General features: G+C 38.9%; 53 protein-coding genes and 2 pseudogenes (1 of these 55 running past the window's edge). 9 read left to right on the top strand and 46 right to left on the bottom strand.

Features of this window, described 5'->3' with window-relative positions; genetic code table 11:
• Positions 1 to 371, bottom strand: partial view of an aminoglycoside adenylyltransferase domain-containing protein gene (locus AC1TO6_RS15555; RefSeq protein WP_482102535.1) — the beginning only. The gene continues 445 nt to the left of window position 1, outside the view; the window shows 371 of its 816 coding nt (coding positions 1-371); it begins with the start codon at positions 369 to 371; its stop codon lies off the left edge, out of view.
• Positions 372 to 895: 524 nt separating this feature from the next.
• Here AC1TO6_RS15555 and namA point away from each other — a divergent pair.
• On the top strand, positions 896 to 1,915 hold the full coding sequence (gene namA / locus AC1TO6_RS15550) for an NADPH dehydrogenase NamA (RefSeq protein WP_482102534.1): 1,020 nt from the start codon (positions 896 to 898) through the stop codon (positions 1,913 to 1,915).
• Between the two features lie 168 nt (positions 1,916 to 2,083).
• Here namA and norA read toward each other — a convergent pair whose 3' ends face one another.
• The 7 genes from norA to mce form a co-directional block, all read right to left on the bottom strand.
• The gene (gene norA, locus AC1TO6_RS15545; protein ID WP_482102533.1) at positions 2,084 to 3,247 is read right to left on the bottom strand and encodes a multidrug efflux MFS transporter NorA; all 1,164 of its coding nucleotides are present in this window, start codon (positions 3,245 to 3,247) and stop codon (positions 2,084 to 2,086) included.
• A gap of 234 nt (positions 3,248 to 3,481) precedes the next feature.
• Positions 3,482 to 4,420 (bottom strand): ribonuclease Z, encoded by a 939-nt coding sequence (gene rnz, locus AC1TO6_RS15540; RefSeq protein ID WP_482102532.1) that lies wholly within the window; start codon positions 4,418 to 4,420, stop codon positions 3,482 to 3,484.
• A gap of 16 nt (positions 4,421 to 4,436) precedes the next feature.
• Positions 4,437 to 5,621: a DNA polymerase IV gene (locus AC1TO6_RS15535; RefSeq protein ID WP_482102531.1), complete on the bottom strand. Its 1,185-nt coding sequence runs from the start codon at positions 5,619 to 5,621 to the stop codon at positions 4,437 to 4,439.
• Between the two features lie 74 nt (positions 5,622 to 5,695).
• A complete protein-coding gene (locus AC1TO6_RS15530) occupies positions 5,696 to 6,172 on the bottom strand; it encodes a chemotaxis protein CheW (protein WP_482102530.1) in 477 nt (158 codons plus the stop codon).
• 17 nt (positions 6,173 to 6,189) lie between these two features.
• The gene (locus AC1TO6_RS15525; protein ID WP_482102529.1) at positions 6,190 to 7,311 is read right to left on the bottom strand and encodes a M20/M25/M40 family metallo-hydrolase; all 1,122 of its coding nucleotides are present in this window, start codon (positions 7,309 to 7,311) and stop codon (positions 6,190 to 6,192) included.
• 13 nt (positions 7,312 to 7,324) lie between these two features.
• Entirely contained in the window at positions 7,325 to 8,872 is a 1,548-nt protein-coding gene (locus AC1TO6_RS15520; protein ID WP_482102528.1) for an acyl-CoA carboxylase subunit beta, read from the bottom strand.
• Positions 8,873 to 8,876: 4 nt separating this feature from the next.
• Entirely contained in the window at positions 8,877 to 9,287 is a 411-nt protein-coding gene (gene mce, locus AC1TO6_RS15515) for a methylmalonyl-CoA epimerase (protein ID WP_482102527.1), read from the bottom strand.
• Between the two features lie 110 nt (positions 9,288 to 9,397).
• Here mce and prli42 point away from each other — a divergent pair, with 110 nt between their 5' ends.
• Positions 9,398 to 9,493, top strand: coding sequence for a stressosome-associated protein Prli42 (prli42, locus tag AC1TO6_RS15510; RefSeq protein ID WP_482102526.1), 96 nt, complete (start codon positions 9,398 to 9,400; stop codon positions 9,491 to 9,493).
• Between the two features lie 124 nt (positions 9,494 to 9,617).
• Here prli42 and AC1TO6_RS15505 read toward each other — a convergent pair whose 3' ends face one another.
• The 12 genes from AC1TO6_RS15505 to AC1TO6_RS15450 form a co-directional block, all read right to left on the bottom strand.
• Positions 9,618 to 10,058 carry a BrxA/BrxB family bacilliredoxin gene (locus AC1TO6_RS15505; protein WP_482102525.1) on the bottom strand — a complete coding sequence of 147 codons (441 nt, stop codon included), beginning with the start codon at positions 10,056 to 10,058 and terminating at the stop codon, positions 9,618 to 9,620.
• 66 nt (positions 10,059 to 10,124) lie between these two features.
• Positions 10,125 to 11,162, bottom strand: a complete 1,038-nt coding sequence (gene meaB, locus AC1TO6_RS15500; protein WP_482102600.1) for a methylmalonyl Co-A mutase-associated GTPase MeaB — start codon at positions 11,160 to 11,162, stop codon at positions 10,125 to 10,127.
• Positions 11,163 to 11,203: 41 nt separating this feature from the next.
• A complete protein-coding gene (scpA, locus tag AC1TO6_RS15495) occupies positions 11,204 to 13,363 on the bottom strand; it encodes a methylmalonyl-CoA mutase (protein ID WP_482102524.1) in 2,160 nt (719 codons plus the stop codon).
• Entirely contained in the window at positions 13,350 to 15,032 is a 1,683-nt protein-coding gene (locus AC1TO6_RS15490; RefSeq protein ID WP_482102523.1) for a methylmalonyl-CoA mutase family protein, read from the bottom strand. Before AC1TO6_RS15490 ends, scpA begins: the two co-directional genes overlap by 14 nt.
• A 127-nt stretch (positions 15,033 to 15,159) precedes the next feature.
• Positions 15,160 to 16,473, bottom strand: a complete 1,314-nt coding sequence (locus AC1TO6_RS15485) for a dihydrolipoamide acetyltransferase family protein (protein WP_482102522.1) — start codon at positions 16,471 to 16,473, stop codon at positions 15,160 to 15,162.
• Between the two features lie 20 nt (positions 16,474 to 16,493).
• Positions 16,494 to 17,477 carry an alpha-ketoacid dehydrogenase subunit beta gene (locus AC1TO6_RS15480; RefSeq protein ID WP_482102521.1) on the bottom strand — a complete coding sequence of 328 codons (984 nt, stop codon included), beginning with the start codon at positions 17,475 to 17,477 and terminating at the stop codon, positions 16,494 to 16,496.
• Positions 17,477 to 18,484 carry a thiamine pyrophosphate-dependent dehydrogenase E1 component subunit alpha gene (locus tag AC1TO6_RS15475; protein ID WP_482102520.1) on the bottom strand — a complete coding sequence of 336 codons (1,008 nt, stop codon included), beginning with the start codon at positions 18,482 to 18,484 and terminating at the stop codon, positions 17,477 to 17,479. The genes AC1TO6_RS15480 and AC1TO6_RS15475 overlap by 1 nt, the downstream gene beginning before the upstream one ends.
• 16 nt (positions 18,485 to 18,500) lie before the next feature.
• Positions 18,501 to 19,928, bottom strand: coding sequence for a dihydrolipoyl dehydrogenase (lpdA, locus tag AC1TO6_RS15470; RefSeq protein ID WP_482102519.1), 1,428 nt, complete (start codon positions 19,926 to 19,928; stop codon positions 18,501 to 18,503).
• Positions 19,929 to 19,956: 28 nt separating this feature from the next.
• Positions 19,957 to 21,057 (bottom strand): butyrate kinase, encoded by a 1,101-nt coding sequence (buk, locus tag AC1TO6_RS15465; protein ID WP_482102518.1) that lies wholly within the window; start codon positions 21,055 to 21,057, stop codon positions 19,957 to 19,959.
• Positions 21,058 to 21,114: 57 nt separating this feature from the next.
• Positions 21,115 to 22,209, bottom strand: a complete 1,095-nt coding sequence (locus AC1TO6_RS15460; RefSeq protein WP_482102517.1) for a Leu/Phe/Val dehydrogenase — start codon at positions 22,207 to 22,209, stop codon at positions 21,115 to 21,117.
• A gap of 37 nt (positions 22,210 to 22,246) precedes the next feature.
• A complete protein-coding gene (gene yqiS / locus AC1TO6_RS15455) occupies positions 22,247 to 23,149 on the bottom strand; it encodes a phosphate butyryltransferase (protein WP_482102599.1) in 903 nt (300 codons plus the stop codon).
• A gap of 36 nt (positions 23,150 to 23,185) precedes the next feature.
• A complete protein-coding gene (locus AC1TO6_RS15450) occupies positions 23,186 to 25,231 on the bottom strand; it encodes a sigma 54-interacting transcriptional regulator (protein ID WP_482102516.1) in 2,046 nt (681 codons plus the stop codon).
• 127 nt (positions 25,232 to 25,358) lie between these two features.
• Between AC1TO6_RS15450 and AC1TO6_RS15445 the strand changes: the two genes are divergently transcribed.
• Positions 25,359 to 25,595, top strand: a complete 237-nt coding sequence (locus AC1TO6_RS15445) for a DUF2627 domain-containing protein (protein WP_482102515.1) — start codon at positions 25,359 to 25,361, stop codon at positions 25,593 to 25,595.
• A 61-nt stretch (positions 25,596 to 25,656) separates the two neighbouring features.
• On the opposite strand, the gene AC1TO6_RS15440 is transcribed toward AC1TO6_RS15445, so the two are convergent.
• The 4 genes and pseudogenes from AC1TO6_RS15440 to AC1TO6_RS15425 form a co-directional block, all read right to left on the bottom strand.
• Positions 25,657 to 26,376, bottom strand: coding sequence for a glycerophosphodiester phosphodiesterase (locus AC1TO6_RS15440; protein ID WP_482102514.1), 720 nt, complete (start codon positions 26,374 to 26,376; stop codon positions 25,657 to 25,659).
• A complete protein-coding gene (locus AC1TO6_RS15435; RefSeq protein WP_482102513.1) occupies positions 26,369 to 27,931 on the bottom strand; it encodes a DUF342 domain-containing protein in 1,563 nt (520 codons plus the stop codon). The genes AC1TO6_RS15440 and AC1TO6_RS15435 overlap by 8 nt, the downstream gene beginning before the upstream one ends.
• A gap of 146 nt (positions 27,932 to 28,077) precedes the next feature.
• Positions 28,078 to 28,170, bottom strand: a pseudogene (locus tag AC1TO6_RS15430) (sporulation transcription factor Spo0A); the annotation flags it as partial.
• Positions 28,171 to 28,960: 790 nt separating this feature from the next.
• Complete coding sequence (locus AC1TO6_RS15425; RefSeq protein WP_482102512.1) at positions 28,961 to 29,530, bottom strand: histidine phosphatase family protein; 570 nt, start codon at positions 29,528 to 29,530, stop codon at positions 28,961 to 28,963.
• Between the two features lie 400 nt (positions 29,531 to 29,930).
• Between AC1TO6_RS15425 and AC1TO6_RS15420 the strand changes: the two genes are divergently transcribed.
• Both AC1TO6_RS15420 and deoD read left to right on the top strand, forming a co-directional pair.
• Complete coding sequence (locus AC1TO6_RS15420) at positions 29,931 to 30,146, top strand: hypothetical protein (RefSeq protein WP_482102511.1); 216 nt, start codon at positions 29,931 to 29,933, stop codon at positions 30,144 to 30,146.
• Positions 30,147 to 30,849: 703 nt separating this feature from the next.
• The gene (gene deoD, locus AC1TO6_RS15415; protein WP_482102510.1) at positions 30,850 to 31,569 is read left to right on the top strand and encodes a purine-nucleoside phosphorylase; all 720 of its coding nucleotides are present in this window, start codon (positions 30,850 to 30,852) and stop codon (positions 31,567 to 31,569) included.
• A gap of 341 nt (positions 31,570 to 31,910) precedes the next feature.
• Here deoD and AC1TO6_RS15410 read toward each other — a convergent pair whose 3' ends face one another.
• The 15 genes from AC1TO6_RS15410 to AC1TO6_RS15340 form a co-directional block, all read right to left on the bottom strand.
• Entirely contained in the window at positions 31,911 to 32,192 is a 282-nt protein-coding gene (locus AC1TO6_RS15410) for a hypothetical protein (protein WP_482102509.1), read from the bottom strand.
• 1,006 nt (positions 32,193 to 33,198) lie between these two features.
• Positions 33,199 to 33,681 carry a nucleoside deaminase gene (locus tag AC1TO6_RS15405; RefSeq protein ID WP_482102508.1) on the bottom strand — a complete coding sequence of 161 codons (483 nt, stop codon included), beginning with the start codon at positions 33,679 to 33,681 and terminating at the stop codon, positions 33,199 to 33,201.
• 245 nt (positions 33,682 to 33,926) lie between these two features.
• Positions 33,927 to 34,127 carry a hypothetical protein gene (locus AC1TO6_RS15400; RefSeq protein WP_482102507.1) on the bottom strand — a complete coding sequence of 67 codons (201 nt, stop codon included), beginning with the start codon at positions 34,125 to 34,127 and terminating at the stop codon, positions 33,927 to 33,929.
• A gap of 230 nt (positions 34,128 to 34,357) precedes the next feature.
• Complete coding sequence (gene fabG / locus AC1TO6_RS15395) at positions 34,358 to 35,119, bottom strand: 3-oxoacyl-ACP reductase FabG (RefSeq protein ID WP_482102506.1); 762 nt, start codon at positions 35,117 to 35,119, stop codon at positions 34,358 to 34,360.
• 171 nt (positions 35,120 to 35,290) lie between these two features.
• Entirely contained in the window at positions 35,291 to 35,485 is a 195-nt protein-coding gene (locus AC1TO6_RS15390) for a hypothetical protein (protein WP_482102505.1), read from the bottom strand.
• Positions 35,486 to 35,499: 14 nt separating this feature from the next.
• The gene (locus tag AC1TO6_RS15385; protein WP_482102504.1) at positions 35,500 to 36,177 is read right to left on the bottom strand and encodes a 3-oxoacid CoA-transferase subunit B; all 678 of its coding nucleotides are present in this window, start codon (positions 36,175 to 36,177) and stop codon (positions 35,500 to 35,502) included.
• The gene (locus AC1TO6_RS15380) at positions 36,170 to 36,850 is read right to left on the bottom strand and encodes a CoA transferase subunit A (RefSeq protein WP_482102503.1); all 681 of its coding nucleotides are present in this window, start codon (positions 36,848 to 36,850) and stop codon (positions 36,170 to 36,172) included. The genes AC1TO6_RS15385 and AC1TO6_RS15380 overlap by 8 nt, the downstream gene beginning before the upstream one ends.
• Positions 36,851 to 37,583: 733 nt before the next feature.
• Positions 37,584 to 38,366 (bottom strand): adenylyltransferase/cytidyltransferase family protein, encoded by a 783-nt coding sequence (locus tag AC1TO6_RS15375; RefSeq protein ID WP_482102502.1) that lies wholly within the window; start codon positions 38,364 to 38,366, stop codon positions 37,584 to 37,586.
• Between the two features lie 20 nt (positions 38,367 to 38,386).
• The gene (gene dmpG / locus AC1TO6_RS15370; RefSeq protein WP_482102501.1) at positions 38,387 to 39,439 is read right to left on the bottom strand and encodes a 4-hydroxy-2-oxovalerate aldolase; all 1,053 of its coding nucleotides are present in this window, start codon (positions 39,437 to 39,439) and stop codon (positions 38,387 to 38,389) included.
• Positions 39,387 to 40,280, bottom strand: coding sequence for an acetaldehyde dehydrogenase (acetylating) (locus AC1TO6_RS15365; protein WP_482102500.1), 894 nt, complete (start codon positions 40,278 to 40,280; stop codon positions 39,387 to 39,389). The genes dmpG and AC1TO6_RS15365 overlap by 53 nt, the downstream gene beginning before the upstream one ends.
• Positions 40,277 to 41,068, bottom strand: coding sequence for a 2-keto-4-pentenoate hydratase (locus AC1TO6_RS15360; protein ID WP_482102499.1), 792 nt, complete (start codon positions 41,066 to 41,068; stop codon positions 40,277 to 40,279). The genes AC1TO6_RS15365 and AC1TO6_RS15360 overlap by 4 nt, the downstream gene beginning before the upstream one ends.
• 13 nt (positions 41,069 to 41,081) lie before the next feature.
• The gene (locus AC1TO6_RS15355; protein ID WP_482102498.1) at positions 41,082 to 41,555 is read right to left on the bottom strand and encodes a flavin reductase family protein; all 474 of its coding nucleotides are present in this window, start codon (positions 41,553 to 41,555) and stop codon (positions 41,082 to 41,084) included.
• Between the two features lie 172 nt (positions 41,556 to 41,727).
• Positions 41,728 to 42,720, bottom strand: coding sequence for a VOC family protein (locus AC1TO6_RS15350; protein WP_482102497.1), 993 nt, complete (start codon positions 42,718 to 42,720; stop codon positions 41,728 to 41,730).
• Between the two features lie 19 nt (positions 42,721 to 42,739).
• On the bottom strand, positions 42,740 to 43,906 hold the full coding sequence (locus tag AC1TO6_RS15345) for an acyl-CoA dehydrogenase family protein (protein WP_482102496.1): 1,167 nt from the start codon (positions 43,904 to 43,906) through the stop codon (positions 42,740 to 42,742).
• 13 nt (positions 43,907 to 43,919) lie between these two features.
• Entirely contained in the window at positions 43,920 to 44,783 is an 864-nt protein-coding gene (locus AC1TO6_RS15340) for an alpha/beta fold hydrolase (RefSeq protein ID WP_482102495.1), read from the bottom strand.
• A gap of 180 nt (positions 44,784 to 44,963) precedes the next feature.
• Between AC1TO6_RS15340 and AC1TO6_RS15335 the strand changes: the two genes are divergently transcribed.
• Positions 44,964 to 46,766 (top strand): XylR N-terminal domain-containing protein, encoded by a 1,803-nt coding sequence (locus AC1TO6_RS15335; protein WP_482102494.1) that lies wholly within the window; start codon positions 44,964 to 44,966, stop codon positions 46,764 to 46,766.
• A 358-nt stretch (positions 46,767 to 47,124) separates the two neighbouring features.
• On the opposite strand, the gene AC1TO6_RS15330 is transcribed toward AC1TO6_RS15335, so the two are convergent.
• The 7 genes from AC1TO6_RS15330 to AC1TO6_RS15300 form a co-directional block, all read right to left on the bottom strand.
• Positions 47,125 to 48,687 carry an MFS transporter gene (locus AC1TO6_RS15330; protein WP_482102493.1) on the bottom strand — a complete coding sequence of 521 codons (1,563 nt, stop codon included), beginning with the start codon at positions 48,685 to 48,687 and terminating at the stop codon, positions 47,125 to 47,127.
• Positions 48,688 to 50,016: 1,329 nt separating this feature from the next.
• Positions 50,017 to 50,298, bottom strand: a complete 282-nt coding sequence (locus AC1TO6_RS15325) for a DUF2798 domain-containing protein (protein ID WP_482102492.1) — start codon at positions 50,296 to 50,298, stop codon at positions 50,017 to 50,019.
• Between the two features lie 12 nt (positions 50,299 to 50,310).
• A complete protein-coding gene (locus AC1TO6_RS15320; RefSeq protein ID WP_482102491.1) occupies positions 50,311 to 50,649 on the bottom strand; it encodes an LLM class flavin-dependent oxidoreductase in 339 nt (112 codons plus the stop codon).
• Positions 50,650 to 50,782: 133 nt separating this feature from the next.
• A complete protein-coding gene (locus AC1TO6_RS15315; RefSeq protein ID WP_482102490.1) occupies positions 50,783 to 51,124 on the bottom strand; it encodes an ArsR/SmtB family transcription factor in 342 nt (113 codons plus the stop codon).
• A gap of 779 nt (positions 51,125 to 51,903) precedes the next feature.
• On the bottom strand, positions 51,904 to 52,923 hold the full coding sequence (locus AC1TO6_RS15310) for an LLM class flavin-dependent oxidoreductase (RefSeq protein WP_482102489.1): 1,020 nt from the start codon (positions 52,921 to 52,923) through the stop codon (positions 51,904 to 51,906).
• A 110-nt stretch (positions 52,924 to 53,033) separates the two neighbouring features.
• Complete coding sequence (locus AC1TO6_RS15305; RefSeq protein ID WP_482102488.1) at positions 53,034 to 53,984, bottom strand: nuclear transport factor 2 family protein; 951 nt, start codon at positions 53,982 to 53,984, stop codon at positions 53,034 to 53,036.
• 167 nt (positions 53,985 to 54,151) lie between these two features.
• Positions 54,152 to 55,174 carry an LLM class flavin-dependent oxidoreductase gene (locus AC1TO6_RS15300; protein WP_482102487.1) on the bottom strand — a complete coding sequence of 341 codons (1,023 nt, stop codon included), beginning with the start codon at positions 55,172 to 55,174 and terminating at the stop codon, positions 54,152 to 54,154.
• Positions 55,175 to 56,044: 870 nt separating this feature from the next.
• On the opposite strand from AC1TO6_RS15300, the pseudogene AC1TO6_RS15295 reads away from it, so the two are divergent.
• From AC1TO6_RS15295 to AC1TO6_RS15285, 3 genes and pseudogenes are all read left to right on the top strand, one after another.
• Positions 56,045 to 56,359: pseudogene (locus tag AC1TO6_RS15295) on the top strand (ArsR/SmtB family transcription factor).
• Positions 56,360 to 56,444: 85 nt separating this feature from the next.
• Positions 56,445 to 56,873 carry a DMT family transporter gene (locus tag AC1TO6_RS15290; RefSeq protein ID WP_482102486.1) on the top strand — a complete coding sequence of 143 codons (429 nt, stop codon included), beginning with the start codon at positions 56,445 to 56,447 and terminating at the stop codon, positions 56,871 to 56,873.
• Positions 56,874 to 56,883: 10 nt separating this feature from the next.
• The gene (locus AC1TO6_RS15285) at positions 56,884 to 57,351 is read left to right on the top strand and encodes a DMT family transporter (RefSeq protein ID WP_482102485.1); all 468 of its coding nucleotides are present in this window, start codon (positions 56,884 to 56,886) and stop codon (positions 57,349 to 57,351) included.
• Positions 57,352 to 57,671 lie beyond the last annotated feature (320 nt).

Genomic DNA, 57,671 nt, shown 5'->3' with positions numbered 1-57,671 from the left:
AATATCCACCAAGTAATGGAGTTGAAATAAGCACCATAACTCAATTTACCATCGTTATAGTAAGGTAAAATGGTATCGACAACTTTTAGGTTACCAATATCCCCCCACATAATGTAGATTCCATCCATTTCCGGTTTTTGATAGTTTCTGGTTATTATACTATGGACTTCAGCTAATACTTCCACTTCCTCCCCTGACAAACGACGATTTGTAATTGCAATAAAATCAATATCACTTGAATCATTTACGTAGGCATTCAGCGCAATTGATCCTTGGATATAAAATCCTTCGAGTGTATTTGGTAAAAGTTCGTTAAATAATGCTATAGAATCGTTTAGAACGGTTTGTACAACAACAGGTATTTCCCCCATCAGGCTCTCCCCCATATATAAAATGAATGTAACTATACTTCATACAATAGCCGCAGCTAGTACGGCAATTCTTATTTACTATGTTTATAATGAAAATCATCTCCATTTTCCGTCACACCAAAATTTCATTTTCTATTGAATATAAAATCGCTGCGTTGCCTGCAGTTTCTATACGATAAAAGAACGTTTACGGGTTACTACTTTACTATTATTAGTTAGACGAGCAGTATGAAAGATAGTTCAAATTACTACCAAAGCTGAAACGAATTAATACTAGAAAAGCGTCAAATCCCTATTTTTTTTTCAAAACTTATATCCTTTCAATTTCGGTTTTAACGTTAGTGTATTAAATTTCACCATAGAGTAGAAAGACTAATGTGATTTTTCTCTTTATCTTCATAATCACCTTATCAATTGATTCGCTAATTGAATAAGAGATTTAAATCGGTTTAAGACGGCTGAACTGTCTTAACATCTCGTCTTTGTTATACTTGTCGTGTTAATCATTTAGGAGGTATGTAAACATGGCAAAGTTATTTGAACCATTTAAATTACGTGACGTTGAATTTAAAAACCGTATCGTTATGTCGCCGATGTGCATGTATTCGAGCCATAACGAAGATGGAATGATTGAGGATTGGCATAAGACGCATTACACCACACGCGCTGTCGGTCAAGTTGGTCTTATCATTGTTGAAGCAACAGCAGTTCAACCCGAGGGACGTATTTCTGCGCAAGATCTAGGTATTTGGAGTGACAATCATATTGAAGGTTTGGGAGAAACAGTCCGTCTCATGCAGCAATACGGTACGAAAGTAGGAATCCAGCTTGCACATGCTGGACGTAAAGCGACAGTTGACGGCGATATTTATGCTCCATCTGCAGTTGCCTACAATGAAAAATATAAAACACCTGTCGAAATGACCGAAGACGATATTAAAACGACCATACAAGCATTCAAAGATGGCGCTTTACGCGCGAAAAAAGCTGGATTTGATGTTATCGAACTTCATGGTGCACATGGCTATCTCATTAACGAGTTCCTGTCACCCCTTTCCAATAAGCGTACAGATGAATATGGTGGATCGCTAGAAAACCGTTATCGCTTCTTGAAAGAAATTATTGATGAAGTACGTGCCGTTTGGGATGGCCCACTTATTGTTCGTATCTCTGCACATGATTATAGTGATGGTGGCATGACACCCGAAATATACGTAAAAATGGCGAAGTGGATGAAATTGCAAGAAGTGGATCTGATTGATGTCAGCTCTGGGGCGCTCGTACCAGCAGCGATTGATGTATTCCCTGGTTACCAAGTGAAGTTCTCTGAAACAATCAAAGAAGGTGCCGAAATATCAACAGGCGCGGTTGGTCTAATCACGACAGGAATCCAAGCAGAAGAAATATTGAAAAATGGACGAGCTGATTTGATTTTACTTGCCCGTGAATTATTACGGGATCCGTACTGGGCTTATACCGCGGCAAAAGAATTGGGCGAGGAAATTAAAGCACCAAAACAATATGAGCGCGGATGGAAATTTTAACCAGTGAATAACCGAAAACCCGTGAAGGATCTTTAGACACAACAAAAAGATGGAAGAGCCAATTATGGCCATTCCATCTTTTTTTTCCTGAAATTCCACTTACGAAAAACTGCGTTTTAGTGAGCGAAGTAATACATTTGAAATGTTTCATACTTCATTGTGGAGAAATCAAAACATGATATGTTTCGGTTTCTTCCAAAAAAGAGCGATAATGGTGCCGATCAATAGGACAATCGCTGCAAAGTAGTAAGGATAGTTCAGGTTTATGTCAAATAGCACACCCCCGATTATCGGACCGAAAATATTACCTAGACTTGTGAAAGTAGAATTCATACCACCGACAAAGCCTTGTTCGTTACCCGCTATTTTTGATAAATAAGAAGTAACCGCTGGGCGTATTAAATCAAAGCCGACAAATAAAACGAATGTTGTTAGTAGAATGGAGAAATATGAACTGACATACGTCATTAATAACACAAGTATTGTTGAAATTGCTAAACTATAGCGAATTACATTGATTTCACCCATGTTTTTTACTAACCGATCAAACAATAAGACCTGCGCAACAGCCCCGACAATCCCGCTTCCTGTAATGACGATAGCGATGTCTTTTGGCGTGAAGCCAAATTTGTGGTCGACGAATAGGCTGAATAACGATTCGAAGGCTGCGAGGCCAAAGGACAAGACAAATATTATTATAAACGCTATTAGATACATCGGTATGAAAATGCGGCTTAACCCAGTCTTTTGTCCTGGCGTCGGTACTTCTTCATCTGCACGTTCAGGCTCTTTCAATAGAGCGATTGAAAGAATAGCTGCAAATACCCCTAATACTCCTGCCGAATAGAAAGGAACCCGCGTGCCGATTTCGGCTAAAAAACCGCCTATCCCGGGTCCAATGATAAAGCCTGTACTTATGGCAGCTGACATATAACCGAGTGCTTTTGATCTGTTTGTACTCGTTGTAATATCTGCAATGAAGGCTGTCACCGCAGGCATGATGAACGCCGCACTGATTCCACCAAGCATACGTGAAATGAAGAGGACTTCGATCGATTGTCCCATTCCGAATAAAAACTCCGAAAAGCCAAATATGAATAAGCCCACCACAATCATAATTTTCCGACCGTATTTATCAACCCATCGACCTGAGATTGGCGAGAAGATAAGCTGCGTAATCGCAAATGCCGCAACCATGTAGCCCACGACTGAACCGCTGATTTCCAGCTCATTCATTATCGTCGGTAATACTGGAATAACGAGTCCAATACCTAAAAAGGCAATAAATAAGTTCATTAATAGAATAGCTAATACGCCTTTTTTGTTTTTCATATAGTAAACTCCTCTAACTCTCGACTAGGTGAATTGCGTCGAAATATACACAATACTGACTCTCTCACGAGTATAACATCATTCATATAATAATTAATATGATTTCTTAAGTTTATTGAAATTGCTCTGCCAAAACATTTAACGGTAATCTAAAGGGACGAAAGAGCCCGACTGACTCCTTCATATTTTTCATTATTCTATCCATTACGAATTATTTTCATCAGGATTCTAATTTCACTCTCTAAAAACTTCCCCATCTCTCCACTCGAACCGAGAAAAGTCCTCAGCGATATATAGGTTTGGGAATATTGCCGTACCTTGTTTAAGCAGCTGTGCCACATCGCTTGCCATAAATCGCGCACTAATATGATTGGCGATAAGGGTTTTTACTCCCGCTTCTTTTGCCGTTATAGCGGCATCACCAATCGTCGAATGACCATACTCTTTTGCCAGGTTTCCAGTTCCATTATCGAAAGTAGCTTCGTGAATTAAAATATCCGTATCTTGCGCTAGTTCAACGGCAGCGGCGCAATAGCTGGTATCTCCGAGAATGGCAACCGTAAATCCTTTTTTGGGGTCGCCAGTGACTTCTGAACTAGAAACGATTCGTCCATCATCCAATGTCACATCTTCTCCATCTTTTAGCTGCTTCAACTGCGGACCATTTGGAACTCCCGCTTCTTTCGCTTTTTCAATTAGTAATTTTCCTGGAAGTGGTTTTTGCTCGATTCTGTAACCAAAGCACGGAATAATATGTTGTAAGTTCTTTGTAGTAATACGATAGTTAGCATCTTCAAATACCAGACCTTCACTAACTTCATGGATGTGCAACTCGTAATTTAAATGGGTATTTGTAACTCGCAACGTTGTCTGAAGCCATTCGTTAAGTCCAGGTGGCCCGTATATATCAAGTTTTTCCTTACCTCCAAGGAACGAACGGGAGCCAATTAAACCCGGCAACCCAAATATATGATCACCGTGTAAATGCGTAATGAATATTTTGCTGATTTTTCTTGGTTTCAGAGAAGTATGTAAAATCTGATGCTGTGTCGCTTCCCCACAGTCAAAGAGCCAATAACCTTCTCCTTCAGCGGATAAATTCAATATGACTGCTGATGTATTACGCATTTTTGAAGGCATACCCGCGCCTGTTCCTAGAAATTGCAGTTCCATAATATATGTCCTCCTTTCATTTAAAGCCCCGTTTTACAGTTCCAGGACCAAACTTTTGTTCCAATTGTGATAATAATGTATCCATTGTCTCTTCTTTCTCATGTTTTTCATAGTTATAAATCGATAGTTGCTCATGCAGTTCATTCATCAGAATTACGTTTGTAACAGTAATTCCAAGAAGACGAACCGGCTCCCCGTCCCAATGTTTTTTAAACAAATCAGTCGCCTCTTTGTAAATGTCCTGTTCTTTATAAAGAGGATTGAGGACAGTCCGGCTCCGTGTTTGATTGTGCCAGTCGGCTGTACGAATTTGAATCATAACTACCGTACCAGCAAGTTGCCGATTGTCGAGGCGGACTGCAACTTTTTCCGCCAGCCATTTGAAAACTTTCAAGCATTCGTCCAAGTCTGTTTCATCCACAGGCAATGTAGTTGAACTGCCTACACTTTTTCGTTCTTCAGCTGCTCCTGGGTCTACAGGCCGATCATCAATACCATTTGCACGATTGTGAAGACGGATTCCTTGCTTACCAAGGGAAGACTTGACTGTGAGTTCATCGATTTTCGCGAGATCGCCAATTGTATAAATACCTAGCGTATTCAATTTCTTCTCTGTACTCTCCCCAATTCCATGCATATCAATAACGGGTAGAGGCCATAAAATCGATTCAATTTGTCGTTTCCTTAAAATCGTAACACCCATCGGCTTTTTCATATCCGATGCTGTCTTTGCTAAGAACTTATTCGGTGCAATACCAATTGAACAGGGGAGATCGAGCTCTTGTAAAATACGCTGTTGCATGGACATAGCAATATTTACGGCATCAGTCAAACCACCGATTGCTGTAATGTCAATATACGCCTCATCTATGGACACCGGTTCGACAAGGTCCGTATACGTTCTAAGCAATTCAAAAACCGCAGAAGAAGCGGTTCGATACTTTTCAAAGTCAGGTGGAATTATTACGAGATCCGGGCAAAGCCTTTTCGCCTCACCGACAGTCATTGTCGTGTAAACACCGAACGCTCTCGCTTCGTAAGAGCACGTCACGAGAATGCCTCTCCTTGCTTTCGGATTACCAGCGACAGCGAGTGGTATTCCTTTCAACGAAGGGTCGTGCGCTTGTTCGACGGATGCGAAAAAACTATTCATATCAAGATGAAGAATAACTTTTGCCCGTGATGCACCAACCGTTGTCACGACACTTCCCCTCCTTTACTTTTAGTGTAATTATAATGCAAAAAACGGACAGAAGACACTGTCCGGTTTGCATACTACTCTTCTAGTGCCAATTGCGCTTCTACATAGTCACTGATTTTATCCATACCAGCCAGAGTTTTGGATAGAATCTCCGGATTGACAACAGTAATCATCCGGTTCTCCAAATTTGCAACTGACGTGAAGTAAGGTGTTCGTGAATAAGCCATGAGAGCCGAAGATGTCAAAGCACTTCCAGGGATATCAAGAATTTCTTTTGCATCCAGAACGAGTAACCCCATGAATAAACTGCCGGTCTGAACGACGACAACGCGGGCGTCCTCTCGTCCTTGTGCACTTTTTCCATATAAAATTTGTTCGAAGTCCAGAATCGGAACAAGTTCCCCTCGAATCCGCATAAGTCCCAGCATAAAGTTGGGTAGGTGAGGAATCCGATTCACATGCTCGAGTCGCTCGATAGACACGACCGCCTCAATGGAAATCGCATATTCTTCATTACCGCATTGAACGATGACCGCTTTCAAGTCACTCATGTGGTAAGCCCCCTCTATTATGCAGTCGCTGTTACACGTACGATTTCAAGCAAAAGTTCTGTCAGTTTGTTCAATTCATCAACTGGCATGCGTTCATTTTTTGTATGAATTTCTTCATAACCGACGGATAATGTGACTGTGGGAATGCCTGCACCGTTGAATACATTGCCGTCACTTCCACCACCGCTTGTCATTAGTTCCGGCGTCAATCCAATATTCCGAATGGCTGTTATCGCTGTTTGCACGACTTGTGCATCTTCTTCAAAACTGAAGCCAGGATACATGAGTACAACTTCCGTTTCAGCTCTTCCGCCCATCAGCTCAGCAGTTTGTTCAAACGTCCGCACCATATGCTCCGTTTGTTCATTCAGTTTGTCTGAATTAATGGACCGTGCTTCCGCTAAAATATGAACTTCATCACAGACGATATTCGTTGCTTGCCCGCCTTCAAAGCGTCCAATATTAGCAGTCGTTTCCGAATCAATCCGACCAAGTGACATTGCAGCAATGGATTTGGCCGCAATGTTAATAGCCGAGACGCCTTTTTCAGGAGCAACGCCAGCATGTGCCGTTTTCCCATGGATTGTCGTCCGTAATTTCGCCTGGAATGGTGCAGCAGTTACAATGCCACCCACTTTTTGATCGCTGTCAACAGCGTAGCCAAACTTAGCTTTAATTACTGACATGTCCAACTCTTTCGCACCTACAAGGCCGCTTTCTTCACCAGCTGTAATAACAAACTGAATATCGCCATGTGGCTGACCACTTTCTTTTAATGTACGCGCCATTTCAAAAAGTGCAGCAATCCCCGCTTTATCATCCGCACCAAGAATTGTTGTACCATCCGAATAAATATATCCGTCCTCGCGTAATTCAGGTTTAATTCCCTGACCTGGTACAACGGTGTCCATATGACAAGTGAAATAAATCGGTTCAATTCCTTCAGCTGTCCGATTCATTGTCGCAATTAGATTACCTGCTCCATGTCCAGTACGATCGTCAGAATCATCCTCTTCAACGTCGAATCCAAGTTCCAGCATTTTATTTGTTAATACATCTGCAATTTGACGTTCGTCTTTTGTTTCCGAATCTATTTGAACCAATTCCAAAAATTCGTCTAATAGTCTTTGTTTATTCATCCAAAACATCTCCCTATAGCGGTATATTACCATGTTTCTTGTACGGTCTAGTTTCTTGTTTGTTGCGCATCATGTCGAGTGCTTGTAATAGTTTAATGCGGGTTTCACGCGGATCAATAACGTCATCGACCATACCGTGTGATGCTGCAACGTACGGATTCGAGAACTTCTCACGATACTCTTCAATTTTCTCTGCACGCATCGCTTCGGGATCGTCGCTGTTTGCGATTTCTCTCGCGAAGATGATATTTGCCGCACCTTGTGCGCCCATAACTGCAATTTCAGCGTTTGGCCATGCATAAACAAGATCTGCTCCAATTGACTTTGAATTCAATGCAACATAAGCTCCGCCAAATGCTTTACGCAGAATAACTGTGATTTTTGGAACTGTTGCTTCTGAATAGGCGTACAGTATTTTGGCACCGTGTCGAATTATACCACCATGCTCTTGTTTGATGCCCGGGAAGAAGCCCGTAACGTCTTCAAACGTAATGAGTGGAATATTGAATGAGTCACAGAAGCGTATGAAACGGGCAATTTTATCGGATGAATCAATATCCAGCCCTCCAGCCATCACTTTAGGCTGATTACAAACAAGGCCAACAGGTTCTCCTTTCATGCGAGCCAATCCGACGACAGCATTTCTTGCGAATTCCGCTTGAACTTCCATAAAGGAATCTGCATCAACGACTTGTTCAACGACCCTTCGTACGTCATATGGCCTGATTGTTTCATACGGCACAACATCTGCTAAATCTGCACGGTAATCATCTACTTCATCATACTCCGCAACTGGTGGTTTTTCATTATTATTTTGTGGTAAATAGGCAAGTAATTTTCTAACGCTCTCAAGTACCGTCTTCTCATCTTTACCACGGAAGTGCGCATTACCGCTAATCGTATTATGTACCTTAGAACCACCCAAATCTTCAGATGAAATTTTTTCACCCGTAACCGTTTCAATTACTTTCGGTCCCGTAATGAACATCTGACTTGTTTCGTCTGTCATGAAAACAAAGTCCGTAATGGCAGGCGAATAAACAGCACCCCCTGCACAAGGTCCAAGAATCACAGAAATTTGCGGTATAACGCCTGAATATATAGCGTTACGGTAGAATATTTCTCCGTAACCGTCAAGTGAGACGACACCTTCTTGAATACGCGCTCCGCCTGAATCATTCAAGCCAATGAATGGTGCACCATTCTTTGCAGCGAGGTCCATCACATTAGCAATTTTCATCGCATGCATTTCACCTAGTGCCCCACCAAAAACAGTGAAATCCTGTGAAAATAAATAAATGGGTCTACCGTTAATTTTACCGTAGCCCGTGACAACGCCGTCCCCAGGTCCCACTTGCTTGTCCATTCCAAAATCCCGTGTACGGTGTACAACAAAAGGATTCAATTCAACAAATGAACCCGGATCCAGAAGCAAATCAATTCGTTCCCTGGCAGTCAATTTCCCTTTTTCATGTTGTTTAGCAATTCGTTCGTCTCCGCCACCTAGTTCAATTTCCCTTTTTTTATCATATAACTCATTTATTTTATCATAAATATCCATCTTTTCAGTCCCCTTTACCGCTTTTATCGCATAGTTCATACAAAACTCCGAACGATGATTTAGGATGAAGGAATGCCACTTCTGCTCCACCGGCACCAGGTTTGGGTGCTTCTTGTAGTAATTGGACACCTTTTTCTCGCAGCTCGGCCATCCTAGTTCGTATATCTGTAACCCCAAATGCAATATGATGGACCCCTTCACCGCGTTTTTCGATGAATTTAGCAATTGGCCCGTCTTCCCCGAGTGGTTCGAGTAATTCAAGTTTGATATTTCCAGCATCTATAAATGCGACACGAACTTTCTGACTTGTGACTTCTTCGATAGCCAATAGTGAAAGTCCGAGCGTGTGTATATAATAGTCAATAGATGTCTCAATACTCTTCACAGCGATTCCAACATGATCTACTTTTTGCATAATGATTCCCCCTTCTCCTATTGTACATTTTACCTCATTAAATGAACAGATGTTGTGGAATTCAGTATTTCTGTTAAAATAGAAGTATAAAGCTTAAGGAGTTTTGTCCGATGTCTAATCGTAAAGTACAGAAAGTCGTTGTCTTAGTGATGGTTGGAGCAATGGTCGCTTCCACTCTCGCATTTGGTTTAAGCATGATTATGTAATAACAAAACAGTCCGCATGTGCAGCTAGCACGTACGGACTGTTTTGTTTTGCAAATTAAAAAACATATAGTGTTAATGACTTTTACTATAGCGGTTTCACGTTAAGACGTGCTACTCTCTATTTTTACAGTTCTTCGCAGTATTCTTCGAACTGGCTTTGCAGGTTTGCCACGACAGACATTGGATCATGTCCTTCGATTTCATAACGACCAACCTCAGCCACCATTTTTCCATCTTTCATTAAAACGAATGACGGTGAAGAGGGCAAGTGATCATCTCCGAAAAGCATGCGTGCTTGAGCAGTCGCTTCTTTGTCTTGTCCTGCAAACACAGTTACTAAGTGATCCGGACGTTTGTCGTAATGCACTGAATGTGCAGCCGCTGGACGTGCGATACCGCCTGCACAACCACAAACTGAGTTCACCATAACAAGTGTCGTACCGGGACGTTTAAAAGCATCTTCAACTAGCTCAGGTGTTGTCAATTGCTCATATCCGCTCGCTTCCATCTCCGAACGTGCTGTTTTAAGGATATCATTCATATAAAGATCAAAATTCATATTCATGTATAATCAAACCCCTTTCTATTTTCTTCTATATCATAGCAGGTGGAAACGGTTCCTGCAAAAAGTCTAGCTTTCGAACAACTTTTCAACAGCGACCGTTACTGTAAGACTTCCGCCAAGCAATGCTTTCTCAAGTTCAGCGACTTCCTCTTTTTTACCGGGCTGAGCAAAAAAAGTATCAATAAGACGGTCTTTAATCATGGAACGGAACCAGTCTTTCGTTTGTCCCTGCCTACGTCCATCCCAAAATCCAGCTTGATCCATTGTATCTTTAAATAAATTTATCGTCTTCCATACTTCTTCAAGTCCTGTATTTACAGTTGAGGAAACAGGCAATGCCGTTGATGTCCAGCCTGGTGAAGCCGGTTGAAGAAAATGTAGGATTTGACGGTATTCTCGTACGGTCTTTTTCGCCAGCCTCAGATTGTCTCCGTCCGCTTTATGTACGACAACACCATCTGCCAACTCCATAATCCCTTTTTTCATCCCTTGCAATTCATCTCCCGCCCCCGTAAGCACGAGCAACATGAAATAATCGACCATTCCGCGAACGACCGTTTCACTCTGGCCAACACCAACTGTTTCAATCAAGATAACCTCATAGCCCGCCGCTTCACAAAGGAGCATCGTTTCACGCGACTTTTTGTGTACGCCGCCCAGTGTCCCAGCTGTTGGAGAAGGCCGAATGAAAGCATTTGGATGCCTAGCGAGTTCTTCCATACGTGTTTTATCACCCAAAATACTGCCGCCTGTTACAGTGGAACTTGGATCGATCGCAAGTACCGCAACCTTATACCCCTGATTCGCTAGCATCAGTCCGAATGCTTCGATAAATGTACTTTTCCCTGCACCCGGAACTCCAGTGATTCCAATTCTTATGCTGTTACCCGTTTTCGGTAGCAGGTCTAGTAGAAGTTGCTGACCCGCCACTTTATCATCCCAAGTTATGCTTTCAAGAAGTGTAATTCCTTTTGCTAAATGAAGCCGAGAACCATTGGATATCCTTTCCGATAACTCTTCAATCGGAATGATGCGCTCTTTCTTTACAAATCGCTTTCGCGCAGTTGCTGCCATGCCGTCATGTGAGGATGTAATTCCGTCCATCACATTTAGAGCGCTGTCATCAAGTAAACGGTTTTTTTCTTTCAATCCGCCACTTCCTCGTAGCCAAGCCTGCGATAGATTTCTTCAATTACTTTCTGCGCAGCAACTGGAATGACTGTGCCCGGACCGAAAATTGCGGCTGCGCCATTTTCACGTAAGAATGCATAATCTTGTGCGGGAATAACGCCACCGACAACAATCAGAATATCCTCCCGTCCAATTTTGGCAAGTTCCTCCCGGAGTGTGGGTACAAGTGTTTTATGCCCGGCTGCAAGCGAGCTCACCCCAATAACGTGCACATCATTTTCAGCGGCTTGCAATGCAGTCTCTTCTGGTGTTTGGAAAAGAGGTCCAATGTCAACATCAAAACCAAGGTCCGCGAAGGAAGAAGCGATTACTTTCGCACCTCGATCATGACCGTCTTGTCCCATTTTCGCAATAAGGATACGCGGACGACGACCTTCGTTTTCCAGAAAATCCTCAGCCATCATTTTCACTTCTTCGATTTCCTCAGTATTCGAGAAGTTCGAACTGTATACACCACTCACGGAACGAATCACCGCCTTATGTCTGCCCGATACTATTTCAATCGCGTCTGAAATTTCACCGATAGTTGCACGTGCGCGTGCCGCTTTAACCGCACATTCAAGTAGATTGCCGTTACCGCTACGTGAGATTTCAGTCAACTCATTGAGATAATTAGTGACTTCTTCATCGTCGCGAGCTTCTTTCATCAAGTTAATACGGTCAATTTGCTTTTGGCGAACGAGCGTATTATCTATGTCCAAAATATCGATAGGATCTTCTGTCTCCAGACGGTACTTATTCACCCCGATAATTGACTCTGCACGTGAATCGATTTGCGCCTGACGTTTTGCTGCTGCTTCTTCGATTTTCATCTTCGGAAGACCAGTTTCAATCGCTTTCGCCATACCGCCGAGCTCCTCGATTTCTTCAATTAGTTCCCATGCTTTCCCCATCAACTCGTCCGTCAGTTTTTCAACATAATACGAGCCACCCCATGGATCGATTACTTTTGTCATCATCGTCTCTTCTTGCAGGAACAATTGCGTATTTCGCGCAATTCGGGCAGAGAAATCCGTCGGCAAAGCAATTGCTTCGTCTAGCGCATTTGTATGAAGTGATTGGGTATGTCCCATCGCAGCAGCATTCGCCTCAATCAATGTGCGAGTTATATTATTGAACGGATCCTGTTCAGTCAAGCTCCAACCAGACGTCTGAGAGTGCGTGCGTAGAGCAAGAGATTTCGGGTTTTCCGGTTCAAACGTCTGCATCATTTGTGCCCACATTTTACGTGCAGCCCGCATTTTTGCAACTTCCATGTAATAATTCATGCCAACTGCCCAAAAAAACGACAACCTCGGTGCGAATGAATCAATATCAATGCCCGCTTTCAAACCTGTACGAACATATTCAAGCCCATCCGCAAGCGTATAGGCAAGCTCGATATCGGCCGTTGCTCCAGCTTCCTGCATATGATAGCCCGAAATTGATATTGAGTTGAATTTCGGCATATTGTTAGATGTATATTCAAAAATATCTGCAATGATTTTCATTGACATATCAGGAGGGAAAATATATGTATTCCTTACCATATATTCTTTCAAAATGTCATTTTGGATTGTACCAGCAAGTTTGTCAGCCGACACACCTTGTTCTTCAGCTGCTACGATGTAAAATGCCATAATTGGCAGCACTGCGCCATTCATCGTCATCGATACGGACATCTGATCCAACGGAATGCCGTCAAATAAAATCTTCATATCCTCTACCGAATCAATAGCAACCCCTGCTTTTCCGACATCTCCCGTAACACGCGGGTGATCGGAGTCGTAGCCGCGGTGAGTCGCAAGGTCAAACGCTACAGATAACCCTTTCTGTCCCATTGCCAGATTTCGACGATAAAATGCGTTGCTTTCCTCAGCAGTCGAAAATCCGGCGTATTGGCGAACTGTCCATGGTCTTGAAACGAACATCGTCGGGTAGGGGCCTCTGGTATTTGGCGCAATACCAGGTAAATCAGTTAAATGGTTAAGGTTTTCGGTATCTTTATCTGTATAGAGCGTTTTGACATCGATTCCTTCGTTTGTTCTGAAAACCTCTCCTGCCCGAGCTGTTATTTCAGTCGAATTACTGGAAGTATGCTGCAAATCTACTTTGTTGAAATCAGGCTTGTTCATTAATCGCGCCACCTTTCAATTTGTCGTTGATGGCTATCAGTTTTTCCACTTTATCTTGACCTGCGAAAACAAAACCATTTAAACCTGCATTCATCCACTTCTCGGCAAGAGCAGCGTCATACTTTCCTGCCGCATCTAACACAAGATGTTGTGGACTTCCTGCCAGTAATTGGTCCATTACAGTTTCAGTGAGATTAGATGTTGCACAGACGACTGCATAGGCTGGTTTTTCATGCTTAAGCCATTCAATTGCTTGTTGTGCATTATCAAATGCAGGACTCCACTTAGTGCGCATTCCACCTGTTGCTAAAAACCCGCTAACAAAATCCGCACGCGGTTTGAAATCTTTCAAGTTACCAAACGTCAACAATGCAATGTTTGTTTCATCCTCTTTTTGCTCGGCAGCTAGCTTCTCGAAAGGCTCTGCAAGACGTCCTTCAAGTTGAATGCCCTCCCAATCAGTGAAGTTTGTATCTGTTAATTCCGCGTAAACATTCGTCCCAATCAACGACTTTTTCCCGTTTGCAACTTCAGCTCTACGCTCTTCAAGTAACATTTCAAGTCGTCCACTAGTGATAAATGCATCATAACCGCCTACAGACTCCATTTCCAAAAAGAGCGCCCAAGATTTGTCAACAAGTTCAGAAGTCAACGTTTCTATAAAATAGGATCCACCTGATGGATCGATCACCTTATCGACATGCGTTTCTTCTTTTATAACCAGTTGTATATTACGTGCCAAGCGAACAGAACTGCTCGTCGGTCCAGTAATTATATTATGTGGATGAACTGTGATGACGTCTGCACCACCAAGTACAGCAGCAAACGTTTCATTCCCAGCACGCAATACGTTCACATACGGATCTAGTTTTGAATAGGAACGTAAGGACGTTGTAGCGATAACCGGGACATACGGTGCTTCCTGGACGTTATAAGCTGAACAAATTGCTTTCCAAAGAATACGGAATGCACGAAACTTTGCAATTTCCATGAAGAAATGAGTGTCAACTGCAAAGCGAACAAAGAAGTCCTCAGCAAAAGAACTAAAATTATCCACTTTTGAAGCCTGTTCCGCAATATATGATAGTACTAATGCAAGTTCAGTTATTGTATCAGCACCTTTGTGATGTACCGCCCACATATCTGCTCCACTGGTCAAAACATTTGTAAAATCTACTGGAGTGCTCCAGTTCTTTACCGCAATCGCCCCTTTAACAGATGACCGATCCGTTTTCGGTACAAGTGAAAAGACATTCAAAAACATGTCATTCTGATTGGTATTTGTGATGAAAACTGGATATTCCACCATGAGTTTTGCAATTTCAATAAGAGAAGAGTCATCCCATTGTAGTGGACTTGTACCATCATAAACAATCGCTTCATTACCTCGTTTAATAGACTCTTTCAGATCAGCTACGAACTGTTTGCCATCCTTCGCATATTGCTGCTGCGCAACTACCCAGCCTGTATCTATTTTTGGAGCACGATTTGAGCGTGTATGTTCCGAAAGGTTTTCTAGTGTATAAAGTGGCTGCAGGTCGATACCTTCAATTGTTTTTGTAATAAGTGATTCAAAAGACTTGCCTTTCATTGATTGAATAGAGACATTTTTCCATTGTTCAAATCCTGTTTCTTTAAATGTTGTTTTTTTCATGGTATGTATTGTCATATTGGACGCTTGCGCTTCCCCCCTTTAAATTGCTACTATTACCTAGTTTAACCGATAATGCCCATTGTTGAAAGTTAAAATAAACCCCGGCTCCGTGATTTATACGGTCCGGGGTTTATAGATTTGATCAATAAACAGATGTATTTTCAGCAGTTACATTTTCAAGAATCTCTTTTACACGTGCAAGGAATCGGCCGCAAACAAGACCATCCAGAACACGGTGATCGAGTGATAGACATAAGTTAACCATATCACGTACACCAATCATGCCGCCATCCATGACTACTGGACGTTTAACGATTGATTCGACTTGTAGGATAGCTGCTTGCGGGTGGTTGATGATTCCCATTGACTGAACAGAACCGAATGAACCGGTATTGTTAACTGTGAATGTTCCACCTTGCATTTCAGATGATTTCAATTTACCTGAACGTACTTTTCCCGCAAGTTCTTGAATATCACGCCCAATGCCTTTGATTGATTTCTCATCCGCGTTGTTGATGACGGGCACATAAAGAGAATCTTCTGTCGCCACTGCGATGGAAATATTGATATCTTTTTTCTGAATGATTTTGTCGTTTGCCCACATTGAATTCATCATCGGGAATTCTTTCAATGCTTGTGATACTGCTTTGACGAAGAATGCGAAATATGTCAAGTTGAAGCCTTCTTTTTTCTTGAAATCATTTTTCAATGAATCTCGGTATTGGACGAGGCTCGTCACATCGACCTCAATCATCATCCAAGCGTGTGGTGCTTCATGTTTCGAACGCAACATATTGTTTGCGATTGCACGGCGTACGCCTGTAACAGGGATTTCGATATCTCCTACTGCAACAGGAACATTGACTGGATTAGCTGCTATTGGTGCAGTTGTCGTCTGTGTAGCGGGTGAAGAAGCAATTTCTTCCACAACATGTGCTGCAGAAACTGCCGGTGCTGTGATAGTGCCACTTTCGATAATTGCGAGCAAGTCTTTACGCGTGATTCGGCCGTCTTTTCCTGAACCTTCCACAAGTGACAAGTCGATACCATTATCTTGAGAAAGACGGAGTACTGCTGGAGAATAACGTCCTGCTGCTGCCCCTTTTTCCCGATTCAAAGATGAAGTTGGTTTTTGGGAACCCACTGCAGGCATTTCGTTCGCAGGTTCCGCTTTAGCTGGAACAGCCTCTATTGCAACTTCGGCAGTTTTTCCGCCTTCCGTTTCAATTGTACAAACGAGGGCTCCAACCGCAAGCGTTTCTCCTTCTTGTGCGATTAATTCTTTAATGACACCAGTGAATGAAGAAGGTACTTCTGCTGTTACTTTGTCTGTATTTACTTCTGCGAGTGAATCGTATTTGTTTACTGTATCACCCGGTTTTACCAACCATTTCTCGATTGTGCCTTCTGTCACACTTTCACCGAGTTGTGGCATTAGTATATTTTCAATAGGCAATTGAGTTACCTCCTTCCCAATTAAAATTCAGCAAGCTCACGCGCCGCCTTTTCTACTTTGTCTGGATTGACCATGAAGAATTTCTCCATTGTCGGTGCATAAGGCATTGCCGGAATATCAGGTCCAGCAAGTCGTTTAATCGGCGCATCAAGCTCAAACAGGCAGTTTTCAGCAATGATAGCTGCAACTTCTCCCATAATGCTTCCCTCTTTGTTGTCTTCTGTAACTAAAAGGACTTTACCTGTTTTTGAAGCTGCTTCAATAATTCCTTCTTGGTCGAGCGGATAAACTGTACGAAGATCAAGAATATGTGTCGAAATCCCATCTTCCGCCAGACGTTCCGCTGCTTGTAAAGCAAAGTGAACACATAATCCGTAGGTGATGATAGTGATATCATCACCCTCACGTTTTACATCTGCTTTTCCAATTGGCAATACATAATCATCTGTTGGTACTTCGCCTTTAATCAAACGATAAGCACGTTTATGTTCAAAAAACAATACCGGATCTTCATCGCGGATGGCTGCTTTCAAAAGCCCTTTTGCATCATATGGCGTTGAAGGTATAACAATTTTCAATCCAGGTGTACTTGCGAACATCGACTCAACGGATTGCGAGTGATAAAGCGCTCCGTGGATTCCTCCTCCAAACGGTGCACGAATAACGATCGGACATGACCAGTCGTTGTTTGAACGGTAACGAATTTTTGCCGCTTCCGAAACAATCTGGTTAACTGCAGGCATGATGAAATCAGCAAATTGCATTTCTGCTATTGGGCGTAAGCCGTACATTGCTGCACCGATTCCGACACCTGCAATCGCAGATTCCGCAAGCGGTGTATCAAGCGCACGGTACTCTCCGAATTGATCGTACAGACCAGCCGTCGCTTTAAAGACGCCGCCTTTACGCCCAACATCTTCACCGAGAACGAAAACGCGGTCATCACGTTCCATTTCTTCTTTCATTGCAAGTGTAATTGCATCGATATAAGACATAACAGCCATTACTCGTTCCCCCCAACTTCAGCATACACATGGAGTAGCGCAGATTCAGGTTCAGCGTACGCAGCGTTTTCCGCATAATCGGTCGCTTCGTTCACTTCTTTCATAATGCGTTCTTCCATTTCCTTTTCAAGTACATCAGTAAGTATGCCAGCTTCTTTCAAATAAACTGCAAACATTGGAATCGGATCTAGTTTCTTTTCATTTGCGAGCTCTTCAGCATCACGGTATTGGCGTTGATCATCATCTGAAGAGTGAGCAGTTAAACGATAACAGATTGTCTCCACAAGACTTGGACCTTCTCCCCGACGTGCACGATCTGCTGCTTCTTTAACAACTTTGTACACTTCAAGCGGATCGGTTCCGTCAACCGTAATACCAGGCATTCCGTAACCGATTGCACGATCAGAAACATTTTCACAAGCAAGCTGTTTTTCAACTGGAACTGAAATTGCATATTTATTGTTTTCAACCATGATCACTGTTGGAAGTTTATGAACACCTGCAAAGTTCATACCTTCATGGAAATCTCCTTGATTGGATGAACCTTCTCCAAGTGTAACAAACGTGATGAAATCTTCTTTTTTCATCTTCGCAGCTAGTGCCACGCCGACTGCATGCGGCAATTGTGTCGTAACAGGAGATGACCCTGTCAATATACGATTTTTGCGCTGGCCGAAGTGACCAGGCATTTGACGGCCACCAGAATTTGGGTCTTCCGCTTTTGCGAATGCAGACAGCATTAAATCTTTCGGAGTCATTCCAAAATGTAAGACAACTCCCATATCACGGTAGTATGGTGCAATCCAATCTATTTCATTATTAAGTGCGAAAGCTGCCCCTACTTGTGCTGCTTCCTGTCCTTGACACGAAATAACGAATGGGATTTTCCCTGCACGATTGAGGAGCCACATACGTTCATCAATTCGACGGGCCATTAGCATCGTTTCAAAAATTTGCATTACTTCATCATTCGATAAACCAAGTTCTTCATGACGCGATTTTACCATTTCTAAAATCCCCCTTTTACATATGGATTGCTTTTCCGTCAACAGCTAAAGCTGCCTCGCCCATTACTTCAGAAAGTGATGGGTGCGGATGAATTGTACTTGCCACTTCCCATGGGGTCGCATCAATGACCATTGCAAGTCCAGCTTCAGATATTAAATCGGTAACGTGTGCTCCAATCATATGGACACCTAGGATATCGTCCGTCTTTTTATCTGCAATAATTTTAACGAAGCCATCAGAATTACCATTAACAAGCGCTTTTCCGATTGCCATGAATGGAAACTTCCCAACTTTAACATCGAAGCCTTGTTCTTTCGCCTGTTTTTCCGTTATGCCGACGCTTGATGCTTCAGGACTGGAGTAAATACAGCGCGATATTTTTGTATAATCAATCGCTTCGTTTTTCAAACCAGCGATATGTTCGACAGCCGCTATCCCTTCATGAGAAGCGACATGTGCTAACTGAAGTCCACCGATAACGTCCCCGATGGCATATATATGATGTTCTTTCGTCTGGAATGTCGGTCTAGTCTTTATAAAACCATTTACAATTTCAATTTCCGTATTATCAAGACCTATTCCTTCGACATTCGCTTGGCGTCCCACAGAAACAAGCATTTTTTCAGCTGTGAATGAAGTTGTTTCTCCCTTCATCTCTGCTGAAATCGTAACTGACTCTTTTGCTTTAACGAGTGTTTCAGGGAGCACTTTGGCACTTGTTGCAAATGTAATTCCTTTTTTGGTCAATAACTTTTTCATTTCTTTCGAGATATCATCGTCTTCAGTCGGAATAATTCTGTCTGCGTATTCGAGGACAGTGACTTGAACACCGAAATCATTTAGCATAGAAGCCCATTCGATACCGATAACTCCGCCACCGACAATGATGATTGATTTCGGAAGTGCCTCCATAGCAAGTGCACCATCCGAAGACATAATTTGAGTTTCATCGATTTCTAAACCTTGTAAGGTACGTGGTCTCGAACCCGTTGCAATGATTAAGTTTTTTAGAATTAGCATTTCATTTTCGTCACCATTGTTCATTTCGACCGAAATCGTACCCGGCATTGGTGAGAAGATTGATGGACCAAGCATTCTACCAAGTCCGTCAAATACATCAATTTTCCCTTTCTTCATCAATGCCGTCACACCGCCATGTAACTGTTTGACGATATCATCCTTCCGTGCTTGGACGCGACCGAAATCGAGTGATACGTCTGTTACATTAACGCCGAAATCAGCCGTGTGGTTTTTAGCTGTATTGAAAACTTCTGCACTTTTTAATAATGCTTTACTTGGAATGCAACCTTTGTGCAGACATGTACCGCCGAGTTTTCCTTTTTCAACAAGTGCTGTTTTGAGCCCTAGTTGAGCGGCGCGAATAGCGGCGACGTAGCCACCTGTTCCGCCTCCCAATATAACTACATCATATTCTCTAGCCATTGTAGATGGCCTCCCTCTCAACGCCCCGTCAAGACGGGTAAATTTTAGCTGTCTCTTCACCGGTTAATACACGTAATGCGCCCTCAGCAAGTGCTTGTAGTTCATCTTCCCCGGCGTAAATAACTATATCTGAAATCCAGTCGATTCTCTTAGTAATATCCTTAACAAATCCTTTGCCATAAGCAAGTCCGCCCGTAAGGATGATTGCATCGACTTTGCCATGAAGGACGGTAGCAGCACTTCCAATTTCCTTAGCGACTTGATATGCCATCGCTCCGTAAACTAGTTTTGCTTTTTCATCGCCGTCTTCGATTTGTTTTTCCACACGAACAGCATCATTCGTCCCGAGATAGCCAACGAGACCACCTTGCCCTACAATTTTCTTCATCATTTCATGGCGGAAATACTCCCCCGAATAACATAATTCGACGAGATCACCCGCAGGAACTGTTCCCGCTCGTTCTGGGCTGAATGGTCCATCTCCATGCAATCCATTGTTCACATCAACCACTTTTCCGAACTCGTGCACACCGACTGTAATGCCACCGCCCATATGTGCCACGATTAAGCGGAGAGAACCGTACTCTTTACCGACCTGTTTTGCATAGCGCCTTGCAACCGCCTTTTGGTTTAACGCATGGAATATGGATTTTCGATTTATTTTCGAAAATCCAGAAATTCGCGCAATCGGTTCAAGTTCATCAACAACAACGGGGTCAACTATAAATGCAGGAATGTTTAGCCCGGATGCGATTTCACTAGCGATGATGCCACCAAGATTCGATGCATGCTGCCCGGAAAATCCTTTTTCCAAATCAACTAGCATTGCTTTATTAACCGAATAAGTGCCACCTTCGATCGGGCGTAAAAGACCGCCACGACCGCAAATGGCAGATAGTTTTGAAATGCTAATTCCTTCTTTTCGTAAAGATTCAAGTATGGCTGCTTTTCGAAAATCATATTGAGCAATGATGGAAGGATACTGTGCAATTTCTTCAGGAGAATGACTTATCGAACTCTCCATCAGCTGTTTTCCGCCTTCAAAGACGCCTATTTTAGTTGATGTAGATCCTGGATTAATAACCAGTATTCGGTGTAAGTTCTCAATCACAAGTTGTCCTCCTTCCATATCGGCTCTCTTAATTATATTTCTGAAACTATTCAAAAACGAAGAATCCAGTTAGGATTACCGTTTTGATAGGACGTTTTTTTCATTTTGCAAGAAAGTACTTCTTGTATTGGCAACACGCGCAATACGCTCTTCCGCCATGCGGTCAGCAGCAACATACGTTGGAATATTATCGCGTTTTGAGATAGCGAATATTTTCCCGATTACGTCGTAGATTCCTTCGACACGTTTTAGTGCACGTTCACGGTTATAACCATCAAGCTCATCTGCAACGTTGATAACACCGCCTGAATTGATAACGTAGTCAGGTGCATAAACAATACCCAATTCGTGAATTAAGTCGCCATGACGCGGTTCTTTTAATTGATTGTTTGCAGATCCTGCAATAACTTTTACTTTCAATTGTGGAATCGTCTCATCATTAATGATTGCACCCAGTGCACACGGTGCGAATATGTCTGCTTCTTGAGAGTAGATTTCATTGATGCCAACTGCAGTTGCACCAAATGCATCAACTGCACGTTGAACGGCTTCTTCGTTGATATCCGTGATAATCAGTTTTGCGCCTTCATCATGCAAGTACTCACAAAGTGCATATGCAACGTTACCTACACCTTGTACTGCTACTGTTTTACCAGCTAGTGAGTCGCTTCCAAATGCTTCTTTTGCTGCCGCTTTCATGCCATGGTAAATACCGAAAGCTGTGACAGGCGAAGGATTACCTGATGATCCTGCTCCAGCAGAAGTACCTGTAACATAATCTGTTTCTAGATTGATCAAGTCCATATCCGCTTCAGTAGTTCCCACATCTTCTGCAGTAATATAACGACCGTTCAAACCTTCAATGTATCGACCGAAAGCACGGAACATTTCATCGTTTTTGTCTGTTTTTGGGTTTCCTATGATAACTGTTTTTCCGCCGCCTAGATTCAAGCCCGCAGCTGCATTTTTATAAGTCATACCACGCGCAAGGCGAAGCGCATCTTCAATCGCTTCTTCTTCACTTGCATATGTCCACATCCGTGTTCCACCAAGTGCCGGTCCAAGTGTCGTATCGTGTATAGCGATGATTGCTTTCAGTCCTGAGACTTTATCCTGACAAATAACGAGTTGCTCATAGTCTTGGTTTTCCATATATTTAAAAATTTCCATTGTAAATTCCTCCTAAGGGTATCGTTCAATTTTCATTTTATTTTGCGGAAAGGATTGCCAGTGCAAGTGAATACAATTTACTTTCAGCACTGTCTGCCCTTGATGTTAGGACTATCGGTGCTTTTGCTCCCTGGATTATTGCGCCTACTTTTGCATTTGCGAAATACATTAGCGATTTGTAAAGAATATTTCCTGCTTCGATAGTTGGAACGACGAGAATATCCGCCTTTCCTGCTGTAACGCCCGTAATTCCCTTATGCGCTGCAGCCTTCTCAGAAATTGCGTTATCAAGCGCAAGTGGCCCATCGACAATACAACCCGTGATTTGTCCACGTCTGTTCATAATGACCAGAGATGCTGCGTCCGTCGTCGGTATCATTGCCGGATTAACTGTTTCGATTGCGGCAAGTGGAGCAACGATAGGTTCCTGGACCCCGCATGCATGTGCAGTAGCGACGGCATTCCGGATAATTTGCGCTTTTGCTTCTAAGTCCGGTTCAATATTCATCGCTGCATCCGTAATAAATAGAAGTCGGTCAAAGCCGGGAACTTCAAAAGCTGCGACATGCGACAATATCTTACCTGTTCTAAGCCCGTATTCACTATTCAGTACAGCTTTAAGTATGGCAGACGTTGCCAAATTACCTTTCATCAAAACAGTCGCACTTCCACTTGAAACCGCTTTCACAGCAAGAGTTGCCGCGTGATTGCTGTCCTCAGCATGAATAATACTTACATTCGTATTATCTGACAACTGGGGGAAATAAGTTCGAATCATAGACTTAAGTGTTTTTTCGTCATCGAAAAGTACAAAAGATGCAAGTTCTCTTTCAAGAGCAGTACTTACCGCTTGTAGAACTTCCAAATCTGCAGCTGATGCAATGGCAACGATTGAATCATTCTTCAATTTTGCATTGACGATTAGTGAGTCGAGCGTAATCATGGTCACGCCTCCTTTGACTTAACATAACGCCTGTTAAACAAGGCTGAACTTTTCAAGTTTGTAATAAAGCGATCGAAGAGAAATACCAAGTCTGTTTGCTGTTAACGATTTGTTCCCATCATTTTCTCGGAGCGCTGTCTCAAGAATAGATTTTTCATATTCATCCATTATAGATGCGAGCGTGCTTGATTCTGAGAGTGTCTCTTCCTGCTCTTTATGTCCCCGAGATGACAATGACTTAACTATATCTTCTAATCCAATAATGGACTCTCCAGACTCCATATAAATCATAGCCCGACTTAAAACATTTTCAAGTTCTCGGACGTTCCCCGGCCACTCATAACGCAAAAGCCTTTCCTGTGCATCAACCGTAATCTTTTCGAGATTCATGCCGAATTCTTGGTTTAGCTTTACTAGCAAATGGCCAATGATATAAGGTATATCATTTTTACGGGAACGAAGCGGTGCAATCTGAATTGAAATCCGGTTCAATATATAATAGAGCTCTTCATTGAATTTACCTTCATGCATTGCTTTTTCCAAGTTTTTTGAAGTTGCCGCAATAACACGAACGGATAATCGGATAGGGATTGTCCCACCATATTTATATACCGTCCCATTCTTCAAGTAGTTTAGCAATCGTACTTGAGCCGGAAGTGATAGATCGGCCACCTCATCCAGGAATAATGTGCCTTGTTCAGACTCTTTAAAAAGTCCATGTGTACTTTCTACATATCCGAAGTCGGAAGTGCCTGATTCCTGTCCAAATAACTCCATCTCTAAACTGACTGGGTCCATGGCTGCACAATTTACCCGGACGAACTTTTTGAAACGCCTTTCGCTAGCACTATGAATGGCATGTGCAAACAACTCTTTCCCTGTACCAATTTCTCCACGGAGAAGGACGGGAACATCCGATTTAGCAGCCAATTTTGCTTGCTCAATCGATATGCTAATATCAATTGATGTGCCATAAATATCTTCAAAGGTATAAGTTGATTCGAGTTTTCTAATGATTGTTCGTGCACGGTCAAGTTCTTTCATCAAATTACGCATTTCGGTTATGTCGTGAATGACACCGACACTCCCTTTTACTTGGTGATCAACAATGATTGGTGCAACATTGACAATTACTTCACGATTATTTTCACCTATACGCATATTGACTCCACGAACCGGTTTCCTCGACTTAAGTACTTTCATATGAATACTTTCACCTTCGTTAATATCCGCATTCGCGGGTTTGCCAATGACCTCATCTCTTGAAAGACCAGTGATTCGCGAATAAGCAGGATTAACGAGAATTCCATACCCTTTATCATCGACAACCGAAATCGCATCGTCGCTAGAATGAATAATCGCTTCAAGCATCGTTTTCATTTTATTCAAATCCGTAATTTCTTCTGCAAGAGCAACGACTTCCGTTATGTCTTTAAAAACAGCAAAAGCGCCAACTTTGTTCCCCGTGGAATCTAATAGAGGGAAACGAGAAGTAACAATTTTTAAACCGTTACCTAGAATCAGTTCCTTATTCAATTCTGCTCTTCCCGAATTAAACACTCTCGGAAGTTCAGACGTCGGGACGACTTCCTTTATTGGTAAGCCAATAGCTTCTTCAATTGGAAAACCAATCATCTTTGAAGCTCTTTTATTGAAAAAGTCAACTTGCCCTTCTCCATCGATGCCGATCATGCCCTCTTCAATCGAATCAAAAATCAATCGCTGCTTATGCATCTCCGTATGAATCCGCTTAATATATGTATCGTTTTCCTCAAGAAGCTTCACAAGAAGATTCGCGACAGAACCAGGTATTAGTACGGTGTGGGCGGGTCTCGCATTTAACAGCTCAGTGAATACAGATTTATCACCGGTTACATCGAAAATGATATGCAAGTCGTCGTTCAGGTGACTTTTCCAATCCACTCCATATGCGATACCTAGTTTTTTTGCACGAATAATTCCTGGTGCTTGTTCATCCGTATCAATGATTGCGTTTACATTCATGAAATCTAAATTTTGGAGAAGGTCCAGTATTATCAATCCGCCTGTCCCCGCCCCGACAATGAGGACGTTTTGCAAGGATATTCATTCTCCTTTTTTAAACCATGCAATATTTTGCATTTACAACTACATCATACATGAAAGCACGGTTCTTGACAATAAAATATGAGCAGGTAAAATTGTATTTGTTAAGGAGTTGTCTTATATGGCACGTCTAGCAGCATTTATCGTGTTGCTTATCCCCGGACTATTTGCAGCCGGCGGCATTAAGCTTATGCGAGATTCTATATTTGGTGTTTTATTCAATCCGTTTCCGTCCATAATGCTTCAATTCATTGTAGGGTTTTTATTATTCGGAGGAGGTCTGTGGTTTTTTGCAGGTTTCCTATTGCGCCGCGACCGAAGAAAAGGACGAGTGCAAGGACGATTCAAACAAGAGTAAGAACAGCTGTGGTTTTTGGAGAGTCAACAAAATTAAATGGATTGAGACAGATTCATTTGTCTCAATCCATTTTTTTACTTTTAAGACGATCTGGATAATCTGTAATCCAGCCATCAATGTACGGAGGCGGATTTAAAACGATGGGTTCTATTCCAGTGATGCCATATACCCTGATTTTCTTCCCGGATAGAATTAGATTGTTTAAATAGGGTTCTTTCAATAATCGTTTATGTAAATGGAATCCATCCGCGTATGTATATTGTTCCAGGTTACTCCAATCCACAACATTTTTACGTAAAAGATAAGCCGTTTCTATTTGGGAATTAATTTTTTTCACCATTTCTAATAACTCGTAGTCAAATGACGAGATGTGGACTTCTTCAACATGAGTAACGATATCGAGAATTTGTTTGATAAATTCTGGACGTTCCGAAACCGTTTCTTTCAATTCGACGTTAAGTGCTAAATGATGGCTTTGGCAAAATGACACTACTTCAATTAATGTGGGGATTTTGTGTCCTACAAATAAACGAGTGTATTTTCTCCCCACGCGGATTCGCTTCACTTCTACACCTGTCATAGATGAAATTGATCGACGAATTCCTGCAAGTCTTGATAGTACTAGGTCATGGATAACAAATAGAACGCCGTCTTCAGTCACTTGCACATCCAATTCGATACCATCAGCACCTTGTACGACAGCTAATTCAAATGCTTTCATTGTGTTTTCAAAGCGGGCACCTGAAGCACCTCGATGCGCAAAGATAGATGGCTTAGACATTCAGCACACCATCTTCTATTGTGAAAATACCTTTCGTAGTACCGTGAAGTACGGAAGACTTAGAACCGATTTCAATTATGGTTCCTGAATAGGCTTCCTTTGTTACTTCGATTTGTCCGGGAACTGCGAGCTTAATTTTACGTAATTCGAATTGAATCTCTTTATCAAGGTGTAAAATGCTTTCTTTGTTCGATTTAATCGTCTCTGTCAGTTTCAAGTATGCGTCTGCTCGCGTGCCCTTCAAATCTTTCTGAACCCCTTCTATTAGCGAGACGTTATGTTCAAGTTTAGCGACAACTTCTTGGCGTTCTTTCAACTCTTTTGCCATTTCTTGAATTTTTATATAGATTTCATCTTTATCGATTCCTTTTGAACGAAGAACGGTTTTCCGTTCATGGTTGTTTCCTGCAAAAGCACATTCAATTTTATAAAGCGCTTCGATTACACCTCCAATTATTTTCCCTTTGTTGTTGTCGACAAATACATAATCAGCAGTAACTTCCGTTCCTAGCAGATATAGACCTACATGAATTTCTTTCCCATATAACTTACAGTTATTTGCATGCTTTATAAAGATATTTCCTTTTGCTTCGACAATGGTCATTCCTCCGCCGAACACACCGCCTTTTATGTAAATATCCCCATCACTCGACTGAATTTCCTTCGCATTTGTGATTCCTTCATTTCCTTCTATAGCAATGCTGCCCGTCGCGTTAATCGAATAACCAGCATTGACAGTTCCATAAACTTTAACTGCACCGTCAAATGTAATCGAACCCGTTTCAGGACCAACATCCCCATTTACGATTAGCTGTTTCCCTACACCAATAACACCGCCAATGCTTTCTAGAGCCCCGCCGTGCGCTGCCCGCAGTACGAATTTACCCATTTCTTGCACTTCAGTCACTGATTTCTTATCATAAGCTAGCTGCTTCTCTTCTCCTTTTTGAGCTGGCAGAGGGTTTCCTAAAATATCACAACCATCGATACCTTCTTGCGCTGGAATTTTTTCGCCAAGCCAATCGTCTTTAACAACAGGAGTAACAAAATTCATCTCGAAATAATCGGCAATGCCATCTTCACGAATGACTGGCCTTCTTTCAGGAATTACTATGTATGTAATGACCGAATCTGCACCTTTTTGTGGCTTCCTTCCAACGGCCGCCGTAATTGGCTCACCCGGTTTAAATGGTTCATTTAGTAATACTTTTTTTCCGTATATGATTCCAGCCTCATCAATCACACTTTCAGCTGCTTTAAGAATAGATAGTTTATTTTCTTCGTATTCTTTAACTGACAAATTTATGTATAGTTGGGCTGTCATCTTATCAGTTGAAAGGGCCACTTCAATTGCAGGCAACCAACTGCCAATAATATATTCTCCTTCAGGATTCGCTAGCGCTTTCCGTAACGTTGTAAACGAATTAAGTTTTAGCTGTGGATGGTCACGCGTTATTTCATCGAATGATTTAAGTGGAAAACCATTCTTCTTTGTACGCAATATTACTTTTTCCTCTACTACCGAAAGATCAAAGTAATCATTTTGAATCAACATAGAAGTTTCATCCTTTCTCTATTTATCATTATAAAGAATTATTACTCGATTTGTTGGAATAGTTCGTCTTAAACGACAAAGAATACCCGCCCTGGAACATTGATTCCGATGAGCAGGTATAACTATTGGTCAATTTTATTACTTACTCAGCTCGCCAAATGTTCAAGTCGAATCTTATCGGCAATCATTGCGATGAACTCTGAATTTGTGGGTTTACTTTTCAAGTGGTGCACAGTATAAGTGCTAGTATGAAGGGGTAAGCTATATAGTTTGTCGGATTAGGAGATCATATTCTTTATTGAATTTTATCCATTATATTTACTGATAATCTTACCCTATATAATAGAAGGAGTCAATTAGGATATGTTAGTATAAAAGCCCCCACTAGCTCTGTATACGAGACTGTAAAGGGGCTATTGTTAATCCTGCTTAATGTCTATCATTTTGATGGTATTTTTAGTGATGCCTTCTTCACCAAATTGAATCATCAAGCATGCCTTATCGGTTGTCTGTGTTCTTCACAGTATACTGAATGCCAAGGCGTCTCTCTTAATTGTTCGCCCCTTCCCATTCTCCTCGAGTTCGCATGTTACTGTGGCTTCAGCTGACTTCTGATTGTTCAGCCATGCATCACTGAATAGGTTACCAAGTGTACTTGGCTAATCAATCGGACAAATATATACATAGCTAAAACGTCGCTGCGACCATATAATGTCATATGTGGTAACAACATTTATTAAACGAAGACGATTTCATCTTTGGATGAGGTCGTCTTTTTGTGCACCTAAAATGGGCGTAGAATATAGGGGAGAATAATATATGTATTTAATGATTTGCATTTTAAATCATCACGATAGAAATATATCGAAGTGATTTTTTCAATATGCCTGTCTAATTCGTCTTTCTCTCCACCACCTTCATGTTTGTTTTAACATCTAATTTGAATTTTTGAAAATCAAAATAACCGACAATGGGTGGTATTTGATTGCTGAACGGGATTTATATAAGAAAAGCTGCCCTGTAAAGGCATTAGTTGAATAAGGAATATGTAGTACAACCCCAGTGCTTAGAACTTGTTTTTTTCTTACCTTTCCACCCCGTTTTTTGTAGTTCTTTTGCAATCAACATATTGAAAAATCCATGTCCAACCAATACTACTGATCTATGTTCTTGAGCATACTTAACTAACAATTCGGATGCCTTTTTAGCCCTGTCTTTTGCGTTACTCAAAGACTCGCACCCTCTTGAATAACCACTAAACCACAAACATCTTAAAATCACTGCCCAAATACTCGAATTTAATTTTAATCTCCATAAATTCGTTAATGGAATAGGTAACTCAATTTCACGAAATAGAGGGTCTGAAATGGCTTTTAAGTTTGAATTCAACAAATTTGCCGAGTCGACAGACCTTTTAAAATCACTTGCTATAACAATATTTGCTGTTGCTATATTTTTTAGCGTTACTGTTGGATAAGCGTCCTCTTCAAAAACACCGCTATAGTCATACTTTTTAACCCAATCCCCAAATTCTTTACATGATATTCTAATAGTTTTAGTACACGTGGATTTACCATGTCTAATCAATGAAATCTCCATTGTTAGTCTCCTTTAATATATGATGAGTTAGTTTTTCTATATTAAATATTAGAATTACTTGTTCAACTAACCTGCTCCGTTAGTTGAACAAGAACAGGTAACTCTCAATAATTTGTTTATACTTTCGTAGTTTTCCGGTTTCCACTCCTACAACGCCAAAGTCCAGTTACTTAATTCTGTTATTCGACCCGATAACAAATGGAATTACTGAACCTTCTGCCTTCGAAACCTGTTGAAGTTTCTTCTTATTGCGTACTATTTTTTAAAGAATTACAAAAAAAATACAGATGCTCTCATTAATCCCACCTATAAATTAGTCCCTATTGGACAAAATATGTTACGGGACAGTGCTGCTAATGCTAAAACAATAGCACATTCCTATAAGAAGGGAATGAAACAGATGGCTGATATCAACGAACGCAAACGTGACGATAATGATGCTAGCAAAGCAGTAGGAACCGGTGTAGGTGCTTTTCCTGGAGATACCATGGCTACTGCTCTTGATCCATTTGGTGCTGCTGCGGGTGCTGTTGCTAGTGGAGAGCCGGAAAACAAGGCGGGGGAAGGTACAGTTGATGACGGCAATCATGGCTCCAAAAAAAAAGAGAAGAATTAAGTAAAATCATCCTTTAACCGATGAGTTATGAAATGCAGTGGACTTCCTAAATGGGAGTCCAAAGCTTCTAATTTTTCTTGGATAATAATATTGCCATCTTTTTCTGTCATAGTTAAATCACGAGGTTGGACAAGCGGTGGTAAATTAAGGTTGCCGCAAATTGTTGAGATTAAATGAAAAATGTGACCCTCCATTTAAGGATACGTCGCCTTTTTGATGTTCTATTGCAGCAAGGTAAAAGACGATAGACAATCTCCTCTTGTTGAACTAATGAACCCGGGCTAAAATGATGTAAGCCCGAATTATAAATAATAAGCGCACCTTTTTTATCAAATACATCATTTAAATTCCGCTTAGATCCGTAAAAAGTTTCTTCAGGTATTCGTAGAAATCCAAACCGTTACTTTTGGCGGTTACTGCAAAACTCATACAGATGGCGTTTGCTTTTCTCCAACGAAAGGTGCTAGGGAGAGCGCAATTATCTACAGTATCGTGGAGACAGCGAAAGAGTATTACTATCTCCCCCAGCTTTTCAAAACGCTTTCCAATGTGTAACAGACGTAAATTGGACAAATTGATGCATTGGTCAACAACATTAGTAGACCATAAATTTAATTAATGATAAGTCTCGTTAAATAGAAAAAAACTCGATTACAAAAGATATAGTTTAATAATAATATAAGAATATTAAGGAGAGAATCAAATGAAAAACAATGAATTAAAAGAAACACCACATATTAAGCCAAATGGAGTAGAAATAGCTGAAACTATACTTTTGCCAGGAGATCCATTTCGTGCAAAGTTTATAGCAGAAAACTTTTTAGAGAAACCAGTTCTTTTTAATGAAGTTCGAGGTATGCTGGGGTACACAGGCGAATATAAAGGAAAGAAAGTTTCTGTTATGGGTACCGGTATGGGGTCACCAAGTATGGCAATATATTCATGGGAACTAATTAATAATTTTGGAGTTAAAAATTTAATTCGTATAGGTTCATGTGGGGCTATGCAAAATGATATTAAGTTATATGATATTATACTTGCTATGGGAGCAGCAACAAATTCAAATTATGCACATCAATGGAATCTTCCAGGTCAATTTCCAATTACAGCATCTTATGAATTATTAGAGAAAGCAAAGAAAATAGCTGATGAAAAGAATTATAAGGTTCATGTAGGGAATGTACTATCTAGTGATGTTTTCTATAATGCTGATGAAACTGCAACAGAAAAGTGGTCTAAGATGGGAATATTAGCGGAAGAAATGGAAACGACAAGTTTATATTTAAATGCTGCTAGTGCTGGAGCTAAAGCATTAACAATTTTAACAGTAAGTGACCATATGATTACACATGAACAAATAACACAAGAGGAGAGACAAACTTCATTTACGAAGATGATGGAAATAGCTTTAGATTTAGTATAAGTAATGGGAGTCATAAATACCTCTTTTATTGGATGAATGTAAATGTGTCACAGAGTAGATACGCCTAAACATCACCGAGGAGCATCAATCCGAATTTAAAAAAGTCATGAAGTATATTAACTCTGATAACCCGTACAAATCCATCATTACCTGGTCAGATATGCTAATTTACGTCGGGGATTTTATCTTAAACGGTTGGAGGAAAGAAATATGAATGTGGACGAAACAAGAGGAAGAATCGTCCTCTGCTCCCCCACTTAAGCTTATTTTGACGGAGACAACGGAACGATGTATGGTATCAATCCAAAGACGCCGCTACATGCGCGTTTAAATGGTGAATACTACGCGGTAACTAGTGCGGATGTATTTTCCCCGCCATCGTTTGCGTGGGTAGATGCGGTGTTGTCGTTGAGTGAATGGAGAAAGTTTAATAGAGGGTAAACAAAAAAACGACCTTTCCCTAATCGGATTGGTCGTTTTATTTTTGAGCCATTGCAAAATATACAGATCAACTCTTCAGTCCTGTTGCGCAACCGGACGTTTAAATAACGACGAATGTCTTCGTAGCCGTGGGTTGGTGTTTCCTCTACTACTGGTTCATCAACAACCGTAAACTTTCGCATAAACCAGCTGGCAGAGACTTCCCCAGCTGGTTTATATGTTATTTAGTCGATTTAACATCTCTGAATTGATGCCTATAAAATTAATGTTCCAAAATTAAATCCGCTGGCTAGAATTGGTGGTCCTGTATATGCACATATGCATAATCCCTTTAGGCTAGAGCGTGAGGCCAATCCGGATAAATTAATAGATTAATTCTTCTATCCTGATGAGATGCCATTAACCTCCTCATTGAAGGACAATCTTTCTATTCCTAAACTACCTAGTCAATTTTTGAGATGGATTGCTGATCAAAGAGACTAAAAGCGTTCGAAAAAGTACATCTTTACAAACAGGTTTATTGAAATGAAATACATTAAAGAATCTCGTTCGTATATATAACATCACTTTTCGAACGTTCACTAATATACTAGTAACTTCACGAACGGATTTATAAACTTTAAGAAACAAATGTTCTAAAAGAAGTATTCCATTTTAGGAATCACAAAAATTTGTTATATCCGATTATGAACTAAAATCATGTAAATAAAAAAGCTACTCGTGGGAGTAGCAAATCATTTTTAAAAAGTAATTGTGAAAGTTAGGTTTAGTATTTTTAGTGTGTGAGTAAAATTAACAGCACGCGCGTTTCTTGTCGCTATGTGCGATTTCCCGGGAAAAGATTATGTGGACGGCCCCCTCAGCAACCTTCACGGCCATTTCGGCATTTGGAAACCCCTTTACTGCCCCTACTGCTGCTCTGATAATTCCTTCAAATACTTTTTATCCATCTAAATTATCCCCAAGTAACTTCTATAGCATTATACCAAGGTGAAAAATTCAGTTTTTCTGAGCATCCATTCCCCTATTCTGCTCCGCTTCCATACATAGTTCTTAGCCGTTTCGTTTTCGGATAGGAATGGGATGATTCATTCTTCTTATCCAACGTGATAACTCCCACTTCCCTATTACTTTAGTGCAGTGGGAAACTGATACTATGACAGTTTTAAACAACAGGGCCCGATATATTCAACGTCTCCTTGCGTAAAACTGACGATGGAGTTGACGAACTTGCTCCGCTAGTTCAGGAACAGGGCCCTCTATTGTGGTATCACGAATAACATCATGAATGGGAAGATTTCGAACGCGCGATGGAGTAACCCCCATTTCATTCAACCATTGTACCAACTGTTCAGACGAACTTGCATAAACGATCCGACCTAAACCAACCCAACCATGGGCTGCAGCACACATAGGGCAATGTTCACCAGAGGTATATACTGTCGCTTTGCTCCTTTCTTCAGGTGTCATGTTACTGGTTGCCCATCGCGCCAAAGCAAATTCTGGGTGTTGAGTATGGTCCCCACCCGCAACGTGGTTATGGTCTTCTACAAGCACCTCTCCGTTGGCTGAGACAAGTACTGAACCAAATGGCTCGTCACCTTTCTCCAATGCAGTTTTTGCTAATTCAACACAACGTCGCAGGTGCTTCAAATCTGAATCACTTATCATAATTGTATCCTCCTCGTCCTTTTTTATTTTTTCATCAATATTCCATAAACATGACCTGTTTGCGGAAGACTGATCCTATTAAAAGTCAATCAAATTCATATGTATTTGGCAAGTATATATAATTTGTTTTTTTAAAACAGATTATCTTCTTCATTTAAAATTAATAATTCCTTTATGAAAAATTTAAGACCTACTGTAGCACCTAATACCGTTTTACTTGAATCTCTCTCCACTTGTGAAGACCTTCAGTAAGTTCGTCCTACCCATTCATTCAACCATTCAATTTCCTCTTGCTGTAAAATCTGTTCTTCCTTCGTTTCTCTATTTACTACATTGTACCAATTTGCTTCTTCCCATTCTAAGTGGGTTTCCCACTCACACATTACTTTAACTGCCTTTTCTGTTTCTAATTGCTGTCTAGTTTTGAATGGTATCATTTTCGCCATATTTACCACCTCTTCCGATCTAATCTGTTCCTTCTATAATAAAAGTTTCAACCGGAAGAATCAAAAAAGCCCAAACTATTTTAGTCTGGACAATCTTGAAATCACATCTATTTTTGTATGAACAGAAAGGACAAGAGGTTATAGGGAAAGGTCCAATCGTACAAACGACTTCTGGACCGATTCTATCCCCTGGTATTTGAGCAATATTAAATATTTTCATAACTTCCCCTTTATGCTTTTGGACCGCCCGCAACATATAGTACTTGACCTGATACAAAAGAAGCTTCTTTGCTTGCAAAGAAACAGACTGCGTGAGCGACATCCTTTGGTAATCCTACACGTTTCACAGGTATCTGTCTGCTTTTTTCTTCTGTTAATTGTTCAAAGTTAATGCCATTTCTTTCGGCAACAGATTTCGTCATCTCCGTCGCGATGAATCCCGGGGCAACCGCGTTAACGGTAATATTATATCGACCAAGTTCCAATGCCAATGTTTTTGTAAACCCTTGAATCCCGGCTTTCGCAGCTGCGTAATTTGCTTGTCCTCGATTTCCTAAAGCGGATGCCGAGGATAAATTTACAATACGACCGTAAGCGTTTTTCACCATGATTTCTTGAACGTATTTACTGCAAAGGAAAGCCCCTTTCAAATGGACATCCATCACTTGCTCCCAATCATTCGTACTCATTTTATATATCAAATTATCTCGGATGATTCCAGCGTTATTAACTAAAATGTCTACCTTTTCATGAGTTTCTTTTATGGAATTAAATACTTTCGCAACATCATCTTCATTTGTAATATCTACATTAAACTTTTCAAAAGAAATATGTAGTTCTGTAAATTCATTACAAGCCTCATTTAATGCGGATGTGTCTGAATCCAAGAGACAAACGAGTGCTCCGGTAAGACCTAATTCTTTTGCAATTTCTTTACCTATACCTCTTCCTGCTCCAGTAATAACAGCAATTTGATTGTCAAAACTAGTCAAACATTAACACCTACTTCTTCATTATTTTTTATCAGATAAATGAAGCAAACGACATTTATAATCTCCTACGATTTCTTCCATAATTGCAGCGACACTTTTTATTTCATCAATAAGTCCAATCGACTGTCCGAGAGCAATTACACCGCTGTTCAGATTGCCAGTTTCGATGAGTTATTTGTAAGATTCCCTGCTTATATATGGAAATATTTCATCAAAAGATACACCTTGTTCTTCGATATTTGCAAGCTCAATCGAATGCTCTGTTTTCATTGAAGTAACTGGGTGAATCCCCATAACTTCAGGAGATACACAACTCACTGCTTGGGCAATAGTTTTCGCTTTTGGTTTCAATTCATATTCGTTCATTTTCTCTTCTGACATCATGAGAACGATGTATGCGCCATCATTTCTTCCACATGCATTTCCGAATCAAATTCAAAGATAGCATCCGTTCTTTCCTTCAGTTCTTCAATTGTTATATCAGACAATATTTCAACAAGCTTCATGCTGTCTTTTTCAAACTTAAATACTGCATGTTCTGTCACGACTAAGTCCGCTTTGCGTATTCCACTCGTTGGAAAAGTAAGTTCCTTAACCAACTTGGCTTCACCTTTTTTAGATAAATGAGAAGTTGCTATAATGATTCTTTTTGCGCCTGCAACTAAATCCATTGCACCGCCTACACCTAAGATCGTTTGACCTGGAACTGCCCAATTCGCAATTTCTCCAGACTGACTAACTTGTAAAACTCCTAATACAGCAACGTCTATATGGCCACCTCTAATCATTGCGAATGAGCTCGAACTATCAAATAAAGAGGCACCGATTTCCATTGTTACAGGGTCTTTACTCGCACTTATTAAATCCATATTTTTCTCTTCAGCGGGCGGTGTTGGTCCCATACCAAGCAATCCATTCTCTGACTGTAATACAAGATGTTTATCTCCCAAATAATCTGGGATGAGCGTTGGAATTCCTACACCAAGATTTACAACTTGTCCTTCATCTAGCTCCTGAACTACGCGTTTTGCAATTTTTATACGGTCAGACTTATTCAACGAAAACACCACCTTTTTTAACATATTTATTCAACACAATATAATCCACATAAACATGAGGTGTTACTATTTCTGATGGTAATAGAGTGCCGTTCTCAACAATTTCATCGACTTCCACGATGACGACTTTACTAGCAGTAGCCATTAATGGATTAAAATTCCTACCTGTATGGTCGTAAACCAAATTGCCCAATCGATCCGCTTTATGTGCCTTAATTAGGGAAACATCACCTTTAATCGCTTTTTCTAAGATGTATCTTTCCCCATCAATTACTTTTTCTTCTTTTCCTTCAGCTAATTTCGTCCCGACAGCTGTCTTTGTATAAAAGCCACCGATTCCAGCGCCACCACACCTAACAGCTTCTGCTAAAGTACCTTGTGGAATCAATTCGATTTCTAATTCACCTTCGGACCAAGCTTGAACTGCATCACGATTTGTCGTAAAATAACTCCCGATTGCTTTCTTCAATTTCTTATCTTTCAAAAGAATCCCTAACCCTTTACTAATTTCCCCTAAATTATTACTTACAACAGTGAGGTCTTTTAATGATGATGCTGCTATTCCATCTATTAGAGTCAATGGAGTGCCGGACATCCCGAATCCCCCAACTAGTAATTTATCCCCGTCTTTGATAAAATCCAAAAACTCATTTACTTTTAGTAGTTTTTCCAACTTTATTCTCCTTCCCAAGACTGTTCTATTCTTATTTTCATTTAGTTATCCACCTTCCAACTTTTTTCAGCTTTTGGATGATAGTTAATGGATTTACTTGTAATACTTTCGCAATCCTTTGGAATGAGTTTTCGGTTCACCGACTCGTGCTATTAGTTCTATTTTCAATTGTTCAACCGCTTCTATATAAAGGCTTGATTTTATTTGTGGATATTTCTTAAAGATGGCATGACAGTTGGTATAACTATCTTTAATATAGGAGATGAACAATTACAGGGAGAATTACAATTACATGAAAAAACGGTTAATAGATGTAAGAATTCTATAATGCCTGGAAGTGTATAAGTTGTCTCTGAAGGTAAAATTCTCCTATCTTTTACTAGGTTAAGATAGGAGACCGTTGAACGTTAAAGTAGATCTTGATTGCATTTAATGATAGGCTAACTGGCCCTAAAACAACTCCGGCATTTTAAGATCCAGGCACATTAACTAATCCTGGGTACAAAAATAAAAGTCTCTCGAAAGAGACAAAACGACAACCACAGAACTCGTCGGGAAAGATGCATTTACTGATCTCGCTGTTTTGAAGGCGGTTTATTCAGGATGTCTGTATGCCTATTGATATTAGTTTGGTAGAGCAAGATACTCGAATAATGATTTACCTTCTATAAGGGTCTGCCTAAGTAGTTACAAAAACCTTAAAAAGTATTCCTAAAGCTTTTATAACAGTTTATTAACTTATATTTTCTAGCCATAAAACTTTGAAGCTTTCACTTGAATTAGACAAGGAACTATCAAATTGTAATTTGTAGTCAGCTGTTACAATAACGTTAGACTCAATTTTCTTCAATGGCATTTCTATTAAAACTTTATATTTCCCCGGCGCTGGTACCATATAATATTGATCAAAACCGTTTTTCAAGCAATACCTCGTTTTATAATACCCGCCTAAATATTTAGGTATCTCATGCACTTTTCCGCTTTCTAAACATTCACGTATAATCGTGGAACTAATCTTATTGTTCTTCACTTTCTGTTCAGCCAAAACGGTTACATCTATTCCAATCTCTTCATATTCTTTCAAAGTACAGACCGTTCCTCTAGCTTTCGCTCCATAATGGTAATCAAATCCGCAAACAATATGATTCGCTCCTAATCCTATAACGTAGTCCTTTATAAAAGCATCGGGCTCGATACGAGCAAAATCCTGATCAAATTTAACAATGTAGTAAATATCGACTCCGAGTGCATTCATCTTACTAATTCTTTCGTCTAATGGTTCCAAATACTTCATTTCCATCGATGGTGATAAAACGCTTTTCGGATGAGGGAAAAATGATAATACAGATAAGGCCATCTCCTTATCTTCCTTGTTAATAGTAATTTCTTTCGCCATCTCTATCAATTTACGATGGCCAAGATGTACGCCATCAAAATACCCAAGTGCCATCGCGGAACATGGAGAATTCGAGTGAAGCGCTTGGATATTCTCCTGATTTACATAAATAACTTGCATATCATTTTACCCCCTCCATATTAGACGGTTATTTCCCTTAATCTTTGTGCTACTTCATAAATTAAATCTTCTTGGCCCCCAACCGTCTTCATTCGGCCTAATTCCACTAAAATGTCTCGTTCATCGACACCAAAACGTTTCGCTGCCGTTTGAGCATGTAATAAGAAACTAGAATATACACCTGAATAACCTAGTACTAGACCTGACCCTGTAATTTCTTGTGGATGTTGCATAAATGGGGCTACTTGTTCGTTCGCTACATCAATAATTTTATTAAGATCAATGTCAGTTTTGTAACCAAGCTTTTCAAGAACGGCTACCATCACTTCCGTTTGGGTGTTTCCAGCCCCTGCTCCAAGTGCGCGTAAGCTTCCGTCAATGTACGTGGCTCCTGCTTCAACCGCCGCAATCGTATTTGCCATCGCCATCGACAAATTATTGTGTCCATGAAAACCAACTTCACATTGTAAACCTTGTTTTAAAGCGGTGATTTTTGCGGTAACATCTTGCGGTAACATTGCACCAGCTGAATCCGTGACATAAACAATTTCCGCACCATAACTTTCGAACAATTTTGCTTGTTCTACTACTTTTTCCACTGAAGTCATATGCGCCATCATTAAAAAACCAACTGTTTTTAAACCGAGTTCACGACCTAAATAAATATGCTGTGCAGCTACGTCGGCTTCTGTTACATGTGTTGCCACACGAACCATTTTAGCGCCGACCTTCACTGCTTCTTGTAAATCTTCTTTTGTCCCTATACCCGGAATAAGTAATACAGAAATTTCAGAGTTTGTACATTCTTCTACTGCGGCTTCAATTAATTTCAATTCATCTACTTTTGATAAGCCATATTGTAAGGACGAACCACCTAGTCCATCTCCATGAGATACTTCAAAGTAATGAACTCCCGCTGCATTTAGTCCTTTGGCAACAGTCCGTACTTGTTGTTCCGTAAACGAATGACGAACCGCGTGGCTTCCATCACGCAACGATACATCTAAAATTTCAAATGATTTATTCAATGAGCTGCCCCTCCTTCGCTTGCTGCATATGAGTAGCCATTTCATTCGCTACTTGGACAGCCGCTGCAGTCATAATATCTAAATTACCAGCATAAGCAGGTAAATAATCGGCAGCACCGGTAACCTCTACGAAAACTGAAATTTTCTTTCCTACAAATTGAGGTTCCCCACGAAGAGCATAACCAGGGACGTACTTCTTCACTTCGTCCACCATCTGTTCAATCGAATCTAAAATCAACTCTTTGTTACCTTCTTCTTCGAGTAAAACATGAATCGCATCACGCATAATAATCGGCGGTTCAGCTGGATTAAGAATAATAATCGCTTTACCCTTCTTTGCGCCACCAACCACTTCGATAGCTCTCGAAGTTGTACTCGTAAACTCATCAATGTTCGCACGTGTCCCAGGACCAGCGCTTTTACTCGCAATGGTCGCAACAATTTCTGCATATTTCACTGGAGCAACACGATTGATTGCATGAATAATCGGAATGGTAGCTTGTCCACCACATGTGACCATATTGACATTGTCCTTTTCAAGATTAGCTTTTAAGTTTACAGGTGGGACAGTAAAAGGACCAATCGCTGCTGGCGTTAAATCAATGACCTTTTTTCCCGCACGCACTAAAATTTCGCTATTTTTCTCGTGTGCGTAAGCACTTGTCGCATCAAACACAATATCGACTAAATCCAAATTTTCTGCCAGGCCATCGATTCCAGTATGAATCGTAGTATAACCACGGTCTTCGGCACGCTTTAGCCCATCTGATTCCGGGTCAATGCCAACCATCACATTCATTTCTAAAAGCGGACTGCGTTCTATTTTATACATTAAATCTGTTCCAATATTTCCCGAACCAATAATTCCAACCTTCATCTTACTCAACTTTTCACCTCCACATCTTGAAACGATAAACTCACTTTTCCTAGTGAACCAAAATCCGCTACAAAGGAATCTCCACTAGCAAATTGAACTGCCTTAGAAAGCGCACCAGACAATATGAACATACCTGCTTGTAATGTTACATCGTATTTTCCAACCTCATTTGCTAGCCATACGACAGCATTAATTGGGTTATGTAATACTGCTGATCCTTTCGCTGTGTCGATTAGTTCATCATTTTTATAAGCGTTCATAACAACATTCGCTAAATCAATATCTTTTAAAGTTGTTCGTTGACTTCCTATAATAGCTCCAGCTGAAGAACCATTATCAGCAACTGTATCTTCAAATTGAATTTCCCAATCTGCAATACGACTGTCGATAATTTCCATTGCTGGAACGACATAATCCGTTGCATTCACTACATCTTCGACTGTCACATTGGGACCTTTTAAATCTTTTTTCAAAACAAATGCTATTTCAAATTCTACTCTTGGCAGAATAAACTGTGTTGTAGATATAGGCTTGTCTTCCTCATACACCATCGTATCTAAAATGAATCCATAATCTGGTGTATGTACATTTAACATTTCTTGCATTGCTTTACTCGTTAACCCAACTTTCAATCCTTTTACAATCGAGCCCTGATCTAACTTTTGTTGAACTTGATAAAGCTGAATTGCATACGCATCATTAACTGAAATTTCTTCCGTCGATGATGTGAAAGGTGCAATTGGCGTTTTTGTTCGTTCAGCTTTTAAAAGCATTTCCGCAGCTTCTTGAATATTCATTCCTGACACCTCCTTATTGTTCAATTGTTTCTCTACTCGCTAACCTCCTATATTTTCCTTTATAGAAAAGAAGTGGCTCCTTTTCTTCTAACTGAATATCAATAACTTTACCAATGAGAAGTGTATGATCGCCCTCAACATGCTGCGAGACAACTTCACACGCTATTTGTCCTAAAGAACCTTCTAGGACTGGTATATTCGCTAATGAATTAAACTCTACATCGCCTTTTTGCTGCCCTGCAAAAATACGTGAATAATGTTCTTGATCTTCTGCTAAAATATTGACCGCAAATTTATTAGATGCCTTCACCTTTTCTAAAAATTTTGCTTTATGACCAACCGAAATGACGACAAGCTTCGGATCTAGCGACACTGACATAAATGCATTTGCGGTCATCCCATAAGGAGATCCTCCATGTATAGTCGTTAACACCGTGATTCCAGTTGCGAATTTACCCATAGCTGAGCGGAATAATAAATCGTCCATTCATAATCAAACCTTTCTATAATAGATTGAAATTAAGATTTTTAATTCGCATTAGCGTTTGGGGGAAGCCTCCCTGAGAAGCTAGGTGAATGCCAGTCTTCTAACTTCGGCTCCCCCTTATCAACACACTATCAGCAGAATGATATAGCTATTTATTTGTTCGACATATATACTAGTTACTTACAGTTTCTCTGGCAGGACCGGCATTAATAGTTGTTCGCTTTCCCATACCTGCTTGCTGACCCCAAAAAGTATATCCAACCGCCATTTCTTCGAGCGTCCATTCGATTGGCTCCCAATCTGGTTCAAAAATTAAGTAACCATTCGAAAATAGTTCTACACGAACACCACTCCCTGGATCTTCGACATATATATACATTGCTTGAGATATGCCGTGTTTGCCAGGTCCTATAAATTTAATTCCTTGCTCCGCTAAAATGTCCGCTGCTCTTAGGATATCTTGGGCGTTATCTGACCAATAGGAGATGTGGTGTAATTCATGTGTTGTATCCAATTCAGGATCAGCCATAACAGCTATGTCATGCACTAAATTGGTCACACTTAACCAGGCAGATGATTGTGCATCATTCGGTGCTTTAATATATTCTCGAATTTTAAACCCTAATTTTTCAATTAAGAAATCTGTAATTACTCGAGTATCAGGTAAATTAGTAGCAATATTTACGTGATCAACTCGACGAGGTGATACACCTTTTGCCCATGCTTTATACGTCTGATTTTTTAAAATTGATTTTCGAGTTAAATCTGTTACCTCTGGTTTATCCATATCAAAATAAATTTCAAAGTTATGTCCGCTAGGTAATTGGAAGCGAATTGCCTCTCCTTGACCTGTTTCAACACCTGCTGCAATCTTTTCCACTGCAACGCCTGCATCTTTTAAAAGTACAGCGAAATTATCGACATCTTCACGGCGCTTTGCTTTCCAAGAAATATGATCGACTCTCGATTCTGCACCACTAGTCAAAGATAACGTATGATGCTCAAAATCTCCCCAAGCACGTAAATAATGGACTCCATCTACTTCAATCGTTTCTTCTAAGCCAATTACTTCTTTAAAAAACCATAACGATTTTTCTAAATCACTTGAAACAATTGCAATATGACCTAATTTAGCAATTTCTGGTAAAATATCAAATTTCCCCATTACCTATTTTCCCCCTTTATCATCCTAATACTGTTGTTGGAACATCAAATAAATGCTTTCCATAATTATAAATACCATCTTCATATAATGATGTAATATGCGTACCAATTCCAATTAAGTCGCGCATCATAATTTCCATAGTATTTCCTTTTGCTAAACCACTTGCTCCTATCGTTAAAATCGCTTTAACTGCAATATCAACGCAATCTTGAACAATTCTAACTCTTATCCCATTGTATTCTGCCGGACCAAACTGTCCTTCATCTGTCTTAAGCATTCGAATATATTCATCCATCAATCCCAATGCAGATTTATATTTCAAAGTCAATTCGGCTAATACACGTTGGCCCTTAGGCGATTGCCCCTCATTTGTACCATCAAATCGAACACGTTTTTTTGTACGTTCTTTAAACTCGTGTAATACTCGTTCAGCCGCACCAAGAGCCATTGCTGGGAATCCGACATAAAATGCAGGAAAGAATGACACATTATAATAAAGATAATCTTCATCAATACTCGAATTATTTGGCTTACGATTAGCTATGATTTCCGGGAAACGTAGTACCATATCATCTGGTACAAATATATTGTCAGCTATTACTGTATTACTTCCCGAACCGCGGAGACCTAATGAATCCCAATTTTTAATGACTTGCAATTCGGAAACTCTCATGCATAAGCCTAAACGCTCTGGAACAGATTCACCTTCGGCTTTATACATTGCGCCAAGAGAAATCCACGTTGAATAATTGACACCGCTTACAAAATCCCATTGACCAGATAGCAAGAATCCGCCTTCTACGCGCACTACTTTACCGACAGGCGCAAATATATCTGCCGATAGACCTCCATCTTCTACAATTTCATCCATTCTATGTTTAGGTAGATAGGAAACCCAAGAATTGTGTAAAGAATAAAAATAAGTTAACCATGCTGCCGATAAGTTATGATATCCTATTGTTTTCACCATATCGGTAAATGTTTTAAAGTCAATTTGAGGGTAACCATACTCTTTTGGTAAAATTAATCGGTTTAATTCACCTTCTACGATTGCATCAATTACATTTTGTGAAATCGTTGAATTTTCATCTGCTTGTGTAGCTTCCTCTTCAGCAATTAAACCTACTCGTTTAGCATTAGCTATAATTTCATTATAACCTTGCTCCTTTTTTACTTTGACTGTCATCTGTCCTCCCCCCTTAAGCAAGTGTTGTTACACGTTCTTTCGTTCCCAAAAATTGTTCAACTAACTGAATAAACCGCTCTGATTTCTCAATTTGCACCCAGTGTCCACATTGTTTAAGTAAGACTAACTCTGCATTGGGCAAATGTTCCACTAAACTCAAGCTACTTTCTTTTGGAACGAATTGATCTTCATATCCGTGAATTAACAGAATGTCTTGCTTAATACGTCTTAGCGCACTTGGTGGAATTAATAACTCCGCTGGATTGGCCGGGAATAATGTGGGATACAATTCTGCTACGCCCGGACGCATTAAATTGGCATAACGACTTTCAACAATTTCATCTAAGGTATCTTTTAGTACAGCTTCATCATATAAAAACCAAGTAATTAGATTACGAAATGCTTCAATCGTTGGATTATTGAAGAAGTTCTTCATCCGAACAATTTCTGGTGTTGCTCCTTTTGTAGTTCCACCGCCGCTACCCATTAAAACAATTTTGTCAAATCTTGAAGAATCATGCATAATGGCATTTAAAGAGATAACCCCTCCCATAGAGTTCCCTACTAAGTGGGCTTTATCAATATTGTGATGATCCATTAGGGCTAATACTTGTTTGACACGGAGTGTAGTCCATTGCCAGAATGTTAGATTTGTATTTTCAGGAAGTTCTGTATTCCCAAAACCTACAAAATCCGGAGCAATTACATGATATTTTTCTCCTAAGATCTCTAAAGCATTCTTCCAGTTCGTTTCACCATTTGCTCCAGGACCTGAACCGTGTAAAAAAATAATTGCTTCTGAATGTTTCTCTCCTGCATGACAATAAACCGTATTAAAACCTTCTGTACGTAATTGTTTAATTTCATATTGGACCATTTCTTGTTCCTCCTTTTTTTGAATATCGTGCTCATTACAAGAATACTAAACAAGAGAAAAGTAAACAATATCCTTTTTTATTGTAAATTCTAAAAATTACAATACTTATTATTGATTTTTTAAAACAAGACCTATATTATGAACAAAACGTTTTCATTTTATTTTAGGGAGGCAACTTAATTGAATTCATTAATTTTACCCAAATTAGGGACATCAGATTTAGTAGTTACTTCTGAAGCATTTGGATTTCTTAGGAAAGCATTAATAGAAAACTTGGGACAGCAGAAAGCTAAACGTTTTCTATTAAGATTCGGTAGAGATATAGGGGCAGAAAAAGCAAAAAAACTTTTAGCATCGACTACTAATGTTAAAACCCTGCTAAAACAAGCAACACTCATCCATGTTGCACTGGGACATGTTACTAATGTAACTACAATCGGCACATCAGTACTTAAATCGGACGGTACACTAGATACTGTACACGGTACTTGGTACGATTCTTTCGAAGTGGCCTTACATTTAACTCACCACAGTCACTCTGCGGAATGTGCATGCTATACACTAAGTGGATTTGCTAGCGGTTTTTTATCAACAATTCATAACCAAGAAATATTTGTTAAAGAAATTACTTGTAGATCAAAAAAAGATAGTCAATGTACTTTCGAAGTAAACACAAGAAAGTATTGGGAAGAACACGGAGAGAGTCTTGCAATTTATGACGATCAAAAAATTATTGATGAATTAGAAATTACGTACGACAAATTGCTCGAGCAAAAAAAATTATTAGTCAAAGTGACAAACTATCATAGTAAGCTTACTGAAAGTGTCGCCCAACAAAATGACATTCAAAAGGTGCTTAAAACAGCTTTTAATATATTGGAAATCCCTATTTTCATTACAGATACGAATGGAACCATTCTCTTTAAAGAAGCTACTAACGATGAAATTAGTAAATTGACTATACAATATCAATCACACTTTCAAAAAATAAAAAAGACCACGATTCTTGAAGTTAATGATTTCAATATATTAACTACACCAATCTATTTAGACCAGAATATTTTTGCAACATGTTCTTTTTTATATGTTGATAATGTGATGGATCAGAATGATTATCTTTTTCTAGAACGTTTAGCAGTTGTGATAAGTCTATGTTTTTTAAATGAAAAAGTAAGTTTTGAAACTACGGAACGTTTAAAAATCACTTTTTTGGATCAATTACTTTATAATCAATTTAAAAATTCAACAGAATTAATTACACACTCAAAGTATATTGAACCGAAAATTGAGAATGATTTTGTCACGATTTCATTAAAATATAATAGTACCGTTAACGAAGGTAAACCACTTGATCCTTATCAACAATTACTTCATATAGCTAAACTATTAAAGCTTTGTCAATTATCCGGACTAGTAAGTCTAAAAGACAATCATTTTATTATTTTCGCGTATTCCATTTCAAATATAACTATTCTCCAAAAAAAAATTCAACAATTTATGAATGAGTTAAAAAAGTCAAATAATACCACGAAATACAAAGTTGGTATTAGCAATGTTTTCAATGGTTTTGAAAACTTTAATACAAGTGTAATAGAAGCAGAACAAGCAATGAATTTACCTCGTCCCGATACAATTATTTATTATGCTAGCTTAGGTTTTTTAGGACCCTTACTTGAAAATTTGGATTTAGAAAAACTAAAGAGAACTGCGCAAGATGAATTGAAAGAATTATTAAATCCTGACCCTAAAATGCGTGAATTATTGTATACAATCTTTATCTATTTGAAAAATAACGGGAATCTTAAAAAGACTGGAAATGATTTATCACTTTCCATAGGTGGTATTAAATATCGGATACAAAAATCAGAAGAAATACTTGGAAAGAATTTGAATGACTCCACAACCACGGCATACTTATTATTACTTTTTGAATCGCTTATTTTATTAAATGAAATCAATTTTGATTCATCATCTTTTGATTAATAATAGAATAGAAGTCGTACGGGAACGTGCTTTGATATGTAGAGTACCTATTTTTAAATACATGAACAAAAGCGCAAATCCCTTGGTCAAAGGCGGCAGACATAAGACAGACCGGCTGTGAGTCAAAAAACGCCTCTCTGCTGGAGTGACTCATACCTGCCGCAATTAAGCGATAGAGTCTAGACGTAAAATCTCTACTTTAAAAAATTTCTACAGTTTAAGATTTTATAGTTTCCAACAAAAAAACGCAATCCGCTTGAAACACGAATCACGTTTTAGAATTAATGATAACTATTTAATTAATAAATGTCTTATTTCTATGTTACCCCGCTTACATTTCTCCATGCTTTACTATTTACTAAATTTTATCAATTACTATATCACTCGAGGTAACTTTTTTAGATTTTTTAGCAACTAAACCGAAGCTTATAATAATAAGAACAATTAAGATTGTTATATTCACAAAACCAACCGTTTGAATTGCTGAAGATGTACTCAAAGCTTGTGCTTGTGTAAATAATTCATCTAACTGAACCCCTAAGCCATTCAACACTTGTTGCAATTCGTCTGAAATAACGCCTGTTTTGCTAGCTTCTATTACCTCTCCAACTTGCGAACTATCTACACCTGCATCAATCGCCAAACTCTGAATATTCGAGTCGAGTTGAGAAGCTTGAGATGAACCAAATAGTGCTAATCCAAACGTAGAACCTAATGGAATACCTAAATCTTTAAACATCCCAAACGTACCTGCTCCAACCCCTTTTTTATTTGACGGCGCATCATTAATAACAACTTTCATTAAGGAAGCATCTAAACATCCTGAACAAAACCCAATAAAGAACACAACAATAAGTAAATGAAGTAACGTAGATTCAATCGTCACAGTCGTAAATATAGCTGCCCCAACTAATGCTGAAGCTAAGGCAAGAAATATTAAATAAATCGGGCGATAACGATCTAAAAGTTGCCCTACAATCGGTGAAATAATGGCTCCTACTGAATAATTCATCGTTGTGATCAAACCTACTTCAACTGCAGACCATCCTACTTTTGTCGACGCATAAAATGTCAATGAATAAATAATACTAATCATCGTAATATTCTTGAATGTGATCAAAATAGCTGAAATTGAAATCCCTTTTATTTTCAGCACATTAAAATCAATCACGGGTGCAGTCGCTTTTCTTTCAACCATTACTAAAGTACTTAGAAGTACAGCAGCTAGCACAACTAAACTAATTGTTATTAATGAAGTCGAACCAAAATTATTAATAACTAACGGTAAAGAAATAATCGTAGTAATCGTTAACAAAAATAAAATACCACCTGAAAAATCAATGGATACTTTTCTGTTGTATTTAACGTTCGGTATAAAGATGCTAATTAAAACAAGTCCCATTAGCGATAGACTACCACTAAAAATGAAAATAGCATTCCAACCAAAATTATCAATTAGTAACCCTGCAATAATTCCGCCCGTTCCAGTTCCAATATACGTAATTAACATAAAAATCCCAATCGCTTTCCCTTGCTTTCTTTCTTCAAATAATTCAGGAATGTAAGCGAATACATTTGAAAAAATACAAGCGTACCCAATTCCTTGTAATAACCTTGCAAATAAAAATACATAAAAATTTGGACTAAAGGCAGCTAAAAATTCTGAAACAGAAAATATTGTAAGTCCAACCACGATAATTTTTTTACGCCCTTTTTGATCTCCTAGTCTTCCTAATAAAGGGGCAAAAGAAATTGCTGTAATATAATAAGCAACTGTAATTATACTAGCATTCGAGACACTTATGCCAAAATGGGAGCTAATATATGGCAATGCTGGACTAGCCATAGTGGCAGCTTCCAAGGTAATAAAAATCCCACTTAATAAGATCAGAAATATTACCCATGGGGATTTTATTTTCATTTTACATTCCTCCGTTTTCTATAGTTTTCATCACCTTCTTACCTCCCACACCTCCAGCTGGATTTAAAGTTCTTAAGGTTTAAAATATCATAGCAATACAAAAAATAAAAATCTATCTCTTATTTTATCGAGAATCACATTAAAAAAAGCTATTTTTATTCTTTTCAGAATATACTTGAATTTGTGAAATATTGTCGTTTTTGGTGCAGATATGATAAATAGAATATTCAGTTGTCAGTTGTTACCAAAATAAAAAAATAATGTAGAATTAAAAGATAGCGATAAACCATAATTTTGCAGGTATTATTTGTAATCAATAAACAACGGATTGTACGTTAAATCATCGAAATGGCTCACCTCTTCTTCGAAAAATTGTTGCTCGATGAGAAAAATTAAGCTTCCCAGTTCAGTTTTCTACTTCCCTTTGTTGTTCGGCTCGGCGGCAGAAAATAGCCTGTGTGAAGGTATCAAAGCCGCTGAATAGACAGGTTTGCAGGTTTCTTTTCAGTTCAAGTAAACTGTCTGTCTGACCAACTTTCAATGGATGTGTGTGAAGGGACTATAAATGTAATAGAAAAATCTATTGAATACGCGGTGGAAAAGTAACCAATTGATGTGGTGAGATTTATATATTGGGATTCAGCCAGGGAGAAGGAAATGGTGTTGGAATACAGGGTGGTGCAATGATTAGTACATAATGTTGCAACTTGACATGGAGCCTCTACGAGCATGATTACCATGCTCGCACTCTAGGTAAAGTTGCAACGCCTTATCTGTTTGCAAAACGATGTACTTCTATTTTGCACTATACAACGATTGCTAAACAAGAAAAAATCCTGCACAAAAACACAGGATTTTCAATCAAACTTGATAGACTTATTTATGAATTACCAAACTTTATTTCATAGCCAAATTGGTCGATCAACTTTTGTACTTTATTAAATATTTGATAATCTATGTCGATTTATCCTACCAACTATACTTTTCAATTTTACTTCGTAAATGTCTCGTCTTTTTTAAGTAGCCTGACCTAATCAATTTGTGCAAATCTCCCGTAAAGGAATACAAAGGCTGAAAATTTGTGCCGAATCTCTTTCTGCATATGCAAAAAGTGTAACGACTTTCACTAGTTGATGAAAACAGTGACTTCATTTAAAGAATATACTTATAGACTAACAAAACCGTTTGCCCGTCGCAAACTTGTCGTTAATCATTGTTGCTTAATGTGAATGTCGAAATTGCAAAAACGTAGAATTTTAGCAGCTCAACGACAGTTTATCAGATTTGATACTAGTAAAAATGCCTTACATTTTTAAACTCTATTTCTCTTTATCTTTTGTTTTGTTCACTCTCTAAAAAATCATTCTCAATTTTTAGTGGTTTTTCTACAAAAATAATTTTCCTCATTATTTTTTGTATTACTCTCGGAAAAAAATAAGCTCCAAAGAAAGCGAAAATAAAAGCCTGTAACCAAGTTTTTAACCATGAAGTTAAAAATGTATTATTATAACCTCTATTTATTGAGATTAATATAAATGAAATAAAAAAGGACAGACTAAAGGCCATTAAAAATGCAAAAATAATAGGTTTGTATTTAACATTAATATTCATTTTTTCCACCCTTTAATAAAATAATTTTAGGCTCAACACCAAAACGTAAGCAGTAAAACCCTTTTTACAATCCATCGAAGCAACCCCCATATTAAGTCTATCCGGAAACAACCGGTCAATAGAAGTTGCTTCTTTTACCACTCGAACGGGATGACGCAACGGAAGTACAACACTTGATGTTCCTATTGCAATATGCTTTGTACGAGCAGCAAGGTAAGTATAATAAACCCATCGATCATATACTTGACCATGGTCATCAGATTCTAAATCTTGCATTGAAACGTCTCTTAACCAGATTGCTAAAAATACAGAATGCTCTATTTTACGAGCGAGTTCCACTGTATTCTTCATTTTTGGAAGCTTATTTGTCATCGGTTCGAAGGGTGTTGTAAATCAAAGAGTCATTTTATCTTTTTGATACATCCGGTTAAATGCCTTGTGATGTTTATAACTCATCTTATCTCATCTCATCCCCCCTATTTCTTTACAGATTTTTACCAATAAAACTTTCTAATTGTTTAATCATATCTTCATTTCTACGGTAATAGGTCCATTGGCCAATTCGTTTCGTCTCTAAAAGACCACTTTTCTGTAACAATGATAAATATTGAGAGGTCGTCGACTGTCCTAGACCAACTTTATCGCGAATATCCCCTACACACACTCCTCCCGGAAAGTTATCACTCTTCTGGATATGGGCTTGGGGAGGGAAGTTTTCTTCAGGTTTTTTTAGCATTTGTATAATTTTCAACCTAGTTGCATTTGATAATGCTTTAAACATATCTACTAATTTTTCATCATTAATTATTTGTTGTTCTTCCATCATTTCTCAGTCTCCTTTTTTAGATATGAGCCACTCCTTTCAAGTGAAATTTGTTCGCAAAGCAGCCAATGAAAAAGAACATGATTCATTAACAGCTTCTTTTAACAAGTTAAAGGAGCATTTTCAGTTTTAAAAAATCGAAAATAGGTAATATTGCCATTCGTTTTCAGATGGATTTATGATTTATGACTTGTGACAATACCTTTTCCGGATCTACACTATCTGATTTTGTAAGCACGGAGTAAATTTAATATCGCAATTTCTCGATATATAAATGTTAAAACTTACTTTTAATATTGTCAACTAATTTAACTTGTTCGTTCCTTGGAAAAATATTTTTCAACATATATAGAAACAAAAAAGCCAATATTTTAGATCGACTTTTAACTTTTCCCTATTCGACTAAAGACATAGCTTAATATGATCTAGTTATTAAAAATTAACATGAAGCCAAACTTAAATACGCTGATAATGAATCTATTTTGTATCTGCTATCCCCACCTTAATTTCTTACTGATACGGGTCAATTTCTTAATTACTTATTTCGATAAAATACATAAACATTCTTTTATAAACACATTGAATCATTCGTCAATATGTTCTAGTTTCGTTGATTTAAGCGGAAGATAGCGACTCCAGCTGGAACGGCACGAGCTGAAAGCCCCGCAGGAATGTGGTGACGAGGTGATTGAAGCCATGTCCGCGGAAAGCGTCCACTTGAAGCGTAAATCAACTTTGTTCGGATATTCGTACTAAATTCTCTATTACGAAATTGATTTATACTATTTTTGAAGTTGAAATAGTTCTGATAAAATTTCATAAGATCTGATACGTGCTTTTTGATCATATACTTCTGCTTGTACTAGTACTTCATCAGCAGATGTACGGCGTATTAAATCTTCAAATCTTTTTTTAACTGTTTGTCTATCTCCAATAATTGCTTCGGATAGTTGGGATTTTACAGACGCCCTCTCCCGTCCACTCCACCCTTGATTCCACAATTTATCCATACTCACTGGAGGTTGAAGTGGTCTAGGTTTACCGCGTGCTTCGAATAAATACTTTTGAAATAAAGAAGATGATAGTTCGGAAGCTTCTTCCATCGTTTCTGCTACAAAAGCACTTACAGCCACGATAACATGGGGTTTATCTAAAGTATCTGAAGGTTGAAAGTTACTTCTATATGTTTCCAAAGCCTCCATGATGTTGTCTGGTGCAAAGTGACTCGCAAATGAGAATGGTAATCCTAATTGCCCGGCCAGTTGCGCACTATAAGTCCCTGAACCATGTAACCAGATTGGAACTTTCGTATTCTCACCAGGTATAGCATGGAACTCAAACATGCCATCCTGAGTAATCGTTCCAGAACCATGTAAATAGCTATACAGTTCTTTAACTTTGTCTATATACTGAGGGCCGTTTGCTGTCTGAGGATTTAACACATGAGCAGTATTACGATCCGTTCCAGGCGCACGTCCCAATCCCAAATCAATTCTGTCGGGAAAATAGGATGCTAATACTCCAAATTGTTCCGCAACAGATAAAGCAGAGTAATGAGACAATAAGGTCGCTGCTGATCCAACTCGGATTGAGTTCGTAACAGAAGCAACTCGTCCGATAACTAGTGATGATGCAGAGCTCGCCATTCCAGCCCAATTATGATGTTCTGTTAGCCAATACCTTTTATATCCAAACTCTTCAACATTCTTAGCTAAATCTAATGTGCTTTCCAAAGCTTCTTTTGCTGATCCTCCTTCTATAATCGATGACGGATCTAAAACAGATAGAGAAATGTTTTTCAAGATTAATTCCTTCTTTCATTTATAGTAGATAGTTGAATTTACTGCATATGAAAACAAATTAGGTGACTAGAAATTTAAGATTTTTAGTACTAGTGATTGTCACCCTACAACTAAATTTCAAACAATTCTCCTTCTGAATAGGTGAATCTTTCGAGTTTCCACACACCTTCTTCTCGACGTAGTGAACAATTATAAGTCGCACCATAAATATTCTTGTCAAGCATTTCTTTTGATACATTGTATGGAACTAAACGATATACTTGCAATGTAGCTTTATCCCCGTTAACTTCAATCTGATAATCACCAATCACGTGATGAAGATTCACACGCCCAGTTCGAAACACCTGAAGTGTCGTTATAAATTCCCGACGTCCAGTTACTTCACCAAACGGAACTACATCTGTAGCGATATCGTCTGTTAAAATATCACTCAACAGGCTAACATCCCACTGATCAACGGCCCAAGTATAGCGGGTAAAAACATCTAAAATCTGAACTTCATCAGAATCTTCCTCTTCAGAATGAGGTATAACATGCCATGGTGCATCAAGACCACTAATAATATGAGGTAAATTCACATTTGGATTCCAACCTAGCGTATCTCTTGGTTCTTCCCATTCCTTTATCCTTAAATTACTTCCGATTTTCCAATCTAATTCAAAACGTATATTTGCAATTTTCCAGCCTTCATCCGTTTGCTGATAGGTATTAGCATAATGACCACTATACCAACTTGGGTCTAATTTATCTCCAAGATCATCTGCCAGTATTCCCGTAAGATATGCACTTTGCTGACCCATGCCTGCTGTTACCGCAATATATTCGTTCGTTATATAATGGCGAGCTACATCAACAAGGATCGACGAACTGGATAAACCTTCTACAATTGCATCTCGACCTTCGAAATTTCCGTGATTACTAAAACTTGCGTTTGCATCTTTTAAAAATAAATTTTTTATTGATGAAAAGTCACCAGATTCATATGATTTTGCAAACTGAGAAAAGACCTCGCTAATTTCTTTTCGATTTGATAGTTTCGTGATTTGATTATGAGTACTCATTATACATTCACCCCTAGAATTTTATCCCACATTAACTAGCAGTAATCCCCCACTTCCAAACTGTGGAAAACAAAATGAATAAGTGGGGTCAACTGAAAGTCAAACAATCAATTAGTCGAACGAACATTCAATGTAGATAAACCCCCACTGAATGTTTTTTTCGCTTTTCAATTTTTATTTATAAACTCGCTAATAATTTCATATGATTTTAGACGATCCTCATGATTAAAGATATAAGAAGTCAGCATAATTTCATCTACTTGAGCATTATCAATGAATTTTTCAAGTTGTCCTTTAACTGTTTCAGGGCTACCTACAATACTTCCACTTATTGATTGATAGACAGCTTGTTTTTCAGGTTCGCTCCAAACCGTACTCATATCTCTCGCTGGTTGGATATGCACCGGATTTCCACGAACAAGTCCGAGAAAATGTTGTTCTGTTGAAGAGAACAACAATTGCGCTTCTTCATCAGTATCTGCTGCTGCTAGATTCATTCCCATCATGACATATGGTTCTTTTAATATATCTGAAGGTCTAAAATTCTCTCTATATACCTGAATTGCAGGGAATGTGTAGGACGGAGAAAAGTGACCAGCAAATGAAAATGGAAGGCCTAATTGGGCTGCCAAACGTGCGCTGTAATCACTTGAACCTAATAACCATACAGGTATTTTAAGGCCCTCACCTGGGTTAGCTTTTACTGGATTATTGGGAGCGAATTTAGCCGGATTAAAATAGCCCAACAATTCATTTACTTGTTCAGGAAATTCAGTAGTCCTATCTCTTCTCACTGCCCTAGCAGTTAATTGGTCAGTACCTGGTGCGCGACCCAATCCTAAATCAATACGATTAGGATATAGGGATTCTAATGTACCAAATTGCTCTGCAATTACTAAAGGAGCATGGTTAGGTAACATAATTCCACCAGAACCAAGTCGAATTTTCGATGTTCCAGCTGCTATGTGGCTTAGGAGAACAGATGTAGCCGAACTTGCGATTGGTTTCATATTGTGATGTTCTGCCACCCAGTAACGATTGTACCCCCACGCTTCAGCATGCTGTGCCAAGTCAAGCGTGTTCCGAAAAGAATCAGCTGGTGTACTTCCCTCACTGACAGTAGCCAAGTCAAGTATGGATATTGGAATAGAACCTAGTTGTTTTTTTGTTGCAGTATTTTCATTTGACATGATATTTTCCTCCTCGTTTTTAAATATGAAATAGGTAATTATGCAATTAAATTTTACGTGTACCAATATTCATAAATTCTAGGTTTATATATACCTCTATATCTTGTTAATCCAATTTATATTTTCAAAAATCTATATATCCAGACTTGCCGATATGTTAATTTTCAAAAAAACCATGGGAGTAATTCCTTTTTCAGATGAACGGTGGAATCAATTATAGTGTGAATGATGGATTAGTATATCGTGAATTAGCAATATATTTGGGTAAAGTGATATAATGTACGCCCTAGACATTTATATATCCCAATATAACGATATTCAGTATTTAATTAAAGTAAATTGCTCAGAGAAATTCACTTTTATCTTTAAATCTAGAATTAATGCTATATATTTTTAAAAATCTCTATGATAAATGGATTAAATAATAATTAGAGTTTTTAATATTATTTAATTATCCTTATTCCAGTACCCACCAATATCTATAGTATGCTTTTCAACCATACTTATCGTATTTTTAGATACTAAAAATGGCTGCTTTATAACTTCGCGGATAGCATTATCTACAGTAATTTTTATCGTATTCAACGTCTACAAACATGAAATACTGCTTCAGCCTATACAGACTGATCGTACCTACATAAGCGCCACGTCAAGTTTTTAACCGCTTAACTTCGCATTCATGTACAAATGATTAAAGGTGCTTTCTATCAGACTTTTTTTGTTTTTACTCTTAAAAATGGTGCGTTAGTTTAAGTACATCTCTTCACAAATTCATATATAAAAATCGCAATAGTACTAAATTTTTATAATTTTATTTTGTTCTTTCATTTGAAATTTGACATATCGGGAAAAGTCGATATAATATTACTTATGGAACCGTTGGATGTATTTAAAGTGTTATCTAACGAAACTCGGCTTAACATCTTACAGTGGTTAAAAGAACCAGAGAAGCCCTTCCCTAAACAAGGCGCTCACCTACCAAAGGAGGTTAGTTATTAAGGCGGAGTATGTGTTGGGGACATACAAGTAAAAGCTAAAGCTTCTCAATCTACGGTATCTCACTACTTAAATTTGATGCAGAAAGCAGGTTTGCTGGAATCTGTTCGTTATGGTAAGTGGACTTATTATAGAAGAGATGAGGAAGCTATTCGTCAGTTAGCTGAATATTTTAAAATGGAAATCTAAGTTAAGCAGATTTTCGTTATTTTTCATTTTTATATCGATAAATCCAGATATATAAATTTAAAGAGTAATTAGGAGGAGTTAAATAATGCGTTACATTGCATATATTTTAGCTTTATTAGCAGGAGTAGCCCTTAGTTTTGAAGGAGCTATTTATGGTGAACTAGGCAAAACAATTGGTCAGCTCGAAACCAGTTTTTATAATTTTTTTGTGGGTGCAATTATTCTTGGGTTATTATGGCTATTTTTTGGTAAAGGTAAGATTTCACATGTGGTAGAAGCACCGAAATGGACACTCCTTGGAGGTGCTTTAGGAGCAGTGTATTTAACAGCCATCGTAATTAGTGTTCCATTTGTTGGCGTTGGTATAACTATGGTTGCTGTAATTATTGGTCAATTAATAATGAGTATGGTTATTGAGCATTTTGGGTGGCTCGGAAGTAAGAAAGCCAGAATTAATAAGGAAAAAATATTTGCTGTTATTTCAATGGTAATAGCACTTATTTTAGTTAACTAGGAGGTAAAAAATGGGTATATTTATGATTCTATTCACTTTACTTGGTGGTATCACATTAAGCGCACAATCAGCTATTAATGGTACACTTAGTCGTAAAGCAGGAACAATTGAAACTACATTTTTAACCTTTGTAACTGGCTCAATGTTTTTAGCTATAGTTATTCTTTTCTTTGGTCAAGGTGATATATTCGCTATCTTTGAAGTACCTATTTGGCAGTTAAGCGCTGTATTTTTAGGAGTACTATTCTTACTTTTTAACGTCACGGCAGTTCCAAGAATTGGTGTAATTGCAACTAGTATTGCTGTTATCATCGGACAACTATTTACTGGAATCGTAATTGATCATTTTGGTTGGTTTAATAGTTTGATTTTACCTCTTGATATGAAGCGTTGGTTTGCTTTGCTTTTTATGATCATTGCTCTTTATTTTATTTATAAAGGAAATAAACGCTCAAATGATGAAGCAAATGCACAATAATTTACTAATTTAAAGTGCTCCAACCATTACGAAGAGTATGGTCGCTTTTTTTCCAGAATCTTCATCTCCAATTTATGTTAGCGTCTTATTATTTTCGATATACAACAAAAATCTTATCGAGTATACTTCAATCGAATCGGTGTCCGCTCCAGTTGAAGTATGCTAATGAATAAGTTGTACAGAGCATTGAAACCACAATTCTGGCTATATAAAAACCGACCATCCTGATGTGCACCCCAAAAGTTAGAGTCAAAATCTAACTTTTGGGGTGTTTTATTTTGGTTAAATATAGTGAATCTCTTAAACTGATGGTCGTGCGG

Source organism: Sporosarcina sp. Y352 (assembly GCF_056786535.1).
The sequence above is the reverse complement of the archived record's forward strand: the minus strand, read 5'-3'. Positions and strand labels throughout refer to the sequence as shown.

What these genes read in the sequence shown, in the direction of transcription:
- namA (WP_482102534.1), top strand. Translation starts at nt 896, where the DNA reads ATGGCAAAGTTATTTGAACCATTTAAATTACGTGACGTTGAATTTAAA.
- norA (WP_482102533.1), bottom strand. Translation starts at nt 3,247, where the DNA reads ATGAAAAACAAAAAAGGCGTATTAGCTATTCTATTAATGAACTTATTT.
- rnz (WP_482102532.1), bottom strand. Translation starts at nt 4,420, where the DNA reads ATGGAACTGCAATTTCTAGGAACAGGCGCGGGTATGCCTTCAAAAATG.
- AC1TO6_RS15530 (WP_482102530.1), bottom strand. Translation starts at nt 6,172, where the DNA reads ATGAGTGACTTGAAAGCGGTCATCGTTCAATGCGGTAATGAAGAATAT.
- AC1TO6_RS15525 (WP_482102529.1), bottom strand. Translation starts at nt 7,311, where the DNA reads ATGAATAAACAAAGACTATTAGACGAATTTTTGGAATTGGTTCAAATA.
- AC1TO6_RS15520 (WP_482102528.1), bottom strand. Translation starts at nt 8,872, where the DNA reads ATGGATATTTATGATAAAATAAATGAGTTATATGATAAAAAAAGGGAA.
- mce (WP_482102527.1), bottom strand. Translation starts at nt 9,287, where the DNA reads ATGCAAAAAGTAGATCATGTTGGAATCGCTGTGAAGAGTATTGAGACA.
- prli42 (WP_482102526.1), top strand. Translation starts at nt 9,398, where the DNA reads ATGTCTAATCGTAAAGTACAGAAAGTCGTTGTCTTAGTGATGGTTGGA.
- AC1TO6_RS15505 (WP_482102525.1), bottom strand. Translation starts at nt 10,058, where the DNA reads ATGAATATGAATTTTGATCTTTATATGAATGATATCCTTAAAACAGCA.
- meaB (WP_482102600.1), bottom strand. Translation starts at nt 11,162, where the DNA reads ATGGACGGAATTACATCCTCACATGACGGCATGGCAGCAACTGCGCGA.
- scpA (WP_482102524.1), bottom strand. Translation starts at nt 13,363, where the DNA reads ATGAACAAGCCTGATTTCAACAAAGTAGATTTGCAGCATACTTCCAGT.
- AC1TO6_RS15490 (WP_482102523.1), bottom strand. Translation starts at nt 15,032, where the DNA reads ATGACAATACATACCATGAAAAAAACAACATTTAAAGAAACAGGATTT.
- AC1TO6_RS15480 (WP_482102521.1), bottom strand. Translation starts at nt 17,477, where the DNA reads ATGGCTGTTATGTCTTATATCGATGCAATTACACTTGCAATGAAAGAA.
- AC1TO6_RS15475 (WP_482102520.1), bottom strand. Translation starts at nt 18,484, where the DNA reads ATGGTAAAATCGCGTCATGAAGAACTTGGTTTATCGAATGATGAAGTA.
- lpdA (WP_482102519.1), bottom strand. Translation starts at nt 19,928, where the DNA reads ATGGCTAGAGAATATGATGTAGTTATATTGGGAGGCGGAACAGGTGGC.
- buk (WP_482102518.1), bottom strand. Translation starts at nt 21,057, where the DNA reads ATGGAAGGAGGACAACTTGTGATTGAGAACTTACACCGAATACTGGTT.
- AC1TO6_RS15460 (WP_482102517.1), bottom strand. Translation starts at nt 22,209, where the DNA reads ATGGAAATTTTTAAATATATGGAAAACCAAGACTATGAGCAACTCGTT.
- AC1TO6_RS15445 (WP_482102515.1), top strand. Translation starts at nt 25,359, where the DNA reads ATGGCACGTCTAGCAGCATTTATCGTGTTGCTTATCCCCGGACTATTT.
- AC1TO6_RS15440 (WP_482102514.1), bottom strand. Translation starts at nt 26,376, where the DNA reads ATGTCTAAGCCATCTATCTTTGCGCATCGAGGTGCTTCAGGTGCCCGC.
- AC1TO6_RS15435 (WP_482102513.1), bottom strand. Translation starts at nt 27,931, where the DNA reads ATGTTGATTCAAAATGATTACTTTGATCTTTCGGTAGTAGAGGAAAAA.
- AC1TO6_RS15425 (WP_482102512.1), bottom strand. Translation starts at nt 29,530, where the DNA reads ATGGAGATTTCATTGATTAGACATGGTAAATCCACGTGTACTAAAACT.
- AC1TO6_RS15420 (WP_482102511.1), top strand. Translation starts at nt 29,931, where the DNA reads ATGGCTGATATCAACGAACGCAAACGTGACGATAATGATGCTAGCAAA.
- deoD (WP_482102510.1), top strand. Translation starts at nt 30,850, where the DNA reads ATGAAAAACAATGAATTAAAAGAAACACCACATATTAAGCCAAATGGA.
- AC1TO6_RS15410 (WP_482102509.1), bottom strand. Translation starts at nt 32,192, where the DNA reads ATGCGAAAGTTTACGGTTGTTGATGAACCAGTAGTAGAGGAAACACCA.
- AC1TO6_RS15405 (WP_482102508.1), bottom strand. Translation starts at nt 33,681, where the DNA reads ATGATAAGTGATTCAGATTTGAAGCACCTGCGACGTTGTGTTGAATTA.
- AC1TO6_RS15400 (WP_482102507.1), bottom strand. Translation starts at nt 34,127, where the DNA reads ATGGCGAAAATGATACCATTCAAAACTAGACAGCAATTAGAAACAGAA.
- AC1TO6_RS15390 (WP_482102505.1), bottom strand. Translation starts at nt 35,485, where the DNA reads ATGAACGAATATGAATTGAAACCAAAAGCGAAAACTATTGCCCAAGCA.
- AC1TO6_RS15375 (WP_482102502.1), bottom strand. Translation starts at nt 38,366, where the DNA reads ATGCAAGTTATTTATGTAAATCAGGAGAATATCCAAGCGCTTCACTCG.
- dmpG (WP_482102501.1), bottom strand. Translation starts at nt 39,439, where the DNA reads ATGAAATGGCTACTCATATGCAGCAAGCGAAGGAGGGGCAGCTCATTG.
- AC1TO6_RS15360 (WP_482102499.1), bottom strand. Translation starts at nt 41,068, where the DNA reads ATGAATATTCAAGAAGCTGCGGAAATGCTTTTAAAAGCTGAACGAACA.
- AC1TO6_RS15355 (WP_482102498.1), bottom strand. Translation starts at nt 41,555, where the DNA reads ATGGACGATTTATTATTCCGCTCAGCTATGGGTAAATTCGCAACTGGA.
- AC1TO6_RS15350 (WP_482102497.1), bottom strand. Translation starts at nt 42,720, where the DNA reads ATGGGGAAATTTGATATTTTACCAGAAATTGCTAAATTAGGTCATATT.
- AC1TO6_RS15345 (WP_482102496.1), bottom strand. Translation starts at nt 43,906, where the DNA reads ATGACAGTCAAAGTAAAAAAGGAGCAAGGTTATAATGAAATTATAGCT.
- AC1TO6_RS15340 (WP_482102495.1), bottom strand. Translation starts at nt 44,783, where the DNA reads ATGGTCCAATATGAAATTAAACAATTACGTACAGAAGGTTTTAATACG.
- AC1TO6_RS15330 (WP_482102493.1), bottom strand. Translation starts at nt 48,687, where the DNA reads ATGAAAATAAAATCCCCATGGGTAATATTTCTGATCTTATTAAGTGGG.
- AC1TO6_RS15325 (WP_482102492.1), bottom strand. Translation starts at nt 50,298, where the DNA reads ATGAATATTAATGTTAAATACAAACCTATTATTTTTGCATTTTTAATG.
- AC1TO6_RS15320 (WP_482102491.1), bottom strand. Translation starts at nt 50,649, where the DNA reads ATGAAGAATACAGTGGAACTCGCTCGTAAAATAGAGCATTCTGTATTT.
- AC1TO6_RS15315 (WP_482102490.1), bottom strand. Translation starts at nt 51,124, where the DNA reads ATGATGGAAGAACAACAAATAATTAATGATGAAAAATTAGTAGATATG.
- AC1TO6_RS15305 (WP_482102488.1), bottom strand. Translation starts at nt 53,984, where the DNA reads ATGAGTACTCATAATCAAATCACGAAACTATCAAATCGAAAAGAAATT.
- AC1TO6_RS15300 (WP_482102487.1), bottom strand. Translation starts at nt 55,174, where the DNA reads ATGTCAAATGAAAATACTGCAACAAAAAAACAACTAGGTTCTATTCCA.
- AC1TO6_RS15290 (WP_482102486.1), top strand. Translation starts at nt 56,445, where the DNA reads ATGCGTTACATTGCATATATTTTAGCTTTATTAGCAGGAGTAGCCCTT.
- AC1TO6_RS15285 (WP_482102485.1), top strand. Translation starts at nt 56,884, where the DNA reads ATGGGTATATTTATGATTCTATTCACTTTACTTGGTGGTATCACATTA.